This window comes from Marinobacter sp. ELB17, from assembly GCF_000169375.1.
Taxonomy (GTDB): Bacteria; Pseudomonadota; Gammaproteobacteria; order Pseudomonadales; family Oleiphilaceae; genus Marinobacter.
In genome coordinates this window covers 1-57,671 of record NZ_AAXY01000022.1, presented here as the reverse complement: position 1 = coordinate 57,671, position 57,671 = coordinate 1, and the positions used below count along the sequence as shown (strand labels likewise).

The window sequence follows — 57,671 nt, the reverse complement described above, 5'->3', positions numbered from 1 at the left end:
ACGTCGGCACGGATTGCTTTGGGTCGCGCCGGCACCAGCATGCCCACAGCCGCGCAACTGGAGTTCCAGTACGCCCATGCTCAGGCCCGTGATGCTGTGCACCTGCCCTTCGATCACGCTGGGCTTAGCGCTCAACTTGCCGAGCACGGGCGCGATAGTCTGTTGCTACACAGCGCCGCCAGTGACCGCCACAGCTACCTGCAGCGTCCAGACCTGGGGCGCCGTTTGGATGATGAATCTGCTCAGTTACTGAATCAGCATCGTGCGGACAACCCAGCGGGTTACGACCTGGCGATTGTCGTGGCCGATGGCCTCTCCGCCCTGGCAGTGCATCGCAATGCCATGCCCATGCTGAAGCACATTGAAGAACAGGCCCTGGCTGAAGGCTGGAACTTATCGCCCGTCGCCCTTGTCAGCCAGGGCCGGGTAGCCGTGGCCGACGAAGTGGCTGAGCGGCTCGGCGCGCGTATGGTGGTTGTCCTGATTGGTGAGCGACCGGGTCTGAGCTCACCAGACAGCCTGGGGTTGTACTTTACCTACGCACCCAAGGTCGGCCTGACCGACGCCTACCGCAACTGCATCTCTAATATTCGCTTGGAAGGTTTGAGCTATCCGATGGCCTGTCATCGTCTGTTTTATTTGATGCGCGAGGCCTGCCGCCGTCAGCTGTCGGGGGTTAACTTAAAGGATGACGCTGAAGAACCACTATTGGCAGGTGCCGGCAAGAGCGGAAACTTTCTACTCGGTTGAGTGTTAGTGAACGTCTGGTTATTGACCCGGCAAAATCATTGCAAGTTCTGAAAGGCACTTTTCACGTGGGCAGCCAAAGCGTTATTGAGGGGATTGGAGCCTCTGCGTACGAGTGCTAGCTGATAACGGCCTATCTCTGGCAGGTCGTCGCTGACAATCTGTTTGAGCGGTAACCGCACAAGGCTCAGGGGGAAAGGCGCAACGGCAAGGTCTGCAAGCATCGCAGCTTCCTGGCCAGAGCAGTGCTCGCAGGTGTAGGCGATCCGGTATGGCGTGCCGGCGTTTTCCAGGGCGAGTAATGTCATCTGGCGCCATGCGCATCCCTCGTGGGCCACCGCAATCGGCAGGGGCCTGTTCAGATGCGCAGACGAACCCTCCTTGCCTGCCCAAACCAGTGGTTCCTCATGCACAACCTCGCCACGAATGCCCCTAACGCGTTCTGACACAGTCACCAGCACCATATCGAGCTCTCCCGCATCCAGCTTTGTCAGATTCTGCTTGCTTGAACCGACAACAACATCCACCAACACAGCCGGATAGGAACGCGCAAACTGGGCGAGTACCTCGGGTAGAATTCGAGTACCAACATCATCTGAGGTACCAAAACCTACCTTGCCCTCCAGCGCGGGTGCGATGAAATGCTCTACCGCTTCCTGGTTGAGTCGCAATAACCGACGGCTGTATGCCAGTAATACCTCACCGTCGTTGGTCAACCGAACCTGACGCGGCTCGCGAACAAACAGACTTTTGCCCAGGATTTTTTCAAGTTGCTTGATTTGCATGCTCAACGCCGAAGGCGTTCGGTGGACGACTTTTGCCGCAGCGGTAAACGTTCCACACTCTGCAATCGCGACAAATGTTCTGAGCACCTCATTATCGAGCAGCGGCATCGTCACCTGATCACATCTCCTAAAAAAGCATGGGCATCTGACTTAAGTATATCTGAAGGCAGAGTTAAATTCTTTTCGTTTGATTGAATGCAGACAAGCCGCCATTATACTGGCTCAAGGCAATGAGGTAGGCGCGTTTGCAGACCTCAACCATTCATTTGGGTTAAACACTCACACAAGGAGGAACAGCGATGCTAGGCTCCCACAAGAATGATCAGACAATCAAAATGCACACCGCTACCTTGGTGGGTAGCTATTCCCGGCGTCAACAGTTCCGACGCATGGCGCTGACGCTGTTGGCCGAGAAAGACGGCACACTGACGGACCTGGGTTATAAACGCTGGGAAATCAATGTTGCACTCAAGCTGCCGCTTCGGACCGATGCCATGGCTTTTCTGGAACAGAACCGGCAAGCCTCTGGGCTCGAACACGACAACGAGAGCTTACGCTTTATGAAGGCTGGCAAACGCCCCCGCGGTGTTGCTCAATGCGCTTGAGGCAAACTCACTCTACAGTGTGACTCGCTGAACAAGCCCACGTGCCTCGGCAATACTCGCGGCTGCTGAGGCAACTGCCAAGTCTTGAAGTCCTACACCGGTGCCGTCAAATAAGGTGATCTCCTGCTCTGATTGACGGCCCTGGTGTGAGCCATTAATGACCTCTCCAATGGGCGTGATTTGCTCGGCGCGTAAGACTCGTGCGGCCACAGCATGCTGGGCTTCACCGATACTGATCGACTGGTCGATTTCGTCGGTGAAAACTGTTGCTTGCGCCAAAAGCCGGTGATCAATTTCTTGCTTTCCCTTGGTATCCGTACCCATGCAAGCGAGGTGTGTGCCGGGTTTTATCCAGCCGGCCTGCAGCAAAGGTTCTGAGGCGGAGGTGATGGTAATGATAACATCCGACTGAGCCCCCAGAGCTTGTAAGGAAACGGCTTCGAAGGGTAGGTCATGTTCCCTGCATACGTCAGCGAGCCGGGTCAGGTGCTCAGGGTGGGTATTCCAAGCCACTACTTTCTCGAAGTCGCGCTGCTCTATCGCGGCGCGTAGTTGAAAGGTCGACTGAAAGCCTGCACCGATCATGCCCAACACTTTGGCATTCTTTCGAGCTAGATGGGCAATCGAGACAGCGGACGATGCGGCGGTGCGAATGGCAGTCAGATAATTGCCACCTACCAGAGCTTTGAGTTGTCCGGTATTCGGGTCGAACAGCGCCACGGTTGATTGATGATTGGTCAGCCCCTTAACGACGTTGCTGGGCCAGTAGCCGCCCGCTTTTACACCCAGGACCAATCCTTCGCGGTCAAAACCAGATTTGAAGCCATAAAGTGCGCCGGCATGTCCGATCGCTTCCCGCACCACGGGGAAATTGTGGGCGCTCCCCTTAGCCATGGATGAGAAAACCGACTCAACGGCCTGAAAGGCTTCAGGGCGGCCAATCACTTTCTGGCAGGTGTCTTCGCTTATGATCAAAATCTGATGCGGTTGAATTAATGCTTCAGACGGAGTTTCCATCGTTAGTCTCCTTTATCATTTTAGCAAGCCCTCCGAATCGCGTCCGGAGGGCTTGCGCAGGCTGAATCAGAACATCTTGCCGCGGGCGCTGACGGGCCAGAGCGTTTCGACCTTGCCGTTGCGAACGCCGACGTACCAATCGTGGACGTTGCAAGTCGGGTCGCAGTGCCCGGGTACCAGTTTGAGTTTTTCGTTTATCTTGAGTACACCCCGGGGGTCACTGATGACGCCATGCTCGTCTGAGCACTTGACGTATTCGACGTCGTCGCGGCCAAAGATAAAAGGCAGGCCACTGTCCACAGATTGAGCTTTGAGACCCGCATCGCAGATCGCTTTATTGGCTTTGGTGTGACTCATAACGCTGGTCAGGATGAAAAGTGCGTTCTCCCATTCGCCTTGATCGATGCGCTTGCCGTCTTTGTCCAGAATGCGGCCATAGTCGGCGTCCATGAAGGCGTAAGAACCACATTGCAGTTCGTTGTAAACGTCTGAATTGCTCTCGAAATAGTAAGAGCCGGTGCCACCGCCAGAGACAAGTTCTGGTTTCAGGCCTGCTGCCGTCAAACCACCTACTGCGTCTTGTACCATGACAATGGCGATATCCAGTTTTGCCTGGCGTTCGTCGTAAGACGCTACGTGCTGCATGGCGCCTTGGTACGCTTGGATTCCGGTGAACGTGAGGTTGGGTGCGGCATCTATGGCCCGGGCGATGGTGACCACATCCTCAGTGGAGTTCACCCCGCAGCGGCCCGCACCGCAGTCAATTTCGACGAAGCAGTGCAGTTCGGTACTATGCTTCTGGCACGCCATTGATAAATCTGAAACGTTATCAACGTCGTCGACGCACACAATAATGCGCCCGCCGTATTTTGGCAGCTGGGCGAGGCGATCAATTTTTAGTGGATCACGCACCTGGTTGGAGACCAGCACGTCTTTGATGCCCGCACGGGCGAACACTTCGGCTTCAGAGGGTTTTTGGCAACAGACCCCAATGGCGCCCCCGAGGTCTTCTTGGAGTCGTGCCACATCAACGGACTTGTGCATCTTGCCGTGCACCCGGTGGCGCATGCCGTGCGCCTTGGCGTAATCGCCCATTTTCTTGATGTTGCGCTCCAGTGCGTCTAGATCGAGGATCAGACATGGGGTTTGAATCTCGCTTTCGTCCATGCCGATGGCGGCAGGAATGTTGTAACCAACTTCCAGTTCTTCAGGGTGAATAAACGTTGTCATGGTAGGGCTCCTAATCAATGTCTGTTTCAGGTCCAGGGAAGTGTATCCATATCCACATTGCCGCCGGTGATGATCACGCCCACCCGTTTACCCCGGAAGATCTCGGGGTTTTTCAGGATGACCGCCAGGGGTACTGCACAGCTGGGCTCAATAACAATCTTCATTCGTTTCCAGGTCAGCTTCATGGCGTCGATGATCTCCTCCTCGGTCGCCGTAAAAATGTCTGAGACGAAGTGGCTCACAAAATGCCAGGTCAGCTCCTTCAGTGGCACTTTCAAACCGTCTGCTACAGTATTGGGCGCATCATCGGCAATGATGTAACCGGCCTTGAGGGAGCGGGCGGCGTCGTCGGCATTGAGTGGCTCAGCCGCATAAATTGTCACCTCCGGTGCCAGGTTCGAAAGGGTCAGGCAAGTACCGGAAACCATGCCGCCGCCACCGATCGGCGCGATCACCATGTCCAGGTCGGGGACCTGATCCAGCAATTCCAGTGAGCAGGTTGCCTGCCCTGCGATGACCCTGGGGTCGTTATAAGGGTGGACAAAATCAGCACCAGACGCGGCCATTAAATCGGCAAAGACGGCTTCACGGGAGCTGGTGGAGGGCTCGCACTCGATGATTTTGCCGCCGTAGCCGCGTACCGCATCTTTTTTGGCCTGGGGTGCGGTATGAGGCATGACGACTGTTACCGGGATACCTCGCCGGCCAGCCGCATAAGACAGCGACAGAGCATGATTGCCGGAAGAGTGGGTGGCGACGCCAAGGGCCGCCTTCTCTTCACTCAACCCAAAGACGGCGTTGCAGGCGCCGCGCACTTTGAAAGCCCCGGCCTTTTGAAAGTTCTCACACTTAAAGAAGAGTTCGGCCCCGGTCAGCTCGTTCAGATAACGGGATGTCAGAATTGGCGTTTTGTGGATGTAGGGTTTGATCCGTTCGTGGGCGGACAAAACATCGTCAAATGTGGGTATCTGGTTCCTGTGATCACTCATGGTTCACCTCGTCAGTCTGCGTCTGCCGGTTACGCGATGGTGGCGCGAAAATGGTTTTGGGCGGCGCGGACGCCCGTGCCCAGTTCAATGGGGTAGTCGAGATCCGCCATGGCCATCTCAATGGTTGCCAGCCCTGATAGCACCATGCTGTCTGTCAACGAACCCAAGTGGCCGATACGGAAGGCTTTGCCGTGCATTTCGCCAAGGCCAATGCCGAAGGAAACGCCGTACTTTGCAAACGTGTGGTCGGTCAGCTCGTTGCTGTTGAGCCCTTCGGGCACATAAATGGCGGTAACGGTATTGGAATACAGATCGGGAGACTGCGCACACAGGGCCATGCCCCAAGCATGTGCCGCCTGCCGAACACCTTCGGCCAGCCGGAAGTGACGGGCGTAAACATTGTCTAACCCTTCTTCAAACAGCATTTTCAGGCTTTCTTTCAGACCGTAGATCAGCTGCAAGGGTGGAGTGTAGGGAAAGCCGCCTTGGGCATTGGCCGTCATCATGGCGCGAAAATCGAAGAAAGCACATGACAGCTTGGCGGTTTCCATTGCGACCAGTGCTTTTTGGCTGACCGCGAGTATGGCCATGCCGGTTATCAGCATGAAGCCTTTTTGAGAGCCCGACACGGCGATATCAACACCCCAGTTGTCCATCTCGAACGGCATTGAGGCCAGGGAGCTGACGCAGTCAACCAATAGCAAGGCAGGGTGAAAGCAGCTGTCCATGGCTTGACGAACAGCATCAATATCGCTTGTTACGCCGGTTGCAGTCTCGTTGTGGACAACCAGAACCGCCTTGATCTTGTGTTGAGTGTCGGCGCTTAAAGCCCGCTTAAACTCATTCGCCGGAGCGCCGCTGCCCCACGGGCATTCAATGATCTGAACGTCCAGCCCGTGACGCTGACACATCTCAATCCAGCGACGGGAGAACATTCCGTAGCGGGCGATTAATACCTTATCTCCAGGTGACAGGGTGTTGCAGATAGCCGCTTCCCAGCCACCGGTGCCGCTGGCGGGGAATAGGATGACTTCGCCAGATTGGGTGTTGAAAACCTTTTTGCAATCCTGCAGCAGCGGGGAGAGTGTTTCCACGAAGCCCGGCGAGCGGTGGTCGCTGCTCTGCACGTTCATCGCGAAGCGCAATCGGTCAGGGATATTCGTGGGGCCCGGAATAAAGATTGGGTTTTGGTCAGACATAGGGAGTTCTCTCTCCGTTATTGCGATTACCAGAAGCCCCGTCACCGGACTGCCTCCTCCACTTCATGTCTTCACTCTAGATTCCTGGGTTTGTTTGCGCAATATGAAATAATTCCACAATGTGGAATTTTAAGGATAAATACCGACTGAAATTTCAAGTATCTGGTTTATATAAGGTAAATATTTAGGGCTGGCATTATTATAATTTCTACATTGTGGAAAGTAGTATCCGTATAATAGAATATTTAGTAGTCGTACCTCTGATCTCACCTGACCGTTACACTCGGAGTTCCTGATGACTGACGTCAAAACTGAATCCCGGATCCAAGTCATTGACCGGGCCGCGCTGCTAATGGATGCGATTGGGCGTTATTCCAAGCCGGTCAAACTGAAAACGCTGGGCGCCGAGACTGGGCTTGCACCTTCCACGGCGTATCGAATTCTTCAGTCATTGATCAGCAATCGTTTTGTTGAGCGAGATTCCAACGGGGGTTACCGTCTGGGCCAGAAATTGCTGCAATTGAGCAATCGTCTGCATTCGGATATTGACCTGCGGGGGGTCTCGCTTCCTTACATGCGGGAATTGTGTGACCGATTGGGTGAAACCATCAATCTCACGATTCGGGAGGGTGATGTGGTGATCTATTTTGAAAAGGTGACTCCGAATCGCATGATGCATGTAAACCAGATCGTAGGTAGTCGCGCACCCTTGCATGTTACCGCTGTGGGCAAGCTCATGCTGGGCCTTGCGGGAGAGGATGAGATTGAGAGTTACGCCCGGCGAACCAATCTGCCTGCTTATACACGCAATACACTGTCCTCACTGAGTAAGCTTGAGGACGCTTGTATGACCAGCATTCGACAGGGCTACTCACTGGATAACGAAGAAGCTGAGATTGGCGTGGGTTGTATTGGCGTCCTGCTTTTCGAAAAGTCCGGAAATGTGAGCGCGGGGCTGTCCATTTCTGCGCCGATCGAGCGGAGAAAAAATGAATGGATCGGTGAATTGAAGAAAGCCGGTGAGGAGATTTCCCGGCATTTAGGGTATCGGCCCGGTTAACGCCCTGGTGTGTCAGCGACGGTTCAGAGGCGAGGTGGCTGGGCGAGTTGCTCTGGATTAGTCGGTTATCATTCCGGTCAGATTGGCGGCCTCCAGCTTATGACCTAAGTGACTCCGGAGAATGTTGCCAAGACGTTTCCCATCGCGATCCTGAAGAGCCTCAATCATGTGTTCATGGTCGTTCACTGCTTTGTGCCAGTAAGCGTCGGTCATCTGCGCGGAATAGCGGATTCGTTTAATACGTTGGCTAAGGTTGTTATACATTTCCAGAAGTACATCATTCTTTGACGCCAGCATGATGCATTCATGAATTTGCTGGTTGGCGCGGAAGTACTCTTTGAGTTCACCACGATGAAAATGCTCGACCATTTTATTGTGAAGCGCCTGAATATGAGCGACTTCAGCATTACTGATGTATTGGCAGGCCGTTTCACCGGACAACCCTTCCAGGGCGCCCATGATGTCGTAGGTGTGCTCGACGTCCTTCGCGGTTAAGCGGGTTACCCGGGCACCGCGATTCGGCAGCATTTCAATCAGACCTTCGGATTTCAGAACTTTCAACGCTTCGCGGAGGGGCGTTCTGGAGATGCCGAACTTTTCGCAGAGCCCTTTTTCGGAAATTTTCTCTCCAGGCGCCAGTGTGCCGAGTTCGATCAACTCTCTGATTCTGTCGGCAGCTTCTTGATAAAGAACTCTATGTTGTATCTTTTCCATGTGACCTTTTCTTAAGACAAGTAGTGAGCTGCCGGCAATTTTCGTGTGGCAGTTGTATCTCAGGATGGAATCCTGTAACTAAACGGTGCGCTGCATTCAGAATTCAAAATAAGGTACAGCGCGTCGCTTTGCAAGGCTCAAAGGCCTTAAATGCCCTCTTGCGGTGATGGTACTCCATCCGTTCTGTATGTTCTGGGAACGTAAGTGCTGGGCCATCCCCCGCGACCGGGAACTTTTATGTGGATTTGCTAACCTTGAATGATTTAGGAGAATTATATGGCAGGTAAAGTTTTTCGATCCAGCGTAAAAATTTCACGGGCGCAGGCGCGCCAAATCGTAGACGGTGCATTTGCTATGGCACGAGCCCGGGATATGGATCCGCTGACGGCATTTGTTATGGATGGGGGCGGCAACATGATTGCCGCCGAACGGGAAGATGGCTGTGCACCGCTGCGTCTTCCTGTCTCAAGGGGCAAGGCGTTCGCTGCTTTGGGGAATGGTGCTTCCAGCCGAACGGTGGGGGAGCGCAATGAGCAACGGCCAGCTTTTTTAGCGTCAGTTGCGGCTGCTGCGGACGGTCAGTTCGTACCGGTAGCGGGCGGTGTGTTGATTCTTGACCCAAACGATGAAGTTATCGGAGCAGTGGGGATTAGCGGTGCTTCTTCAGATGAGGATGAGCACGTAGCGATGGCCGGCATTGAAGCTGCAGGTTTTAAGGCAGGAACCGCTCCCGACTGAGACTGAGGGCGGCTATGGTTCGTTTTTAAAGCGAAACGTGGCCGCGTTCATTCTGTCCATTTTCAGCAAGAGGACTGGAGCTAAAGTGTGCCCAGTTTTTTTGCACCCAATGCTTACCGATGCATCTATTCTATCCTTCACCCAGCTCTGTCTGAGTGTCCAGCCCCGTCATTTAGCTGAATTATCTAATCTCTTCTATGCACCGGAGCCTGTCGGCACTGGCCCTGCGTCATAATTAGACTAAAGTCTAATACAGAATTATGAATTATGAATTCATATTCGAAGTGTGATTGATTCGAACGTTTTACCGGAACAATGGATTTTGGTGCAGAAATCGACGGGTCAGGCTCACCGATCATCTTTGAAGGTGGTATGAAACGGCAACACGGTCATTTTGGAGAGATTTAACTATCGACGGTTTTGCTTGCAAATAAAAACAATGAAATATCGGAGACTAGTATGAAAATCTTGAAGACAGCATTGCTCGCTTCCGTGTTTGCGCTAGGTGTACAAGCCGCGCAGGCAGCAGAGACCCAGATCAAGTTTGGTCATGTAGGGGGCCCGGGATCTCTATTCGAAAAATCAGTCAACGAATTCGCAAGAATTGCCAATGAAAAGCTGGAAGGTAAGGCCGAGGTCATACCTTTTGGCTCCAGCCAGTTAGGCAGTGACTCCCAGATGCTCAATAAACTGAAATTGGGCACACTAGATCTGGCTTTGCCCTCGTCGGTCATGAGCAGTGTCGCACCTGAATTTTCTCTTTTCGAAATGCCCTATTTGATTGAAGACAGAGATCACATGAAGCGCGTGCGGGATGAACTTGTGCGGGACGTGCTTTACCAGGCTGCAGAAGACAAAGGCTACAGAGTTATTGGTGTTTGGGAGAACGGCTTCCGGCAAATAACCAACAATGTCCGGCCTATCGTTGTGCCTGCGGATCTGGATGGCATTAAGCTAAGGACCCCCAACGGGGTGTGGCGTGTTGAGATGTTTAAAAGCTATGGCGCGAGTCCTGCCCCAATGGCACTTTCCGAAGCCTTCGTTGCGTTGCAGACAGGCGCGATGGACGGCCAGGAGAATCCTCTGGTCCAAATTTACTCCCAACGATTCCACGAGGTTCAGGATTACCTGTCAATAACCAATCACGTCTACACACCTGCCTATGTATTGGCTGGCGCGCGCTGGAGCCGACTGCCTGAAGATGTCAGAAATGTGCTGATTGAGACAGCTCAAGAAGTGGAAGCCTTTGCACTTGAACAAGGCGAAATGCTTGATAATAGCTTGGTCGAAAAAATGAAATCTGAAGGGATGCAGGTGAACAAAGCAGATCAGAAAGCGTTTGTTGCCGGCTCAGACGCGATCTATAAAAAGTTCGCTGATGAAGTAGAAGGCGGTCAGGAAATGCTGGATAAGGTTAGTCAGCTCCGCAAGCAATAAAGGACGATTCCTTCCTGCTGTGCATGGTTCGCGATCACTGCGCGGATCATGTTTTGCACGTAGGTACTAACCGGCTCTCGTGTTTCGGGGAATATAAATGAATTCACTTACAATTTTTAAAAACGCCTACTTCAAGTTTCTTGAAGTTATTGTCGTTGCCATAATGATTGCTCTGGCATCGGTTGTTACCGTAGGTTTTCTCTCGAGGCTTGTTGGTTCACCGTTCAGTTGGTACGACGAAGTCGCCTCTGTGGGTTTGGCCTGGCTGACTTACTATGGCGCCGCACTTGCCGCAGCCAAGGGTGCTCATATTGGTTGCCCGACCGTTGTCAACTATTTCCCCCCCTCAATCCGCTTGCCTATTGCGTTAGTCGCTGAGGCGATCACCATCGGTTTCTTTGTTTTACTCGCCTATACCGGTACACAAGTTGTCCTGATTCTTGAGGGGTCGACGCTGATCAGTTTGACCAGTGTGTCCGTGCAGCTAACACAATCTGCAATTCCTATTGGGGCTGTCCTCTTTATTATCGCCGAGCTCTTACATCTGCCAGAAGTGATCTCCAGCGCCAAAGGTGATGGGTTCATAGACCATGAACTGGAAGAAGCGGGTCTCACCTACGACAAGGCTTCAATAACTACTAAATAGTAGCCTTGAGCGAGCCCAGGAGAATAATAAGATGATCCTTTTTTTCATGTTTGTTGGTCTGATATGCCTGATTCTGATCAACGTGCCTGTAGCGATATCGCTAGGTATCGTTGGTGCTGTTGCGACTGTCAGTAGTTACGGCATCGCGGCATTGCCCAATGTCGCGATGGTAATGTTTGATGGTGCGACGAAGTTCCCGCTCATTGCGATTCCGCTCTTTATATTAGCGGGTGCCATTATGAACGCCTCCAGTATCTCGCGGCGGTTGATTGATCTTGCGTCGGCAATGCTTGGTTTTATAAAGGGCGGGCTGTCTATGGTTACCATAGGCGCTTCGATATTTTTTGCAGAAATTTCGGGGTCAGCTGTCGCAGGGGTTTCTGCTATCGGCAGTATTATGATTCCGGCGATGAAAAAGAAGGGCTATTCGAAGGAGTTCTCAGCGGCTATTTCGTCCTCGGCGGCGAGCCTCGCGATCATACTGCCGCCATCCATTCCCATGATTCTTTACGCCGTAATGTCCGGTGTTTCTGTGGTCAAAATGTTTGTCGCCGGCATTTTGCCCGGGATATTGGGAGCCCTGGGCTTAGCCGCCATGTGTTACTACCTGGCGAAAAAGAATAAATTTCCTTCGGAGGGCGAGTTCAGGGTCAAAAAGCTCTGGGAAGCGTTCAAGGGTGCCATTTGGGCGCTATTGATTCCGGTCATTATTCTGGGTGGTATATTTGGCGGGATCGTAACCGCGACAGAGGGTGCTGCACTGGCCGTTGTTGTTGCCATCTTCATTAGCACAGTTGTTTACCGCGAATTCAACCTGCGTATCTTCTACAAATCCTGTCTCGATGCGGGCGTTCAAACGGCTGTGGTTATGCTTCTGGTGGCGAGCTCTGCTGTCGTGGGGCTTTATCTCACCGAGACTCAACTCCCACAACAGCTTGCCAACTCCATCAGTGACATGACCGACAACAAGTACATCATCTTAGCGTTGCTCAATGTCATCTTCCTGATTCTGGGCATATTCCTGCACTCTGCAGCCGCCATCATCCTGGTGGTTCCAATCGTTCTTCCGCTGATTCTCGCGGTGGGTATTGACCCGGTTCACTTTGGTTTGATCGTTACATTGAACCTGGCCATAGGCCAACAAACACCCCCTGTGGCGAGTGTACTGATTGCTTCGTGCTCCATTGCAAAATCTGACATCTGGGCGACTTCGCGCACCAACCTCTGGTTTCTGGGTGTGCTGTTCGCGATTCTCATCATAAATACCTATGTTCCAGCCTTTGCATTGTCATTGGTGAACCTGGTTTATGGCACCTGATAGCTGAAGGGGATATGAAATGAACAAACCTAGCCAAGGCAGTGTCGACTGCAAGGTAAGTCAAGGGGTGGCTTGGGTCGGCTTCAATCGCCCAGAAAACCGCAATGCAATGACCTGGAGTATGTATGACTCACTCGAGCGCATTTGTGAAGAAATCGATGAGCAAGCTGAAGTAAGCGCTGTCGTTTTTTATGGCTATGGTGGTGAAGCATTCGTGGCCGGAACGGACATCAAGCAATTTGCTGATTTTGAACACGGAGATCAGGGCATTGCTTATGAACGCCGTATCGACAGTGTGCTCCATAGCCTGGAAACCATGAAAACGCCGACCATCGCGCTGCTTGAAGGTTTTTGTGTCGGCGGTGGAGCAGCTATTGCGCTCGCTTGCGACTTTCGCTATTGCACGCCCTCGCTGAAGTTTGGGGTGCCGATTGCCAAAACCCTGGGCAATTGTCTGTCAGTTACCAACGTGTCGCGCCTGATGGACATCGTTGGCATCCCTAGAACCAAGGAGATTCTGATGGCGGCAAAGCTGATCGAGGCACCGGAAGCCGCCTCCATTGGATTGGTCAGCGAGGTTTTTGAAGCCAATGTCATTAGAGATGAGGTCGACAAAAAGGCACAGGCCTTCAGTCAACGAGCGCCGTTGACGGTGCTCGCTGCCAAAGAAATTATCAACCGCGTGCTGGCACACAGACGGACGGCTGCGGATGTCAGCGATGACTGGGTGAGAACCTGCTATGCCAGTGCCGACTTCAAAGCAGCGGTCAATAAGTTCGTCACCAAAACACCGTTTGAATGGACCGGAAAATAGCTTGCTTACTGAACAGCTTTTCCAACACGGAGAAAACACATGCTTCCCTTGAAAAACATAAAAGTTCTGGATGTCTCGCAAATCATGGCCGGGCCCTATTGCACCATGGTACTGGGTGACATGGGGGCTGAAGTCATTAAGGTGGAAAAAGCCAATGGTGGCGATGACAGCCGACAAATGGGGCCCTACGTTAATGACGAATCTACTTGTTTCTGCCAGATCAACCGAAACAAGAAAAGCATTTCCTTAAACCTCAAGGATGAACGCGCGAGGGAGATATTTTATCGGCTCGCCAAAGACGCAGATGTCATTGTCGAGAACTATCGGCCTGGAGTGACGAAATCTCTGGGGATCGATTATGAGACCATCAAAATGATCAACCCCGGCATAATTTACTGCTCTATTTCAGGCTATGGTCAAACGGGTCCGTACAGCAATAAAGGGGGTTTTGATCTGGTGGCCCAGGGCATGAGCGGTTTGATGTCGATGACGGGCGAGCCAGGTCGACGACCGGTAAAAACCGGCATTGCCGTTTACGATATCGGCGCAGGCATCACCGCGGTCTATTCGATTTTGGCGGCGTGCATACACAAAATGAATACCGGTGAAGGTCAACAGATTGATATAGCCATCACCGAATGTGGCCTGCCCTGGTTCAGTTGGGAGGCGGCGGCGTACTTCTCCGAAGGCACCGTGCCGGAAGCCACCGGCTGGCGTCATCGCGTATCAGCCCCTTATCAAGCCGTCAAAACGCAGGATGGCTACATGATGCTGGGCTGCGCTAACCAGCGAACCTGGGAGCGCTTCTGCCAGGATGTCATCGCGCGGGACGATTTGATTGCTGATGAGCGGTTTTTAACCAATAGCGACCGTGGGCGCAATGTTGAGCAACTCGAACGTGTTCTGGAAGAAATCCTGTCCCTTCGTGAAACGGCGCATTGGCTGGATCGATGCGACATTGCAGGCGTGCCCGCCGGACCGATCAACAATTTCGCCCAGGCCGTGCAGGATGAGCATTTTCTCGCCAGAGGCATGGTCGAGGAAATCGACCACCCGGTGATCGGCAAGATGAAAACGATCGGTTTTCCCAGCAAATTTTCCCGTACACCCTCACAGATTCGTTACCCGGCGCCCCTCTTTGCGCAACACACCGATGAAATCTTGTATGGCGCTGGTTTGAGCGCAGAGGAGGTTAGTAATCTCCGCCAGGAGGGATGTATCAAGTAGTTCATTACTTCGATATTTACCCATAATGCGGTTCATATGTGAATTCAAAATTCAGAATTTATAGGCACCATAAACTCGCGGAGTATTTCCTATGTTGAAACTTGATTTTCATCCATCAGGCCGGCACTTCCTTCAAATACCCGGGCCGTCTCCGGTACCGGACCGTATTCTGCGCGCCATGAGCCTCCCGACTATTGATCATCGCGGGCCTGAGTTTGGCGCACTAGGTCTGGAACTGCTAAAAAAAATTCAGACTATCTTTAAAACGACCCAGCCCGTCATTATTTACCCGGCATCCGGAACCGGAGCCTGGGAGGCCGCCCTCATTAACACTATGTCTGCCGGTGACCATGTGCTGATGTTCGAAACTGGTCACTTCGCAACACTGTGGGAAAAAATGGCGCGTCGGCTTGGGCTGCAGCCGGAATTCTTGGGGCTGCCCGGATATGAGGGTTGGCGTGCAGGCGTGCAGGCCGACATGATTGAAGAGCGCCTCAGAAAAGATACAGGCCACACCATCAAGGCGGTGTGTGTGGTTCACAATGAAACCTCAACCGGTGTAACAAGCAATATCCCTGCAGTACGCCGCGCCATCAATGCCGCCGGCCATCCAGCACTGTTATTGGTCGATACGATTTCAGGCCTGGCGTGCGCGGACTATCAACACGATGCGTGGGGAGTGGACGTAACTATTTCCGGTTCCCAGAAAGGTTTGATGCTGCCGCCAGGTATCAGTTTTAACGCCTTGTCGGATAACGCCATCGCTGCCAGCAAAACCTCAAATTTGCCAAAAAGCTTCTGGGCATGGGATGAGATTCTTGAGGCCAACAAAAACGGTTATTGGCCTTATACGCCCAACACGAACTTGCTTTACGGCCTGAATGAAGCGTTGGATATGTTGCTTGAGGAAGGCCTGGAACAGGTGCTTGCACGCCACCAGCGTTGGGGTGTCGGTGTGCGTAAGGCCGTTGAAGCCTGGGGGCTGGAAGTTCAGTGTCAGGAGCCAGATGTCTACTCCCCGGTTCTGACGGGTGTCGTGATGCCCGAGGGCGTGGATGCGGATGCGGTTCGGCGTCTGATTTACGAGCGCTTCGATCTTTCGCTGGGCATGGGGCTGGGCAAGTCGAAAGGCAAGATGTTCCGAATAGGACACCTCGGCGACTGCAATGATCTGACTTTGATCGCCGCGTTAGGTGGCTGTGAGGCTGGTCTGAAGTTGTCTGGCGTGAACCTCAAGGGTAGCGGCGTTTTGGCAGCGCTGGAGTACTTCTCCCAGAATCCGCCTCACCACGTCAATTAATAGCGGTGTTTATAACGGCATAGATCAGGAGTAAACGATGAACGCGTTTTCAGAGCCTAAGATACAATCGCAAAATGCGCGAGTAAAACCGATGTCTGACGTCGCCGCTCGTTTGACACGTGAACTTGCGGGTGATGTGCTTTTTGACGACGCCTCACGTGGACGCTACTCCACGGACGCTTCCATCTACCAGATTATGCCGGTTGGCGTCGTGATACCCCGCAATCAGGCGGACTTGCAACTAGCTGTTGATATAGCACGGGATGCAAAAGTTCCGGTACTTGCGCGCGGGGCGGGCACCAGCCAGTGCGGCCAGACTGTTGGCGAGGCGATCATTCTGGATACCAGCCGCTGGTTAAATCAGATTGTCGAGTTTGACGAAGAGAAACAGACAGTGGTCGTTGAACCCGGGCTGGTTCTTGATGACCTAAACCGCTGGCTCAAGCCTTATGGGCTTTGGTTCCCGGTTGATGTATCAACGGCCGCCCAATGCACCATTGGTGGTATGGCGGGCAATAACTCCTGTGGCTCAAGGTCCATCAAGTACGGCAACATGGTTCACAATGTTCTGGGTATCGACGCCTTACTTGCGGATGGTTCGCAAGGCCATTTTGGTTTAACCAGCAACCTACCTGACAATGAAAGAATTCGCGCAATAGCCTATCACGTACAGCACATTGCAGAGCGGGAAAACGCCAACATAATGGAAAGATTTCCCAAGGTTCTGCGTCGCGTGGGTGGTTATAATCTTGATATCTTCAACTGCCAGAATTCGCGCCCTTATAACCTGGACGGCCAGGTTAATCTCGCTCACCTGTTAGTCGGTTCTGAAGGAACTCTGGGGCTTACACAGAGAATCAAGCTTCAGCTTGCACCGCTACCGGTTCACAAAGTGCTGGCCGTGGTTAACTTCGTTCAGTTCTATCAGGCCATGGACCTGACCCAGCACATCGTTACTCTCAAACCATCAGCAGTAGAGCTGGTGGATCGCACCATGATAGACCTTGCGATTGAAAATGCAGCGTTTCGGCCAGTGATCGAGAAAGCGTTAATCGGCAAACCCAAGGCCATTCTGCTGGTTGAATTCTCGGGGGAAGATGCGCAGAAACTGCGAGGCGATCTGGGAAAACTTAGTGAACTGATGGGGGACCTGGGTTTACCCGATTGTGTCGTCAGCATGACAGGCGCTGCCGAACAGGCCGCCTTGTGGAACGTGCGTAAGGCGGGCCTGAACATCATGATGAGCATGAAAGGTGACGGTAAGCCTGTTTCGTTTATTGAGGACTGCGCAGTACCGCTTGAAAGCCTTGCGGAATATACCAATAAACTCACCGAAGTATTTCATAAGCATGGCACGGAAGGAACCTGGTATGCCCACGCCAGTGTTGGCACTTTGCATGTTCGACCGATTCTGGATATGCGTCGTGACGGAGCGCAAAAAATGCGTGCGATCGCCGAAGAAGCGTCAGCGCTGGTTCGCGAATACAAAGGTGCTTTTTCCGGCGAGCATGGCGATGGCATCTGTCGCGGAGAGTGGGTGGCGTGGCAGTTTGGGCCACAGCTCAATGCGGCGTTCAAGGAGATTAAGCAGCTTTTCGATCCTGAGAATTTGCTGAACCCCGGCAAAATAGTCGATACCCCGCGAATGGATGATCCAGACTACTTCCGGTTTAATAAAGGGTATAAGGGTATACCAATAGCGCCAGCGCTCGACTGGTCAGGTTGGGATGTACTTCGCGATCCGTTAACCGGCGAACAAAGTGCGCCGGGCAGTGGGGGCGATCCGACATCCGGGCTGATCAAAGCCGTTGAGATGTGCAACAACAACGGCCATTGCCGAAAATTCGACGCCGGCACCATGTGCCCCAGTTTTCGCATTACCCGGGAAGAGCAACACCTGACACGAGGGCGAGCCAATACATTACGGCTGGCGTTGTCTGGGCAATTAGGGTCAGACGGCCTTGCCGGCAACGATGTCAAAGAGGCACTGGATCTGTGTGTGTCCTGTAAGGGCTGCAAACGTGATTGCCCAACCGGTGTAGACATGGCCAAGATGAAAATTGAGGCACGTTCGGCCTGGTCAAAAAAACACGGAATTTCACTTCGAGATCGATTTGTGGCTGAAATGCCTCGTTACGCCGCATACGCCAGGCATTTTTCAAGCGTAATTGCTGCAGTTGAACGGGTGCCTTTTTTGTCAGACTGGATTAAGCGCACCTTAGGCTTGGCAGAACAGCGCGCTTTGCCGAACTTTTGCGGTAACTATCTGGCCGGCGCTGCCGCGAAGCCGGGTAACGCAGTATGTGAAAAAGAAGTGTTGCTGTTTGTCGACACCTTCAATAACTACCTTGAGCCTTCTAACGCAGAAGCGGCTCAACGGGTTCTTACTGCCGCCGGCTACCACGTGCACTTCAACAAAGCTCCGAGCGAGAGACCGTTGTGCTGTGGCCGAACTTATCTTGCCTCAGGCCAGGTAGACAAGGCCAAGGCCGAAGCGAAGCGCACACTCGAGTACCTGATGCCGTTCGTTGAACGGGGTATCAGTATTGTCGGGCTGGAGCCATCCTGCCTGCTAACCCTGCGCGATGAGTTCTTGCAGTATGGCTACGGTGAGCAGGCCGTGGCTTTGTCGAAGGCGTCCTTCCTGTTTGAGGAGTTTTTGGTCAAAGAACATGATGCTGGTCGTCTAAAGCTCGATTTAAAAGCCCTCGAAACATCCAGAATCCTTCTACACGGCCACTGTCATCAGAAAGCATTTGATGCTCTCCGGCCAGTCGAGCAGGTGCTTCGCTGGATACCGGAACTAGAGGTAAAAAACATCGAAACCTCATGCTGTGGAATGGCCGGCAGCTTTGGATACGAACGTGAACACTACGAGGCTTCGATGCAGATGGCCGAGCTTTCACTTCTCCCTGCGGTTCGTAAGGCGGAGGCCGATGATCTTGTGGTTGCCGATGGCACCAGCTGTCGACATCAAATTCACGATGGTGCCAATAAAACCGCCTTGCATGTCGCAAAGGTGCTGGAAAGTGCATTAGCCTGAGCGTGAAGTGGTTGAATGGATGTGACCAGCTCAGTGAAGGAATAATACCCTGAGACTGGAGAACGTGTATGACCAAAAGAACATGTCTCTTGAGTCAACATCGGCCGCCGCCCTGATTATTGCGCGAGGCGGCTATGTTGACTCAGGTCGGTCAATTTTGAGTCGACGTTAATGGGCTAATACTATTCCGGCGCTGACAGGACTATTGGTGATCTACATTTTGGCCCTGGTCAAGCCAAAGCCGAGAAGCCGACGATTTACAACTGGTAATGAGCGGTTTTATGCCAAACTACGCAGTTTTGAAATTAAAAATATCGATACCACGCATTTAGCATTACATGTCTCTTCTAAAGCTGTCACTCTCAATATATTAGCTACACTTATATCCGATATAATTTTATATCGTTTGACTACCGATATTCAGTGCCATATATTTAGCGGATAATGCTTATATAAAATTTCAAAATATTTTCTAATTAAAATAGCTCTAGTGAATAATATAATATTGTAATATAAATGATGTAACTTTAAAGCTGTTATTAGAGTTTTTGTAAGTAAGAAAAACTTGTATTAAAAATTAGAAAATAGATTTTGACAGAAACAATGGAACGAAGAAGATGAAAATATACAGTCACGAAAAGCAAAAGCTTCATCATCCCAAAAGCTATTTTTCTCGAGGGAAAATGCGTCAACCGCAAGAAACACCCGAGAGATTGACTGAGCTATTAAAAGCTCCACAGATGATGGGGTTAGAAGTAACGACTGCCAAGGAAATAGGGATCGAACCAATTTTAGTAGTACATGACTTCGACTATGTTAATTTTTTAAAGCATGGCTATGAAGAATGGATGGCTTCGGGTGAGAAGATGGGAGAAGAGGTTCAAACCACAGTCTATGTGCCGAACAACAATTCTGGGCTTGGTATTTTGGCAAAAGCGGCTAAGTATCAAGCTGATGGTAGCGCCCCAATTGGCAAGCATTCATGGACCTCTATTTATTGGTCCGCTCAAACGGCACTCAATGCCGCTGATTCGTTATTAAATGATGAGACGCATCAAAATGATATTCAAATATGCCTGACGAGGCCCGCAGGGCATCACGCTAGAAAAAGCGCAGCAGGTGGTTTTTGTTATCTAAATAACGCAGCAATTATCGCTGAGCACCTGCGCCAGAAATTTCAAAAAATCGCCATTATAGATACCGACATGCATCATGGTCAGGGTATTCAAGAAATATTTTATGACCGTAAAGATGTGCTATATACCTCGGTGCATGGCAACCCTATTAATTTTTATCCCGTGGTCGCAGGTCACGAGCACGAAAGAGGGTATGGGGAGGGCTACGGTTATAATATTAACTTTCCTATGCCACATGGTACAGATGAAACTGGATTTTTTAATTATGTGGACAAATCAATCGAAATTGTAAAGCTGTTTAATCCAGATGTTATTGTCCATGTGTTAGGGTTCGATGTCTATAAAGACGATCCACAAGCTAAATGTCATGTCAGTACACAGGGTTTCAAAACGCTAGCAAAAAAGCTGAAGGCACTGAATAAGCCAGTGATTGTCTTAGTAGAAGGCGGTTACTGTATAGAAAAGCTAAATGAAAACCTACAAGCATTTTTATCTGGACTTATTTCAAAAAATTAAAATTAATAACCAGTCAGAAACTGTAAGTAAAATTTTCTACACAAATAGTTCGTTAAGATAATTGCTTAGTTTAAGCTGCCTTCATCAACTTACCGGTCAGCGGAAAATCGGGCGTTAATAAAATCTTTCTTATGTTGAAAGAAACATAGTATTTTATATACCTGTTGTGAAGAGGAGATGATATGCGATATAAAGTCATCGTGATTGGTGCTGGTATGGTTGGAACGTCTATTGCCTGGCATCTACAAAAGAACAATTCTCAGGTTCTGCTGTTAGACAAGAAATCACCGGGATTAGAAACGTCATATGGTAATGCAGGGTTGATTCAGCGAGAAGCGATTCATGTTCATCCTTTTCCTAGACAGCTGATTGAACTGATAAAAATACTACCGAATAAAAAGACTGATATTCGTTATCGCTGGCCTGCCGTTCTACGTTATCAACACGCGCTACTACAGTACTGGCGATTTTCTGCACCATTCTCGGTCCAAAAAATAGAAAAAGAGTGGCAGACTCTAATTGAGCATTGTACAAGTGAGCATCAGAAAATGATCACGACTGCCGAGGTTGAGGATTTGATCAGACGTGACGGTTGGATCGAAATGCATCGAACTGAAGATAAATTTAAGACTGCCGTTGCAGTCGCTAAAAAAGCGCGTGAACAAGCGGTTGAGCATAAAGTCCTTTCCCCTGCAGAATTGAAGGAGCTAGAACCTAACGGAAATTTTGAAGGGTTTATCGGTGCGATTCATTGGTTAAATTCTTGGCAAGTCTCAAATCCAGGTGCGTTGGTGAATGCGTATGCCAAGAGCTATCAAGATATGCACGGTACGATAGGTAAGTGTAGCGTTAAAAAAATTCTGCCGGACGGCAATGGTTGGCAAGTGGTAACCGATGATGAGATTTTTTATAGTGATCATTTAGTTGTTGCTGCCGGTCCTTGGTCTAGCCAACTGATAAAGCCCTTGGGATATAATCTACCCTTATTTCCAATGCGTGGTTATCACCAGCACTTTGAAACTACTGAGAAAAATTCTATCAATCACAGTTTGATAGATATGGACAAAGGATTTGTGATGGGGCCGATGCAGCAGGGTGTTCGTATTACCACCGGCGCAGAAATTACCGTAATGGATGCGAGAAAAGATTTTGGACAACTGCAAGCTGTATTGGATATTGCTAAAAATATTCTGCCATTGAATGATAAAGTAGAGAATGACCCATGGTGCGGGTCTCGACCTTGTATGCCCGACATGAAGCCGGTTATCGGAGCTTCCGGGAAACACAACAATTTGTGGTTTGCCTTCGGGCATGGTCATCAAGGATTTACGTTAGGACCGATTACAGGGCGTATCATCGAGGAGTTAATACATAATAAACCCTTAACGGTTAATGTTGAACCTTTTAACGCTCAACGCTTTTCTAAGCGGTAATTAAAATTTTGAAACAACTGGGAAAAATGACTATGTTGAAACTAAATAGTAATGAACGTATGAGCCAAATTGTTATTCATAATCAGACAATTTACTTATCGGGTCAAGTTGGGGCTGTCGATGAAGATGTATCTGCTCAAACCTTAACGTGCTTGAATAAAGCCAAAAATTTGCTGGAAGAAGTGGGCAGTGATAAATCAAAAATGCTATCAGCAACGGTATGGCTGAAAAGCATGAATGATTTCACGGCGATGAATAAGGTATGGGATCAATGGTTTGAAGACACCTTGCCCCCAGCTCGAGCGTGCGGAGAGTCCACCTTGGCGCACCCCGATTTATTGGTGGAAATTACCGTAATCGCCGCTGAGTAGTAGCTGAAAAATATCGGCAAAAAACCATAACTCGCATTTGGAGAAGGTAACAACAGTGAATACTACAATTCATGGTGGTCAAGCGATCGTAGATAGCCTTCAATTACATGGCGTTCGTCGCGCCTATGTGGTCCCAGGCGAGAGCTATTTATCGGTATTAGATGGTCTTTACAATGCCGATATTCAGACGGTGGTGTGTCGTCATGAAGCGGCGTGTACGTACATGGCAGACGCACACGGTAAGTTTACAGGTACTCCGGGTATTGCCATGGTTACGCGTGGGCCGGGCGCTGCGCAAGCCTATACCGGTGTCCATACCGCGTGGCAAGACGGTGTGCCTCTGATTTTGTTTGTTGGTCTGATTCCCGTTTCCGATAGAAATCGAGAGTCTTTCCAAGAGTTTGACCTTAACCAATGGTTCTCTAGCCAATGCAAGCGTGTCTTGATATTGGACGAGGTCTCCAGAGCGTCCGAGATTGTGGCTAAAGCCTTTCACGCTGCGCTAGAAGGCAGGCCTGGCCCTGTTGTTGTAGGATTGCCTGAAGATATCATCCGGCAGGAGTTCCATGGACAACTGCATCCCGTCATACCCGTTGCCGAAGGAGGTGTTGCCGACGACAGGCTCAATATCATACTTGATGCCCTATCAAACGCTGCGAAGCCGCTGGTTTTTGCAGGTGGCCAAAATTGGACATCGGAAGCTTCTAAACAATTAACGCAGTTTGCAGAAGCTAATCACTTACCCGTGATTCATGATTGGCGCGCTTCGGACCGAGTTGCTTTTGATTCTCCCGCAAATGCTGGGTATCTGGGCTATGGGCGTTCGGACGAATGTGCTGCATTAATTGAAGCTGCTGACGTCCTGCTGACAATAGGAACAGTTTTGGGTGACGTTGCTAGTGATGGTTATCGTTTACGACAGTCCTTTGAAAAGCCAAATTATATCGTCAATTTAGATACTAGTTTGCGGGGGCACAGCGGCTCAGTCACTGAGCATATTGTCGCCAGTCCTATCAGCTTTATCAAAGCGATAAGCAGAGCATCGTTGCCAAGTTCAGAGTCTCGTAACGCTTGGTTTAAACATTGTCATCAACAGCAAAGAAAAGATTGTGATCTATCAAAGAAAGAAAGTGAAAGTGTTGGCGCTGGGCAATCATACGCGGGTATGACGCAAGTGATCAGGGAGATAACAGCGCTATTGCCTGCAGACGCCGTGTATAGTTTTGGCGCTGGTAACCATTGTTTATGGGCGCAGCGCTATCTCCCTACTCACACCTTTCCAAGCCAGCTAAGCACCAGAAATGGCGCCATGGGTTATAGTTTGCCGGCAGGTATCGTTGCAGCACTAGAGTCACCAGAACGCCTATCTGTAGTAGTCACTGGCGATGGCGAATTTATGATGAATGAAGCGGAGTTATCCACATCAATCCGTTATCAGGCGCCTGTTCTAATAATTTTGATGGACAATCAACAGTTCGGCACTATACGTCAACACCAAGAAGCAAATTATCCTGATCGGGTGTCTGGTACGCAGCTACACAATCCTGATTTTGCTGCGTTAGCCAATGCTTTTGGTGCACATGGCATACGAGTTGATAATGATAGAGATATCAAGATGAGTGTGGCCGAAGCGATGCAAGTTGTCACAAAAGAGCGAAAGAGCGTACTACTACATGTGATTACCGATCCTGGCAAGTTAGTGCCATAAGATTATGGCGCTATCAGTCACCTATAAAAAGGAAACATCATGACAAGCTATCAGGTAACGAATCCTGCTAACGGCGAGATAGAAGAGAAGTATCAAAGCCATTCCAATCAAGAGATTCAAGATGTCATTGCGGAATCGCACAATGCTTATCAAGCATGGCGCAAAAGTGATGTTAATGAGCGGTCAGTGATATTAAATACTATTGCTGATTTGTATGAGGAGCAATGCGAAGATTTAGCAAAAATCATGGCGTGCGAGATGGGTAAGCCTGTTATGCAAGGGGAAGGGGAGATTGCGTTAGTTAGTCAGATTTTCCGCTATTATGCCAAGTTTGGTGAGCAATTTTTAGAGACGTCGGAATTACCCGGCACTAAAAACGCTGTGGTAAAAAAAGAATCCATTGGCGTTCTGCTGGGCATTATGCCGTGGAACTATCCTCACTACCAGGTGGCACGCTTTATTGCACCAAATTTGATGTTAGGTAATGCGGTTGTACTGAAACATGCGCCTTCATGCCCAAAATCTGCGACAGCGATTATGTCTATATTGGCGCAAGCAGGCTTGCCTAAAGGCGTGTATAACAATATTTTTTCGACAAATAAACAAGTTAAAACAATCATTAGTGATAAGCGCATTCAAGGTGTGTCCTTGACAGGGTCAGAGCGAGCAGGTGCTGCCGTAGCGCAGGTGGCGGGTGCTGCGCTGACAAAAGTCGTACTCGAGCTAGGGGGCTCAGATGCATTTATTGTATTAGCAGATGCGGATATCGACCGATCAGTAGAATGCGCATTTATTGGTAGATTCGGCAATGCGGGGCAAGCTTGTAATGCGGCCAAACGTATAATTCTGCACGCAGATATTTATGATGAGTTTGTAGAAAAACTGACTCATAAAGTTAAGTTATTAGAGCCAACTGATCCACTAAATAAAGATACATTTTTAGGTCCATTGTCCTCCAATCAAGCGTTACAAACTATTCAAGCGCAATATGATAATGCGATCGATCAGGGTGCAACTGTATTGGTGTCTGGTGGAAAAATGTCAAAGCCCGGAGCGTGGTTCAAACCTGCTTTGTTGGCCGATATTACATCAGATATGAGAGCCTACCATGATGAATTGTTTGGACCAGTAGCCGTAGTTTATAAAGCGAACGATGTCGAAGATGCTATCAGGCTCGCTAATGACACGCCATTTGGTTTGGGCGCATGCATTCATACACACGATATAGAAGGCGGGCAACTCATTGCCGAGAGGTTAGAGGTTGGAATGGTGTCATTCAACCAAGCGCCAGGAACAGCGGCAGAGCTACCCTTTGGTGGTGTTAAACAATCCGGTTTTGGCCGGGAGCTTGGACCTTATGGTATGAGCGAGTTTGTAAACTTTAAGCTGTATAATAGATAGAGGATTATGCAGGCACTCCATTCCCAGGTTTGGATTAGCAGTCAAGGAAATTTTGCTTAAATCCGTAGCGCCTGAGTTTCTAGCGAACTAGCCATTTTTGCAACTTTCTCGCACGGGAGTTGCCGTGCAGAGAACGAATTCTGCCAAAGCACAGTATGCCACTGAGAAAAAACGGCGCTCCCTATGTTGGACCTGACTAGTTTCGTACTGGCGCGCAGCCAAAGGCTGCTTCAGTGCTCCTGAAATCGGCCAAAAGGGTGGGAAAAGCTCTTGTAGTGTGCTTATTGCTCATACAATTGGACTGTAAACTCGAAAACCGATAAAATTCCAGTTCTACAGAATCGATCTTATAGTTTTTGAGTGACACGCTTTTGGCTAGCGTCTCTCTAAAGGCAGCGACGGAAAGCAAGCTGAGCCCCTGCAGGGTTAGGTCACATAAATATTAAGCTCTAGCGAATCCTGGTGGGCTTTTGCATTTTTAGTTATCAATATATTTAGAGTATAAATGCTAAAATTATTATGATACAAAAAAAATTAGCAGATAGTTTGAATTGGACATTACTTCATGTACTAATTGTTATATATGAAGAGGGCAGTATTAGTGTTGCCGCTAATCGCTTAAAAATTACCCAGTCCGCTGTCAGTCAAAACCTTAAAAAGCTTGAAGAGCAAATCGGAAGTCAGCTTGTTATACGTAACACAAAGCCTTTAAAGCTCACGCCTATCGGCCATTACTGTTTGCAAGTTGCTCAAACTATATTTACAGAAATTACCTCGATTGAGGCTATGAAGGGTTTTAATTCTCATCTCTTAGAAGGCGAGATTAAGCTCCTGGTAGCTAGCCGAATTCACAATCAAAAATATAATGATTTTTTAGTATATTTCAAAAAAAAATATCCGAACATCACTTTAGATTTGACGGTGAAATCAAGCAAGGATATTTTAAACGATATCGAACAAAAGAATCCTGCTGTTGGTATTTGTTTAGCTAGGCACACTCCAGAAATTCTTAATCAAAAGTTGTTATTTAAGCAACGTTATTATCTATACTGCGGATATCATCATCCTTTGTTTGCAGCAAAGGATGTAAGTTTTGACAGTCTATTGAAAGAAGATTTTGTAGCTTTCAGCAGTGAAGATGTTGGCGAGGTCCTCTTCCCAATTACCGTATTCAAAGAAACCCATGGTTTAACAGGTCGTATTAGCGCCTACACCAATAATTTAGATGAGGCAGTGCGTTTGATTTACACCGGATATGGCATAGGTGCTTTGCCTGATCAATTTATTGCTTCGACCTACCTAGAGTCGAAGCTTAGGCGTTTGCCGCCAAAAGAAGGCGTTGCTGACATACCTGTCCATATCTTTTGGCATAAACACCGAGCTTTATCAATTATCGAGACTAGGTTTATTGAAGAGATTGTAGATTTTAATATCTCTGTAAGTGTTCATGCTACTGAGAGCGATGAAACCGTATAAAGATCTTATCTCAGTGGGTTGTTTTAAGATATTTTATAAACAGAACTTAACCACAAACGAGACAATGCTTCGTTTTCCATCTGATTTCCCCCTCTGGTTTACCTGCCCACGAGATTCTGTTGTTGCTCTGTAATATTCACGGATTATATGGGTGTTGTGCCAGAATCCGGTGCCGCGAGTGCCACACTAAAAAGTGCAAGACTCGTTGGGAAGTCGTTTTGGAGTGGATTGGCTAGCGGGTCTTTGGGGTGCAATTGAAGATGGAGGTAGTCTGGGTTTGTCAAAAACAACAAGCTGTTTTGCCGGCTGCGTTCAGCAATCTTTGATGTGTAAAATACATGCTGGTGTAGGGCCAGTACGTCTGAATTCTACCAAAACGGCGGAAAATTGGGAGTTATTCAGACCTTAACCAAAATTACCGCTCCCAATTTATTAGCTGCACTTATATCTGATATTATTTTATATCGTTTGACTCCCGATATTCAGTGCCATACATTTGGTGGATAATACTTATTTTAGATTCTCGAAGAAAATGTCTTCTGGATAGAATAAGGCTCTATTGAAATTATTAGTATTTAATATAGACAATGCGGATTTCAAGCTGTTTAAAAGTTTTGATAAGTCTGAATCACCTGAATCACCTGAATCAAAGAAGAGTGTATGGGTTTACGGCTTTAACGACCAGCTGTGCTGGCGTTAGATAATAAGCACAAAAACATTAACTAGAGATTCTACGCATATGAAATTAAAAACGTTTTCACGTATTGCCGTGATCGCTGCTTTGCCACTGGCTATGGCTGCCGTACAGGCTCAGGCTAAAGAAATGGCGATTGCCACTATTTTGCCCGAAAACATGAGCAACAACTCCGTCTATCCCGCGTTGATGCGCTTCAAAGACCTAGTCGAGACGCGCACCGACGGTGAGATAACCGTTAGGGTCTTCGGCAATAGCCAACTGGGCTCGGAGGTTGACACTGCTAAGGAAGTTCAAGGCGGGCGCACCCTGCAGTCAACCATTATCACTACCGGCGCTATGTCGTCTTATTTTAGTGATTATCAGCTAATGACAGCTCCCTTCGTGTTTGATAACTGGCGTCAGGCCTGGGCTTTTCTCGACGGTGACTGGTTTGCGGACTTGATGTCCAACACTGTTGAAGAAACCAATATGCGTTATCTGGGCACCTTTGATGACGGCGGCGGTTTTGTGGCGTTTACCAACAACAAGCGTCTCGTTAAGACGGTGGAAGACCTTAAAGGGCTTAATATCCGCACCGAGGAGAATCCCGGGCACGTTGCGATCATAAAGTCGCTGGGTGCGTCTGCCACGCCGTTGCCTTGGGGTGAAGTGATCACCGCACTTGAAACCGGTCTGGCTGATGGTCAGTTCAACGCGCCGGTGCTCAACACGACCTACAACTTCCACGAGGTGACCGATTACACCACCCTGACTGGCCACGTATACAACAGTGCTGCTTGGCTGATTAGTGAGGACTGGTACCAGGGGCTGACGGAGGAGCAGAAGGAAGCGATTGTTACCTCGGCGCGCGAAGCCATCGCGATTGGGCATGGCATGTCCGCAGCTTTGGCAACAGCAGGCTGGCAGGAGTCCTGCAAGACCTTCAAGGATTGCTACATCATGCCTACTCAGGAACGTGAGCGTATGGCTGATATTGCGCGTCCGGCCTGGAAGAACTGGATCGTCAACGATTTTGGCATCGACGCGAAAAAGGTTGATGCTTTTCTGGCAGAGGTGAAGCGTGTCGGTGAAGAAGTGAAGTCGTCTGACATGGACAACTATGGTTCAGTAAAAACGGGTCAGTAATACTGGGCAATAAGCTTGGCCAGTGACGACTGATATTGCTTGCTCATCCATCGGCCGCCCAAGAGTTTCGGGTCGGTCGATGTTGCTTTTAAGGTGCATTAATGAAACTCCTTCAGCCTCTTCGGCAGCTGAGTGATTGGGTTAATCAGGCAGCGATTATAGCCTGTGTAGCCTGCGTGCTTATCATGTTGGGCATCTCTTTCACGGCTTTTATCTATAAGCTAGCCACTGGCAGCAGCCTAAGCTGGACCTATTCATTAGCGAGACTTTTTCTACCCTGGATCGGCTTTCTTTCCATGACCATCTCATTGCGCTACGGCGAGCATGTGGCCATGACATTACTGGTTCGCAGTCTGCCTAGGGCGCTGCTGACTCTTGCTGCTGCCATCTGTCTGATCACTATCGGACTGTTTGGAATGCTGCTGCTCTGGTATGGCTGGACCTACTTTGCGACCGCAAACCAGGTTTACATGGTCTCTGACCAAATACAGATCTCTGCCAAGTTTACCACCGTCGTGGTGCCGATCAGTGGCGCCATCATTTTGCTGCATCTGACACAGGGCTTTGCTCTACTCGAGCACTTCATCGATGACGACGCGCTGATGGATGAGCTTATCGGAACCCAAGATACGGAGACTCGCTCATGATATTCGCTATTGTTGCGTTTGTGGTGCTTTTGCTTATCGGTATGCCAGTGGCCGTGGTGATGGCTCTCTCCGGTTTGGCCGGTGGTTTTTCCATGGGTGGAGAGCAGATGCTCAGCATCATTGCTGATCGCATGTTTGCCGGTGTCTCGGGTTTTATGCTCATCGCGGTGCCTTATTTCATCTTTACCGCTGAGCTGATGAATCAGGGTGGCTTGACCCAGAAGTTGATCGATTTCAACAATGCGCTTTTTGGCCGGGTGCGCGGAGCGCTGTCGCACGTCAATATTTCGGTGTCGGTATTCTTCGCAGGACTAACCGGGGCCGCGATCACTGATACCGTGGCGATTGGTAAGATAATGATTCCCGAAATGAAAAGGCAGGGTTATGACGCCGAATATGCTGCGGCGATCACTGCCTGCTCCTCGATTATCGGGCCGATTATTCCGCCCAGTATCGTGATGGTGATCTATGCCACACTGCTGCGCGATATTTCGGTTATCGACCTATTTGCCGGCGGCATCATTCCCGGTCTTCTGATGGCCGTAGCGCTGCTTGCGGTGAGCTTTTTTCTGGCTTGGAAGCGTGGCTACCCTAAACAGGCGCCTACGCCGCTCAAGGCGGCAGGGTTGGCTTTTCTGGTGGCCTTGCCGGCTATGTTCGTGCCTGTGATCATTCTTGGCGGGATTCTGTCTGGGCTGACCACTATCACCGAGGCCTCGGGCTTTGCCGCTGTTTATGCCATCGTTATTGGCGTGGTGTTTTACCGCAACCTCACCTGGAAGAAAATCTGGGATGCACTGATAGTGACCGTGCGCTTCTCGGGCGTGGTGTTCTTTCTATTGGCGACCTCGGCAGTGCTTGGCTGGTTTGTGACCCGCTCGGGCATAGCCCAGGACGCGGCGGGACTTATCATCGGCTTCAGTGATTCGATGTTCATCCAGCTACTCCTGGTGTGCCTGCTGCTGCTGCTGGTCGGTACCGTGATGGATGTGCTGCCGGCGCTTGTCGTTGTGGCGCCGGTACTGGTGCCAGCAATGATTCAGCTGGGCGTGGATCCGCTGCACTTTGCGATTCTGATGATCGTGGTGCTCAATATCGCCAACGTTACGCCACCCGTGGGGATGACGCTAATGACGGCGGCCCGAATCGCCGACGTGCCATTTGAAAGGGCGATCATAGCCTCACTGCCGTTTTACTTCGCCTTCGCTGCGGTGATTCTGCTGCTGGTGACATTTCCGGCACTTTCCACCTGGGTGCCCTCGCTGCTCAAATAAAAGTTTAGCCTGAGGCTTCTTGAGGCTAGGGCATTACTGTTATCCGTGATTATTACGCTCTATTGTCACTAACGCCCGTGATCAATAGAGCGGTATTTAAAGGAGAATCGGTAACTTGATGATAAAGTTTGTAACTATTGGTGAGAGGGTTCTGTACCAAGCTGCCGCAAGGAAGGGCTAAGGGATTGTGCTCAAAATATAACGCGACTAACAATGCAGACCGAATGCCTTGTGCGGAAATGGCAATCGCAACTGTGCAGTGCTCGCCTTATTAACACTAGCCCCCAGTTGGAGCGCATAGTTCTTAGGCACTCCCTAAAGGTATCGTCTGGGTATTTTTGATCTCACGCAGTGCGAAGTTGGAGTTAACCTGTGCAATACCCTGCAAGGTGAATATTTTTTCGTTCAGGAAGCGGTCATAGCTGGCCATATCCGGCACGATCACCCGCAACACGAAATCTGCATTACCGGTAACCGCGAAACACTGAAGCACTTCCGGATAGCTGCTTACCTGCTGCTCGATCTCCGCTGTGCTGTCTATAGTGTGTCGTTGAAGTGACAGGTTGACCAGTACACACAACCCCTGGCCGATGCGCTCCGGGGCGAGCTGCGCGCTGTATCCCGTTATGATGCCTGTTTCCTCAAGCGTTCGTACCCGCCGCCAGCAGGCTGCCGGCGATAGCCCAATTTGTTCCGCCAGTTGCTGGTTACTGATTCGTCCATCCTGTTGCAGTATCGCAAGGATGCGCTGGTCGAGTTTGTCCAGTTCCACCTGTTTCATTTAGTAACACCTGGTTTTTATCAAAGAATCTTCGGTTATATTGTCTTTTATCAAAGAATATTCCGCAAACCAAGATGATTTCCGCCTAATACGCAAGCACCTTTTGCGAACTTCCCTCTAGAATTCTGGTTATAAAATCAACAAAAGGAGGGTTCCATGTCCACCGACATCTTTCAACTCGATATCGCTCAAGACCGCAGCTCCGAGACTGGCAGCCCGCAGCTGGACAACTACACGCTTGAAGACCGCTACCTGCGTGACTCTGGCCGGGTGTTCCTCACCGGAACCCAAGCGCTGGTTCGCATCCCTTTGATGCAGGCCGCGCTGGATCGCAAACTGGGGCTCAACACAGCGGGCATGGTCAGTGGCTACCGGGGCTCACCTTTGGGGGCTTATGATATGGCCCTTTGGCAAGCTCAAAAACATCTTGATGAAAACCGCATAGATTTCGTGCCTGCGATCAATGAAGATCTTGCGGCGACCATTATGCTGGGCACCCAGCAGGTAGAGACCGATGATGATCGTCAGGTGGATGGCGTGTTCGGGATCTGGTACGGCAAAGGGCCCGGAGTTGACCGCGCGGGTGATGCGTTGAAGCACGGCACCACATACGGCAGCTCCCCCCACGGCGGCGTGCTGGTGGTTGCAGGAGATGACCACGGCTGTGTGTCGTCCTCCATGCCGCATCAGTCTGATGTAGCGTTCATGAGTTTTTTCATGCCCACGATCAACCCGGCCAACATCGCCGAGTATCTGGAGTTTGGGCTTTGGGGCATTGCGTTGTCGCGTTACAGCGGCTGTTGGGTGGGCTTCAAGGCGGTTTCGGAAACCGTGGAAAGTGCTGCGTCGGTCGAGCTGCCGCTGTTGCCAGAGTTTGTAACCCCGGACGATTTCACCCCGCCTGAAACCGGCCTTCACTATCGCTGGCCGGATTTGCCGGGGCCCCAACTGGAAACCCGTATTGAGCACAAGCTGGCGGCTGTGCAGGCGTTTGCCCGGGCCAACCCCATTGACCGTTGCTTGTTTGATAACGCACAGGCGCGATTTGGTATTGTCACCACCGGAAAAGGCCATCTGGATCTGCTGGAAGCGCTTGATCTGCTGGGCATTGATGAAGGTCGTGCCAGGGAGATGGGGCTCGATATCTACAAAGTGGGCATGGTCTGGCCACTTGAACGACGCGGTATTCTCAAGTTTGTTCACGACAAGGAAGAAGTGCTTGTTGTCGAGGAAAAGCGCGGCATTATCGAAAGTCAGATCAAAGAAGCCATGTCGGAACCGGATCACCCCGGCGACGTTCTAATCACTGGCAAGCAGGATGAGCTGGGCCGCCCGTTGATTCCTTACGTCGGCGAACTGAGCCCCAAGTTAGTAGCCGGTTTTCTCGCCGCCCGCCTTGGCCGCTTCTTTGGGGCGGACTTCAGCGCACGCCTGGCGACCATCAACAGCATAAGCAATGCCCAGGATCCAGGAGGTGTTAAGCGCCTGCCCTATTTCTGTTCGGGCTGCCCCCACAACACCTCGACCAAAGTGCCGGAAGGCAGCAAGGCACTGGCCGGGATCGGCTGTCACTTTATGGCATCCTGGATGGGCCGTAACACGGAATCGCTGATTCAGATGGGTGGCGAAGGGGTTAATTGGGTTGGCAAGAGCAGGTATATCGGCAATCCCCATATATTTCAGAACCTGGGTGAGGGCACCTATTTTCATTCTGGCTCTATGGCCATCCGCCAGGCCGTGGCGGCCGGCATCAACATCACCTATAAGATTCTGTTCAATGACGCAGTAGCCATGACCGGCGGGCAACCTGTTGACGGCAATATCAGCGTGCCGATGATCGCGCAGCAGGTTGCAGCGGAGGGCGTTCGCCGGGTTGTTGTGCTCAGTGATGAACCCGAAAAGTACGATGGTAAAAAGCATCTTTTCCCCGCGGATGTAAGCTTTCATGATCGCTCAGAGCTGGATAACGTTCAAAAGGAGCTGCGTGACATTCCGGGCTGCACCGTGCTGATTTACGATCAGACCTGCGCCGCAGAGAAGCGTCGCCGGCGTAAGCGCAACCTGTACCCGGATCCCGCCAAGCGGGTGTTTATCAATCATCACGTGTGTGAAGGTTGCGGAGACTGTTCTGTGCAATCGAACTGTCTTTCGGTGGTGCCGCGCCAGACAGAGCTGGGCCGCAAACGCAAGATTGACCAGTCTTCCTGTAACAAGGATTTCTCCTGCCTGAATGGCTTTTGTCCTAGCTTTGTAACCATCGAGGGTGGCCAACTGCGCAAATCTCGCGGCACAGACACAGGCTCTGTGCTCACGAGCAAACTTACTACTATTCCCGAGCCAGTTTTGCCTGCGTTGACCGGTTCCTACGATCTGTTGGTGGGTGGTGTGGGCGGCACTGGCGTCGTAACCGTGGGCCAGCTCATCACTATGGCAGCCCATCTTGAAGGCCTGGGTACCTCGGTGTTAGATTTTACTGGCTTCGCCCAGAAAGGAGGCACGGTACTCAGTTATGTTCGCATGGCGCCGTCGCCAGACAAACTGCACCAGGTTCGCATCAGTAACGGCCAGGCCGATGCCGTGATTGCCTGTGATCTGGTGGTTGCCTCCTCCCAGAAAGCGCTGAGCGTTCTCAGGTCCAATTACACCCGTGTGGTGGCCAACGAGGCCGAGCTGCCGACAGCGGACTATGTGCTGTTCCGGGATGCAGACATGCAGGCAGACAAGCGTCTGGATCTGATCCGTAACGCGGTAGGCGATAACAATTTTGCACAGCTGGATGCCAATGGTATTGCTGAGAAACTGCTGGGCGACACGGTGTTTTCCAATGTAATGATGCTGGGCTTCGCCTGGCAGCGCGGTTTATTGCCGCTGTCACAAGCTGCGCTGATGAAAGCCATCGAGCTGAATGGCGTGGCGGTTGAGCGCAACAAGGAAGCCTTTGGCTGGGGTCGAGTGGCCGCTGTGGACGTGAAAGTCATCACCGATCTGCTGAATACCGGCGAGGCGCGGGTAGAAGAAGTGAAACCAGAGCCGGGGCTGGACGAGCTGATCGATATCCGCCACACGCATCTGGTGAACTATCAGAACCGTCGCTGGGCCGATCGTTATACGGACATGGTAAAGCAGGTGCGCGAAGCTGAAGAGCGTTTGGGCGAGACTAACCAGTTGCTGACCCGTGCCGTAGCCCAGCAGTTGTATCGGTTTATGGCCTTCAAGGATGAATACGAAGTGGCCCGTTTGTTTGCGGAAACCGACTTCATGAAGGAAGTGAATAACACCTTTGAGGGCGACTTCAAAGTGCACTTTTACCTGGCTCCGCCGATCATGAACCGCGGCACAGATGCCCAAGGCCGGCCGAAGAAACGTCAGTTTGGCCCCTGGATGTTCCAGGCGTTCAAGCTGCTGGCAAAGTTCCGGGTGCTGCGCGGCACGGCTATCGATCCGTTCAGCTATTCCGCCGACCGCAAGATGGATCGGGCGCAGCTGAAAGACTACCAGCAACTGGTGGAGCGGATTATCAGCGGGCTGGAGGTCAGCAACTACGACACTTTCCTTCAGCTGGCAGAATTGGCCAGTGAAGTACGAGGCTATGGCCCGGTGCGCGAGCAGGCCGCAGAAGCTGTGCAGGAAAAACAGACACAGCTGATCAAAGCCCTCGACACAGGCCGCCCGACACTGATTCGAACCCGCCAGGCCGACAACAAGGAGGCAGATCATGTTTGAGTCGCTGAAGCAGTTACCTCAGGATCCGATCCTGCAACTGATGCAGATGTTTCGCGACGACACCCGGCCCGACAAGGTCGATCTGGGTGTCGGGGTCTATAAGGATGATGCGGGCAAGACGCCCATCATGGGGTCGGTACACGAAGCCGAGCGGCGCCTGCTTGAGGGAGAAACGACCAAAAGCTATGTCGGGCCGGCCGGAGCCGCTGGTTTCAACGCGGCCATGGCGCGCCTCATCCTGGGGAACGGTAACAGCCTGATCCGTGATGGCCGTACCTCGGTGATTCAGACGCCGGGCGGTTGTGGTGCTCTGCGCATGGCCGCAGAATTTTTTCGGCTGTGTCAGCCTGACACCACGGTCTGGGTCAGCACGCCCACTTGGGCCAACCACATGCCGTTGTTGGGGGGTGCCGGGCTGAATATTCGTGAATATTCCTATCTCAATAGAGAAACGTTCACGGTAGATTTTCCCGCCATGCTCGAGACGCTGGAAGGCGCCAGATCAGGGGATGTGGTGCTGCTACACGGCTGCTGCCACAACCCCTCCGGTGCCGACCTGACGTTTGATCAATGGAAGGCCGTTACCCAAATGATCCAGCGCAAGGGGCTGCTGCCCTTTGTGGATATGGCCTACCAGGGTCTGGGTGAGGGTCTTGAGGAAGATGCAGCCGGTGTTCGGTATCTGGCGGGCCAGGTACCGGAAATGGTGATTGCTGCTTCCTGCTCCAAGAACTTCGGCTTGTATCGGGAACGCACCGGTGCCCTGATGCTGATTTCTGCAACCGGCTTGATTAACACGGCGGCCACCAGCCAGCTGTTGAGCGTTGTACGTTCCCACTATTCCATGCCACCGGCTCATGGCGCCGCCATCGTTGAAACCATTTTAGGTGATGACGCCTTGCGCGCCGGATGGCAGAGCGAACTAAGCGGTATGTGTGACCGTATCCTTGGCCTGCGGCACGCCTTTGCGGACGCACTGACTCCGGTGGGTGACTTTGGCTTTATCGCCCGGCAGCGCGGCATGTTCTCGTTCCTGGGTATAACACCGGAACAGGTTCGCCAGTTACGGGAAGAGCATGGCATCTACATGCTGGAAAGTAGCCGGGTGAATGTAGCAGGCCTGAATGACCGGGTATTGCCAAGAGTTGCCAGCGCGATTCGCAGTGTTATGCAGTAATTCGTTAACCCAATGACAACAAGTAATCAGAGCCTCTCTTACAGAGGCTCTAAATAATGGCGATCCGACAAAAACAATTATACGGAGAACGCAATGAGTGAAACAGTTCACCCTCATCAGCAGGCCAGTAGTCTCTGGACCTCCAGAATGGCCTTTATTCTGGCTGCAGCCGGCTCGGCTGTTGGGCTTGGCAATATCTGGAAATTTCCATACATCACCGGTGAAAACGGTGGCGGTGCCTTTGTACTGGTTTATCTCGCCTGTATTTTTCTCATTGGTGTGCCGGTTCTCATCGCAGAGATCATGATTGGCCGCCGGGGCAGTCAAAGCCCCGTCGCAACCATGCGCACCCTGACAAAAGCCGAGGGTACATCCAAAGGCTGGCGCATCATCGGCTGGAACGGCGTGGTTGCGTCCTTCCTGGTGCTGTCTTTTTACGCGGTGATCGGTGGTTGGTCGCTGGTTTACATCGGTAAAGCGGCGCTCGGCTCGTTTGTAGGCGCTGATGCAGAAGCCATAGGTGGGCAGTTCAATAACCTGCTGGCGAACCCTTGGGAACTGTTGCTCTGGCACACAGTTTTTATGGCGATTGTGGTGTTTATCGTTGGGCGGGGCATACGCTCAGGCCTTGAAAAAGCGGTCGCCCTGCTGATGCCAATGCTGTTTTTGCTGCTTATCGTGATGGTGTTTTACGCTATGAACAGCGGCAGCTTTGGCCGTGCCGTCAGCTTTATGTTCTCGCCGGATTTCAGCCGTCTGACAACGGAAGGTGTTTTAATCGCCCTTGGTCACGCTGCCTTTACGCTCAGTATCGGTATAGGCGTGCTGATGGCCTACGGTTCTTACCTGCCAAAAAACATCAATATTGCCAAAACCGCCATGACCATCGCGGTGCTGGATACTAGCGTGGCCTTGCTTGCCGGGCTTGCGATTTTCCCGCTGGTTTTTGCCAATGGACTGGAAGCCGGCGCCGGGCCGGGTCTGATTTTTGTGACCCTGCCACTGGCCTTCGGCCAGATGGGCGGCGGGATCCTGTTTGGCGCCCTGTTCTTTGCATTGCTGCTGGTGGCGGCCATAACTTCCGCCATCTCCATGCTGGAGCCCGTCGTCGAATGGCTTGAGGAACACAAAGGCGCAAATCGGGTTAAAAGCGCTCTGGCCGGGGGCTTCGCTGCCTGGTTTATGGGTATCGGTACCGTGTTGTCCTTCAACCTGTGGGGCGATGTGCACCCGCTGGGATTTATCGGCTTTTTTGAAGGCAAAACGGTATTCGACCTTCTCGATTTTCTGGTCTCTAACGTCATGATGCCGTTGGGCGGACTTGCTATCGCGCTGTTTGCAGGGTGGGCCATCCGTCGCGAGGGGCTGGCTGAAGATATCGGCCTGAAAGGCGGTGCCTACAAAGCCTTCATGGTGATATTGAAGTTTGTAACGCCGGCGGGTATTGCGATCGTGTTTCTTTATAATCTGATTTAACGCCATTCTACTCCAACTGCCGCCAGGGTAGCAGTTTGTTCATCTATGCCAGAAAGATGTTGCAACGTGTTTTGCGCTTTTTATTCTGGTACCCGGATTCGGAGAAAGTCGTCTGATCCCTGGTGGCGGTGAATCCTGTTTGGTTGGCGATGGCACTGTTATCGCTGATTACGGGTAAAGGCGATTGGGCTTACTGAGCGCTTATTTCAGTTTGTAAGCCAGTACATAGTCCCCAATAGTGGTCCCAACAGAGCCGTGCCCACCGGCAACCTGCACCACCATCTGCTCACCCTGGCTGTTCAGATAGGTCATGGGGGTGGCCTGACCACCTGCCGGCAGACGTGCCCGCCACAGTTCTTCACCATTCGTCAGGTTGTAGGCACGAAGGTAGTTATCCACGGTGGCTGCAAGGAATACCACTCCACCGCGGGTGATGATGGGGCCGCCGATGCCTGGTACACCCAGCTCCAGAGGTATCGGAATGGGTGCCATATCTTCAACGGTGCCATTTTTGTGCTTCCACACGATTTCACCGGTACGCAAGTCCGCGCCCGCCACATAGCCCCAGGGTGGACGTTGGCAGGGAATACCCAGGGGCGACATCAGGGGCTTCATTTCGACGGCGTATTCCGCCCCCGCATTTTCGTTCAATCCCTGTTCACCCTGGTTGGTAGGGCCCATGGGGGTGTTATTGTCTTTGGGCACCAGCCTCTGAATGAACGCCATATACAGTGGCATGCCAAACATTACCTGGCGCTCCGGATCAACAGCAATGCCGCCCCAGTTGAACACGCCGAAATTGCCCGGGTAGACAAGGGTGCCCTGGACCGAAGGCGGGGTATATATGCCTTCGTAACGCAGAGACTGAAACCTTATACGGCAGATCATCTGGTCAACGGCGCTGGCGCCCCACATATCGGAGGCTTTTAGGGTTGGAGGCCGAAAGCTCAGGGCAGATACTGGCTGGGTCGCGGCGGCATAGTCTCCCTCAATAGTGCCCTGGGGGGCTGACTGTTCCGTAATGGGAATCAGTGGCTCGCCGGTTTCCCGATTGAGTACGTACACATCTCCTTGTTTGGTGGGTACCACCAGTCCAGGTTGCAGGCCCTGCTCAGTCTCAATATCCACCAGGCTGGGCTGAGCCGGAGTATCCATGTCCCAGAGGTCGTGATGAACAAACTGCTGCACCCAGGCTACCTGTCCGGTATCCAGCTTGAGAGCGACCACCGAAGATGAGTAGATTTCTTCCTCCGGGGTGCGGTACATACCCAATTGGTCCGGCGTGCGGTTACCCATGGGGAAATAGACCAGGCCGAGCTCCTCGTCCGCGCTGGCCACGGCCCAGCTGTTGGGTGAACTGGTGGAGTAGGTGTCGTTCTCGCCAATAGGTTGCGTCTGGTCCGGGTTTGCAGGGTCCCAGTTCCAGACCAGCTCACCGGTCTTGACGTCGTAGGCACGGATAACGCCAGACGGTGAGTTGATGGCGTAGTTGTCATTGACCGCCCCGGCGACGACTACCACGCCGTTGGCAACCACTGGCGGGGAGGTGGAGTAATAAAAACCATCTTGCTTGTGGGGCATGTTGTGCATCAGATTCAGCGATCCGTCGTCAGCAAAATTGCTGCAGCGGGCTCCGGTAACCGGGTCCAGAGCCAACAGCCGGGCATCAGAGGTTGGCAGGAAAAGCTGGGCGTCGCATTCCCTGCTGGCCTGATTTTCGGAAGGTGACTGAAGGGTTTTTACCTCCGGAATATCACCTAGGCCCGTGCCTGGAGGGAGGTAGGACACGCCACGACAGGTTTGGTGTTGGCGCTGGCTCTCGGAAGGCACCCGGGCGTTGTAGATCCAGCGTTCTTTTCCGGTATCCGCATCCAGTGCCACCAGCCAGTTATGGGGAGTACACAGATATAGCGTATTGTCCACTTTCAGAGGTGTGGCTTCGTAGGTGGTTTCGCCGACATCGTCCGGGCCCTTAAGGTCGCCGGTCTGGTATTGCCAGGCCAGCTCCAGCCCACGGACATTTTCTGGTGTAATCTGGTCCAGCGGGGAATAGCGCTGGCCGAGGTTGCTACGCCCATAACTGAGCCAGTCGCCCTGCGGTACGTCCCCGAGCCGGGGATTCGGGATCACAGCATCTGTGGTCAGCTCTCCCTCGATGCGGTGGGCGTCGTAAGGAATGCTGGCAACGGTGAACAGGCCCACTCCAATCCAGACAATGGCGAGCGTGATAGCGCCATGTCGACGGCCCGCCGGTCCGGGAAACAGCAGCGGAATGGCCAGCAGCAGCAAAACCCCCAGCCTCGACGCTAAGGGCCACCAGTCGAACCCTGCTTCCCAATAGGCCCAAACGGCGGTGGCTGCCAGCAGTAATGCGTAAAGGGTCTGTGCGAAGGTGCGTTGGGGCTTTATCAGCAAGGCAATCACTATCAGTGTCGTCCCGGCCAGAGCGTAGTACCAGCTTCCCCCGAGGGCAATAAGCCAGACGCCCCCTACCAACATGGGAAGGCCGAACACAACAAGTAATATCGCGAGCAGGATCATAGTCCATTCCCTGGGTCATACGATTTGCAGTTATACCTTCAAGCTAAGTAGGCCTGAGAAGCAGCGTCAAGTTTAAATCGCCGCAATGTAAGCGGTTTCCGGCGGAGCGCCTGCTTCTGTGCCTGACGGGAATCGAATCGGTCAAATCGATTTTGTATATTTTGGTTTGCTTATTACCAAAAACGAATGGAATCCATCGAGTTGTTGGTTTAAGCAGCCAGGCTGCCCTATATTCTATGCATACGCATCGAATATAGGGCTTGTGATTAACAGTAAGAGCTACCCCCCTCCGAGTGGCGCTCCTGTTGAGTTATTCAAATTGCCTCAAGGACAGCTCATCCGCTTTAGGCTGGAGCGTTTCGCGCAAAAGGTCGATGAACAGGCGCACCTTGGCGGACAGGTTTAGCCGCTCTGGGTAGACCGCATAGATGCCCGCCTCATGAGTCTTTTCGGGCAATACCACCTGCAATCGTCCTGTACGCACATGGCGCGCGATATCCCACTCCGAACGCAGCATGATGCCGTGGCCTTCCAGTACCCAACTCACGGCGATTTCCCCGTCATTCGTGGATAGCTGGCCGGTGGCACGGACGTGCTCACCGTCATCGAAGCGCCAGATGTCATAGGCCTCGCGTTCCTGGCGCAGGATGATGCATTGGTGTTGGGTAAGGTCCTCAAGCCGCGTCGGCGTACCGTGCTTTCGCAAATAGGAGGGCGCTGCGACCAGTACCCGTTGGTTGGGCAGGAGCCGTGTCACAATCAGGCGGGAAGACGATGGCATCCCAAAACGTATGTTCAGGTCGTAGCCTTCCTCGACCATGTTCGCCGGCGCATCCGATAGCTCCAGTTGTACCTGAACTTCCGGATTCGTGCGGGCAAAACGGGATATGGCCGGAGCAATATATTCGCGGCCAAACTGGAAGGTAGCATTTATCCGTAACAGCCCCTGCGGCTCGGCGCTTGCTCGCGATAGCGACTGTTCTGTTTCCTTGATCCGGCCAATGATGTCGTGTGACGCCAAAAGAAAGACTTCGCCATCGCTGGTGAGGCTCAAGCGCCTCGTTGTGCGGTTCAGCAGGCGCACGCCGAGACGATTTTCGAGGCGGGTGAGTCGTCGGCTGACGGCTGAGGCGGTGAGACCCAACTCTAGTGCCGCATTGGACAGGTTGAGGCGGCGAGCAACACAGGCAAAGAACTGCATATCACTGTCGCTGCTCATTGGATTCACCTCTCTCATGAACTGTTCCCAAAAATCAATAATGTTTTGTTATTTGTGAAATTACAATCATAAAAAAAATGAATTACTGTGTTGGTGCTTCGGGATTTTGACCCGTGGCGCTGGCGCACCGTGCCAAATGCGGTGCGATCAGGGGGGCGAGGGATTGCGGCACTCGTGAACTGGCGAGCGGCCTCCACTGGCAAATCTCCTCTCTTCATAAAGGCCTAAATGGCATGACCCATGCCGGGCAAAATAAAATCTGGGAGGAACAGATGTCTATCAAAAAAACCCTAATAGCTACAAGTCTCGCGCTCATGGTGGCTATGCCCGCTTTGGCACAATCCGATTTCCCAACCAAAACGATCACCTACATTATTCCCTTCAACGCCGGGGGGGAGTCTGATCTCTCCGCGCGATTCCAGCAGGCAGAGTGGAAGGAGCACACTGGAGAGGACGTGATCATCCAGTATCAGTCCGGCGCGGGTGGTGCGCAGGCTTGGTCGCAGTTGAACTCGATCCCGGGTGATGGCTATACCGTTATGGGCATCAACCTGCCCCACACGGTTCTGCAACCTATGGAAGGTTCTGTAGGCTACAAAACTGATGAGCTGACCCCGGTCAACTACTTCCACTACACGCCAAACGCGATCTTCGTCACCAAGGACAGTGATTACAAGACCCTCCAGGATCTGATCGACTACGCCAAGGAGAACCCGGGGGCCGTGACCCTTGCGGGATCTGGTGCCAAGTCGGCAAATAATCTGGGGCAGTTGCAGTTTGATGAACTTGCGGGGGTGAAGACGACTTACATTCCATTCTCCGGTACTGGACCTTCGATCACTGCCGTATTGGGCAGCCAGACCACGGCTGGCTTTAACTATGCCACCTCGGGTACAAACCAGGGTGACGCACTGCGCATGCTGGCGGTTGCCTCCGAAAAGCGTTTGCCTGCCTTCCCGGACGTTCCGACGTTCAAGGAGCTCGGTTTGGACATCGTGGGGGGTGCCTATCGTGGGGTGGCTGTGCCGGATTCAGCTTCCGAAGAAATGCGTCAGAAAATCTCGGATATTGTGACCGAGATTAATCAAGACCCTGAATTTATCAAGAAAATGGAGGACGGCGGTTTTGTACTGACCGACATTGGCTATGAGCAGATGCCGGAATTCATGAAAAAGATGAAGGCTGAATACACCAAGAGCGCTGCAGCGCTTGGTATCGGCAACTAAGGAGCAGCCGTATGGAACTGCTTGGCTACTTTCTCGATGCATTGACGCCGTTTAATCTCATGCTCGCACTGATGGGTGTGATTCTCGGCACGGTCATTGGGGCGCTACCGGGGCTCTCGGCCACGATGGCGGTAGCCGTGCTGGTTCCGTTTACATTTACCATGGAGCCCGCCTCCGGTTTGATCGCGCTTGGCGCGATCTACACCGGGGCAATCTACGGCGGGGCCTTCGCGGCAATTCTCGTCAATACGCCAGGAACCCCCTCGGCTATTGCGACGACATTTGACGGCTATCCGATGGCCCGTAGGGGTGACGGAGGGCTGGCGATAACATTGGCGAACCTGGCATCTGTTTTCGGTGGTCTGGTCGGTGCAATCGCGCTACTGCTGCTTGCACCGCCGCTGGCAAAGGTTGCACTGGTTTTCGGTCCACCAGAATATTTCTGGCTGGCTGTTTTCGGGCTTACACTGATTTCCGCGCTCTCTGTCGGCAACACGCTCAAGGGACTCGTCGGGGCCTGTCTCGGGCTGATGTTATCGATGGTGGGCGTTGCCGTCGTCGGTGGCGATGTGCGTTATACCCTGGACATTCCAGCGTTTCTGGGCGGGATCGACATCACCTCGGCACTGATTGGTCTCTACTGCGTACCGGTTATCCTCGATCTGGTTTCAACTCGTGCCGCTCACCTGAAAGTCAACACCGATGTCGCGAAAGGCGGGATGCGGTTGCGCGAGGCGATGGGTATTGCCTGGCGATCAAAATTCAACGTGGTTCGGTCGTCAGTCATCGGCACGGTCGTTGGCATACTCCCTGGCGCCGGGGGCTCAATTGCCGGACTGGTGTCTTACACAGAGGCGAGACGTTCATCCAAGTACAGCGCGAATTTTGGCAAGGGTGAGCCGGATGGCGTGATCGCCACCGAGGCGGCGAACAATGCCACCGTCGGTGGCGGTTTTATTCCGACGCTGGTATTGGGCATTCCTGGCACACCGCCGGATGCCATTATCCTGGGTGCGTTATTAGTTCAGGGCATCAAGATCGGGCCGGCACTGTTCAATGACGAAACCCAGGTTGTCTATACCTTCATCTTCGGGCTGTTGATTGCCACCGTATTGATGTTGCCCACAGGGTTGCTGATTGGGCGGTATGCGTACAAATCAGTGGTGTCGTTTCCGAAATCGCTGCTGGTACCCACTGTTGCTTTTATGACGGTCGTGGGTTCTTTCGCCATTCACTCCAACATTCAGGATACCCAAATGATGTTTGGTCTTGGTGTGATGGCCTGGGTGCTCAACCGCTACGGGTTCGCCCCGTCTCCGATCGTTCTTGGGCTGGTGTTGGGGCCGATCGCCGAACAGGGCTTCGTGCAGAGTTACCTGATTGGCAATGCCACCGATAATATCAGCGGCATGTTCTTCGGCCGGCCAATCAGTATCGGCATTATCTTTGCGGCCCTACTGACACTGGGCTATCCGTTCTTTACCGAATGGCGTGCCCGCAAACGCGAGGTACAGCCCTTGACCGAGCGAGCGATGGATGCGAAAGCACACCCGGCGAATCTCCAGCCGAAGTCAGCCACCCCAGACGCACCCAGAGGCCTCGATGCGGGCGCGATCCTGCTTGCCGTGTTGTTTGCGGCACTCGGTATCATGGCCTATGTGGCTACCGACGCCATGTCACCCATGGGCGCGGTATTTCCCGCCACCATCTCGGTTTTGCTGGTGGTGTTCTCCATCGGCCTGGTTATTTTCGTACTCCTGCGAAAGGGGAACCCGTCGGATAAGGGCGATCCTGCAGCATCGACCACGCGCCGGATACTGCTCACCATCATCTTCGGCTTGTGGGTATTCCTCATTCCTGTGCTTGGATTTTTTGTTGCGGGGCTGGCTGCATTCGGCACGATGATGGTGCTTGCCGAACACGAGAGTCGCCCTGCAAAGACTTGGTTGATACGCACGATCACCGCCGTTGCGGTGGTGGCTGGCTTCTGGTGGATGATGGCTGACGTGCTGTTGTTACGGATGCCGATGGGACTATTTTTCTAAGGAAACTGATGATGAAAACTTACAAGATCGCGGCCATCCCGGGCGATGGTATCGGCATTGAAGTGATTGATGCTGGCCTGCGTGCACTAACAGCGCTGGCCGAAAGCGATGGCGGATTCAAGCTGGATGTGACGAACTTCGACTGGGGTAGCGATCGCTACAAACGGGAAGGCAAGTTTATGCCAGCAGACGGTCCTGACCAACTCCGGGCCTTCGATGCCATTTTGTTTGGCGCAGTGGGCGCGCCGGACGTGCCCGATCACCTGACACTGTGGGGGCTGAGGCTGGCGATCTGTCAGCCGCTCGATCAGTACGCCAACGTCCGGCCTACGCGGATACTGCCTGGCATAAAGAGCCCGCTTGAAGGCGTGTGCCCCGGTGATCTGGACTGGGTCATTGTCCGCGAGAACTCTGAAGGTGAATACGCTGGCCAGGGCGGGCGCAGTCATCGAGGGCAATCCCATGAGACGGCCACCGAGGTATCGATATTCACAAGAGTTGGCGTCGAGCGAATCATGCGCTATGCCTTTAAACTGGCCCAGTCCCGGCCGCGCAAGTTGCTGACGGTGGTCACCAAATCCAACGCGCAGCGCTACGGTATGGTGCTTTGGGATGAAGTGGCGGCTGAAGTCGCCGGTGACTATCCGGACGTGAAATGGGACAAGATGCTGGTAGATGCCATGACCGTGCGGATGACGATGAAGCCGAAATCCATCGACACGGTGGTCGCCACCAACTTGCAGGCTGACATCCTTTCGGATCTGGCTGCTGCGTTGGCAGGCTCGATCGGTATTGCCCCGACCGCGAACTTCAATCCTGAAGGCGTGACGCCGTCCATGTTCGAACCCATTCATGGGTCTGCCTTCGACATTACCGGGCAGGGCATTGCCAATCCGGTAGGCACATTCTGGAGCGCATCGATGATGCTCGAACATCTGGGTGAGACTGCCGCGGCCAGGCGCATGATGAATGCTGTTGAAATGGTTACGGCCGATCGGGACCTGCATACACCCGACCTGGGTGGCAGCGCCACGACCGATCAGATAACCGAGGCGGTTATTGCCGCGATTCGCAACAACTAAGGAGACTAAGATGTCAGGCAGTACGATGAAAATTGCGGTGATTCCCGGCGACGGAATCGGCAAGGAAGTCATGCCCGAAGGGGTGCGGGTGCTAGAAGCCGCCGCCTTGAAATACGGATTTGATATGGTGTTTACCGACTTCGAATTCGCATCCTGTGAATACTACCAAACCCACGGCAAGATGCTTCCGGATGACTGGAAGAATCAGATTGCAGGGCATGATGCGATTTTTTTTGGCGCGGTAGGGTGGCCCGATACGGTACCGGACCACGTTTCGCTGTGGGGTTCGTTGATCCAGTTCCGGCGTGAATTCGACCAATATGTGAGTTTGCGCCCCGCGCGCCTGATGCGTGGGGTGCCATCGCCTCTTGCGGGTCGCAAACCGGGTGACATCGACATGATGATCGTGCGCGAAAATACCGAGGGAGAGTATTCCTCGATAGGCGGCAAAATGTTTCCCGGTACTGATCGCGAAATCGTGATGCAGGAAACGGTGATGACCCGTACGGGTGTAGACCGGATTTTGCGATATGCGTTCGACCTTGCAGAAAGGCGCGGCGGTCGGTTGACGTCAGCCACTAAATCGAACGGAATATCCATCACCATGCCCTATTGGGACGAGCGAGTGGCCGAAATGGCAAAGGCCTATCCCGCGGTCACCGTTGATAAGTACCACATTGATATTCTCACGGCGTTATTTGTTTTGCACCCTGATCGCTTCGATGTTGTGGTCGCCTCGAACCTGTTCGGTGACATTCTGTCGGATCTTGGCCCTGCTTGCACCGGTACGATTGGCATCGCACCCTCTGGAAACATCAACCCCGAGCGCAAGTTCCCGTCTTTGTTCGAACCGGTCCACGGATCAGCACCGGACATTGCCGGGCAAGGAATCGCCAATCCGGTCGGGCAGATCTGGGCAGGTGCGATGATGCTCGACCACCTTGGTCATCCCGAGGCTGCAGCTGACATCGTCCGTGCGATTGAGAAGGTACTGGCCGAGCCGGGAATGCGTACTCGCGATTTGGGTGGCACCGCCGGGACGACAGACTGCGGTAAGTCGATTGCTAACGCGCTGAACTGAGGAAGAAAGCGATGCGGATTACTGATATACGCGAAAAAACGGTCTCAATTGCCTCACCAATGGCCAATGCCTATATCGACTTCTCCAAGATGACCTGTTCCGTTGTAGCAGTCGTCACGGATGTGGTTCGGGACGGTAAACAGGTCATCGGATACGGGTTTAATTCCAATGGTCGCTATGGTCAGGGGGCACTGATGCGGGACCGCTTCATTGCTCGTGTGCTGGAGGCGGATCCCGCGACTCTGGTTGACGAGGCCAACGACAACCTCGATCCTTTCGCCATCTGGCAAGCGCTCATGACGAATGAAAAACCAGGCGGGCATGGCGAACGTTCCGTCGCGGTGGGCACCATCGACATGGCGGTCTGGGACGCGGTTGCCAAGATCGCAGGCGTGCCACTCTATAAACTCCTGGCGGACAGGTACCGTGGGGGTGTGCATGACGAGAAAGTCTGGGTTTATGCAGCGGGTGGCTATTATTATCCCGGCAAGAACCACGGGAAATTACAAGACGAAGTGCGTGGCTACCTGAATCGCGGCTACAACGTCGTGAAGATGAAAATCGGCGGTGCCTCGCTGCAGGAGGATCTTGCGAGGATCGAAGCCGTGATCGACGTGGTCGGTGATGGCAGCAGGTTAGCGGTTGATGCCAATGGGCGCTTCGATCTCGAGACCTCCATCGCTTATGCAGAGGCACTGAGGCCCTACAAGCTATTCTGGTATGAAGAAGCGGGCGACCCACTCGACTACGCATTGCAGGCCGAACTGGCAGCGCATTACGACCTTCCAATGGCCACCGGCGAAAATTTGTTCTCCCATCAGGATGCGCGCAACCTGTTGCGGTACGGCGGAATGAGGCCAGACAGAGACTGGCTGCAATTCGATTGCGCCTTGTCGTATGGGCTTGTGGAATACCTGCGTACGCTGGACGTTATGGAATCCATGGGCTGGTCATCGCGGAGGGTAGTGCCGCATGGTGGTCACCAGATGTCGCTGAATATCGCCGCGGGGTTACACCTGGGCGGCAATGAGAGCTACCCTGATGTGTTCCAGCCTTTTGGCGGTTTCGCGGATGGAATTGATGTGATCGATGGTTACGTTGGGCTGCCGGATATTCCCGGCGTAGGCTACGAGGCAAAGTCGTCGCTCTATGAGCTGATGAAAACGCTCACCGACTGATCGGACATTGTTCGCTGTTTACCGATGATCTTTTATCGCAGCAGGCGCAGATTCTGATGGCGCTCGCAATTCAGCACGTTAGCGATCGTGAGAAGATTCAGGGCAAAGCAGCCCCAAAAGTTATTGCTGCTTCTACAGGTACCATGGCGGCTCAGTTCGTTCGGAACAGTTGTGTTTCGCGATCCTTGAAGGCCTTGAACTCCAGAGCATTGCCAGAAGGATCGTAGAAAAACATGGTGGCCTGCTCACCCGGCTCACCTTTGAACCGTATGTAAGGTTCAATTTCGAAAGCGACCCCGTGGCCGCGAAGTTTTGCAGCCAGCTTATTCCATGCATCCATTTCCAGCACCACCCCAAAATGTGGAACTGGAACACCGTGACCGTCTACCGGATTTTTGTGGTTGTCTGCGGGCATCTCTTTCAACGCAGAGTTGAGATGGCAGACAAATTGATGACCATAAAGGTTGAAGTCGACCCAGCTGTCGGACGAGCGGCCTTCAGGGCAGCTCAGAAACTCGCCATAGAACTGTCGAGCTTCATCAATATCGCGAACCTGAATGGCGAGATGGAATGGATCTTGTACGGCCATAATGCGTGTCTCTTTAAATAGTTATGAAACGAACAACTGAGCCTGGCAGCACAGGCTTCTACGATGCAACCTGAGTTGTGAATTCGAAAGCGCCGTCCAGACTAAAATGCAGCGTCGCCCCACGGGGCAGGATACCAACGCCTGCCGGCGTCCCGGTCAAAATAACGTCGCCTGGCTCCAGCGTGAAGTGGCGGCTCATTTCTACCAGCAGCTGCGGTACCGAAAATAGCATGTCTGAAGCTTTGCCGATTTGGCGCAGTTCTTCGTTGATCGACAGGCTAAAACTCAATGAGTCCCAGTTCGGCACGTCTCTCACTTTTACGAAGGAAGAGAGAGGGCAGGCCCCATCGAAACCTTTGGCAATTTCCCATGGATGCCCTTTTCCTTTTAGCTTTGCCTGAACATCGCGCAGGGTCAGATCAAGCGCCAGTCCAAGCCCAACAACAGCACCCTCGGCCTGCTCTGGTGTAGCATTACTGAGCGGCTCACCAATCAACAGTGCAAGTTCCGTTTCATAGTGCACTTCACCGCGAATGGCCGGTGCGATAATCGTATCTTCCAGGCGCACAGCGGCTGTCGCCGGTTTGATGAACAGAATTGGTTCAGTGGGCACCGGATTGTTTAGCTCTTTGGCATGCTCAGCATAGTTTCGTCCAACGCAGACAATTTTGCCGAGCGACTGTCCAAAGTGTGAGTTATCGAGAAAGCGAGGGATAAAAGTCATAGCGATAAAATACCGATTCAAGTGGAACGATGCACCAGGCGTCTCTGTAGTATGAGAAGAAGGCGAGCACTCTTCCGTGCTTAAGGATTGTCAGGGTAGATGTTTCAGCTTTTTGGCCAGCTGGCTGGCTATCATTCGAACCGGTTTCGATACAAATCAATGTAAATCTTTTTTGAGGGCAGGATGTGATCGCGACAGAGTGCGCAAAGCCTCGGGCGATCTTGCTGCTTGATGGCATCGATCATCGCCTGGTGATCGTCTCTGGCCTGCATGCGACTTTTGGTGTCCGTAATGGCGATAAAACGAATGCCATGAGCCTTTTGGGCGAATTCGTTTATAGTCTCGGACAGTAAAGCGTTCCCGGTAAGGGAAAATAGGGCGTGGTGAAAAGCAATATTCAGACGAAATACACCACGCAGGTCCTGATGTTCTACTGCGTCAGTGTAGCGGTGGTGTATATCCTCAAGTTCTTCGATCATTTTGGGCGGAGCCGGCAACGGAATGGACGATGCGCCTGCCAGTTCGAGAATTTCACGCATGGCGTACAGATCCTCGACTTCTTTGGGGGAATAGGCTTTGACGAATGCCCCACGATTTTTGATGCGCTCTATCAGGCCGATACCTTCGAGCTGGAACAATGCTTGACGGACAATGTGGCGTTTGCAGTCAAAGCGCTCAATCAGGTCTTCCTCGATCAATCGTTCTTTGGGATGAAGGCGTCCCAGCACTATCTCTTCTTCTACAGCAGCGACGATGTCATCGACACCGAGCGGTAATTTTTGTAGTTCATGTCCTTGTGTTTGCAGTGCTGTCATGGCGACGTATCCGCTCGGCGTTCTGGTGACTATTGACGCTATGGGTGGAAATTGGCGTCAAAATTTACAGATCTGACGCTTGTCAGTGTACCAATTTTTGCCAATATCATGCATCCCGACTCATCGTGGAACTTTTGACGTTAGAGGTGGGCGGCTGAAACGGAAATCGCACCCTTCTTCGGCTTGCAGTATCTGCTCCAGAAACATCTTTCTGTAACCAAGCACGTTCTCTGTAGGCGTTTCGAAGGGTGTTTCCTGGCGGCGCTTGTCGAGTTCATGGTCATTAACCTTTAAAGCGATAACCCGGTTCTCGACATCCAGCTCAATCAGGTCGCCATCACGCACCAACGCAAGAGGCCCATTGTGGGCAGCTTCTGGTGAAACATGCAGCACGATAGTGCCAGAGGCGGTGCCACTCATTCGGCCATCAGATATACGCAACATGTCTTTGACTCCCTGTATTGCGAGCTTCCTCGGGATTGGAATCAGTCCAGCTTCAGGCATGCCCGGTGCGCCCTTTGGGCCTATGTTCTGCAACACCAGAACGTCATCGGCATGAACGTCAAGATCCGGGTCGTCAATCCGGTTGACCAGGTCCTCCATCGATGTAAACACTACAGCGCGCCCGGTGTGTTTCATCAGCCGAGCTGAAGCCGCCGACTGCTTAATGATAGCGCCATTGGGAGCCAGGTTGCCTTTCAGCACCGCTATGCCGCCCTGACCAAAGATCGGATTTTCACGCGAGCGGACAACGTTCTGATTCAGAATGACAGGCACTGAATCGATATTTTCACCCAGAGTGCGCTTGTTGATGGTTATGACATCAGTATGCAGCAGCGGGCGGATTTCACGCAGCAGTGCAGCCAAGCCCCCTGCATGGTGAAGGTCTTCCATGTAATGGTCACCAGACGGCTTGAGATCAATCAACACGGGTGTCTCACGACTCATCCGGTCAAACGCCGCGAGATCGATGTCGATCCCTAAGCGACCCGCTATTGCGGTCAGATGAATCAGGGCATTGGTCGAGCCGCCCAGTGCGAGCAGAACCCGCAAGGCATTCTCGAAGGCCGCCTGGGTCATGATGGTTTCTGGCGTTATCTTCTCCAGAGCGATGCGAACCGCTTCGGTGCCGGTTTGTTCGGCAAATCTCAGGCGGTCAGCAAACACGGCTGGCGCAGTAGCGCTGCCAGGCAGCATCATGCCGAGTGCCTCTGCCAGGCAGGCCATGGTGCTGGCGGTGCCCATCACGGAGCAGGTGCCTACGGTGGGCACAAGCTTGTCGTTCACTTCGGCAATTTCCTGGTCGTCGATTTCCTGGCCCCGATAGGAGGACCAGAAGCGTCGACAATCGGTGCAGGCGCCTACGCGTGTACCACGGTGCGAGCCGGCCAGCATTGGCCCGGTAACCAACTGGATGGCCGGGGTGCCAGCACTGGCTGCAGCCATAAGCTGGGCAGGTACAGTCTTGTCACAGCCACCTATCAGCACCACTGCATCCATTGGCTGAGCCCGGATCATCTCTTCGGTATCCATGGCCATGAGATTGCGCAGATACATGCTTGTAGGGTGAGAGAAGGACTCGTGAAGCGAGATGGTCGGGAAATCTATCGGTAAACCACCAGCAAGCATGACGCCACGCTTCACACTCTCTATCAGTCCCGGAACATTGCCATGGCAGGCGTTGTAGCCACTGTAGGTGTTGGCAATGCCAATGATCGGTCGCGACAGTGCGTCGTCGCTATACCCCATACCCTTGATAAAGGCCTTGCGCAGAAAAAGGGAAAACCCTTCATCACCATAGCTCGTCAAACGGGTGGACATGCCTTGTTTGGAACCGTCGCGGCTCATGAGATTCTCCTGACTGAGCGCCCTGTTGGAGCGCATGTTGCTTATTATTCGTGGTTTCAGGTTGCAGTATGACTGTTAATAATATTATTGACAATCTTGTTGGAAAAGAAATACTCTGCATGAGTACACAATAAATACAACAATGAAGAAGGGTATCAAGATGAAACTTCTCAGCGCATCCGTCTTGGCTGTGGCCGTTGCCACCGCCCCAATTGCCGTTCATGCCGAGTATTCGGCAGGCGATGAAATTACAGTCTTGCAGGGCTTCAAAGCGGGCGGGGGTAGTGACGCGCTTGCCCAGTTGACCCAGCCCTTCCTGACCAAGTTGCTCGGCGTCGACATGGTCAACCAGTATATCCCGGGCGCAGCGGGTGCCATTGCATGGACGCGCCTGGCGAAGCAATCAAAGAACGATGGCGGCACGGTCAGCATCACCAATACCCCGATGCTGGTGACGAACTACATCATGAACGACGCGATTACCTATTCGATCGATGAGCTCACCCCCATTGCCAATGTGGTTACTGATCCAGGCATTATCGTCGTTCCCAGCGACAGCCCTTTCAAGACCGTTGAAGATTTGTTCGCGGCTGCCAAGAAAAACCCTGGTCGGATAACCGTGGGTAATTCCGGTGTTGGCGGTGACGATTTCTTTTCCGCCATCCTTGTTGAACAGGCTGCGGGTGTGAAATTTCAGAGCGTGCCTTTCCAGGGTGATGGCCCTTCGGCTACCGCAGCTATGGGTGGCAAGATCGATGCCAGTTTCAACAACTTAGGTAACGTCTATGGCTTCGTTCAGTCAGGCGACCTGAGAGCCCTTGCGATATTTACCAAAGAGCGCGTCGACTTTTTGCCGGACGTACCGACGCTCGTGGAAAAAGACATGAACGTGGTGGCTGGTTCCTCGCGCGGCTACAGCGCGCCTGCTGGTATCCCTGAAAAAGCCCGCGAAGAACTGATAGCTGCATTTGAATCTCTCAAGACGAACGAAGAGTTCAAGGCCATCGCAAAGGAGCGGGCGCTTGTTCTCGATATCGTCACTGGTGATGACTATCTCCAGATGATGAAAAGCATGGAAACCGATTACAAGAAAATCTGGAAAGAGATCAAGAGCGACGTTGCCAAATAGGTCTGACATCCAGCTCTTTCTCAGAAATTGGACGAGGTAACGCAATGAACACGAGCCGCTTGGTTCTGGGGATTTTTGGCGTAGGCATCGCAGTGGTTTTTGCTATCGACTCCACGGGATATCCTGATCAGGCGGCTCAGATGCCTCTTATATACTCGATGGCGGTAGCGCTGCTGTCACTGGGTATAGTTGCTCAGGAGCTGATCAGTTTGCGCTGCCATCGTACTGTGACTGTAGAGTCCAGCGACGCCCATTCAAATGATGATGCCAATAGCGACAAGAGCGAAGCCCCGAGTCGCTTAGTGGCCGTCTTTATCACATTTGTGCTGGCCATCATCTATGCAGCACTCATCAATTACGCTGGCTATTTGCTCTCTACGGTAGCGTTCATGCTGGCTGTACTGTGGGTAACTCGTACGGTTTCGGTCGTATTTTCCCTCATCGGTATCGCCGCGGTGGTCGCCGTCATCTGCATCGTTTTTATTGCTTTTCTTGGGCTCCCCATACCTCTTCTCCCGACGTTTTTCTGACAACTACTTTTGATGCCTGAATGGGGTTGATTGATCATGGATACTTCTCTGATCCTTGTGGGACTGGTTAATGTCATCACATTGACAAATATCTCGCTGATTCTTGGCGGTACATTACTGGGCCTTTTCGTTGGGGCTATGCCTGGCCTATCTGCAACCATGGCATTGGCATTGTTGCTGCCGCTCACTTACAACATGGACCCGGCGTCGGGCCTTAGCATGCTTGCGGCGCTCTACGTTGGCGCATCCTATGGTGGCTCGATCTCGGCTATTTTGCTGCGAACTCCGGGCACCCCGTCAGCAGCAGCGACAGTGCTGGATGGCTACCCGCTGTCGCAGCAAGGTCAGGCCGGCAGGGCGTTGGGGGTTTCGCTGTTTGCATCCTTCGTCGGAGGCCTCATGAGCGGACTAGCGCTGTTGACGGCGGCGCCGCTGCTAGGCGTTGTCGTGCTTGAGTTCGGTCCGGTGGAAATGTTCGCAATTGCGGTGCTGGGTATCACCATCATCGGCTCGCTTGCCCAGGGTTCGATGATCACTGGGCTACTGTCTGGCGCTTTGGGTTTGCTGGTGAGCACCGTGGGAATGGATTTTCTCACTGGGACACCACGTATGACGTTTGGCCAGATCAACCTGTTTTCCGGGATTGAGTTCGTGGTGGCGTTGATTGGACTGTTCTCCATTCCACAAGCGCTGAGGTTGATCGAGAAATCCAATGGGGCCGCGAAGATCGCCAGCAAAATAACCGATCGCTTGATCCCCAGCTTTCGCGAACTCAAGCAATTGATGCCCAATATTTTACGGTCCGGATGTATCGGCATCATTGTGGGTGTGATTCCCGGAACTGGCGGCGATACAGCGAGCTGGTTTGCCTACAACGAAGCCAAACGGTTTGCCAAAGATAAGAGCCGTTTTGGCAAGGGCGACATTGCTGGGGTTGCGGCTCCAGAGTCCGCCAATAACGCGGTAGTCGGCGGCGCGCTGATTCCTACTATTGCGCTGGGCATTCCCGGTAGTTCTTCCACGGCTATTCTGCTCGGGGCATTGATGGTGCAGGGCATTCTGCCGGGCCCCAATCTGCTGACCGACTACGGTGATGTGACCTATACACTGATCTGGGCGGTCATCTTCGCCAATGTCGGCTTGCTGTTGGTTGGACTGATGTTCACCAAGGCATGCGTCAGCGTGACCAAAGTACCTGATGCATTTGTCGCTTGTACCATCATCACGTTGTGCATTATCGGCTCCTTCGCCATCAACAACAGCATCTTTGATGTGGGTCTGATGCTCGGTTTTGGTCTCTTCGGTTACTGGCTTAGCAAAGCCGGCGTTTCGCCAGCACCGATGGTGATTGGTTTGATCCTTGGGCCGGTGATGGAAAACAGTTTCCATCAGTCGATGTTGATCGGCAATCACAGCTTTGCGGTCTTCCTGGATAGCCCAATTGCCATCGTGCTCTTGAGTATCGCTGTCCTGTCGGTTTTTCAGGCTACCCCCTTGTTCAGCTGGATCAGAACCTTACGCCGTCAGTGACCTGAAAAAACTGAGCAATAAAAACAACTTTAAGGAGAAACGTCATGGCACGTATTACCGAGATTCGGGCGAGAACTGTGAATGTTCCGCTTATTAATCCAACCAGCTTCTCGAATCGCCAAGTGCTCAAGCGCGATTATGCGTTGGTCGAGGTGACGGGTGACGACGGAGTGAAAGGCATTGGCTTTTGCTACGGCGGAAACAACGCAGGTGCGTTAGTCACTCAAGCCGTCAGGGATCTGTTGCGCCCGATTCTGATCGGAGAGGATACCCACAGGGTCGAAGGACTCTGGCAGGAGATGTATCAGGAGTCGCTTTTGCACGGACGTACTGGTTCTGTCATGCGGGCAATTAGCATCATCGACATGGCGCTATGGGACCGCAATGCGCGGGCTGCCAATCTGCCGCTCTATAAATTTCTTGGTGCTACCGAAACCGACAGTGTGCCGGCCTATGCCAGCGGCGGTTACTACCTTGAGGGCAAAACGCCGGAAAAACTGGCGGAGGAAATGAAAGGCTATGTGGCGAAGGGCTTCAAGGCCGTCAAAATAAAGGTTGGCCGTGAAGACCTGGCCGGAGAAGAAGCGCGGCTGGTAGCGGTTCGTGAGGCCGTGGGCTCGGATGTGCTGGTTATGCTGGATGCCAACAACGCGTGGTCTGACCTGCCATCGGCGCTCCGATTTATGCGTATGGCTGAACAGTATTCACCGTACTGGATCGAGGAGCCGTTCAGCCCGGATGATATCGATAACCATCGTCGTCTTGCTGCGCGCACGCCGGTGCCAGTTGCAACCGGTGAAATAGAGGCTGGGCGCTGGCGTTTCAAGGAACTGCTCGATAAAGAGGCAGCCATGATTTTGCAGACCGATGCGGCCGTGTGTGGCGGCATTACCGAGTTCCGACGCATCGCGGCGACCGCAGCCAGTTACGGTGTCGAAATCTTTCCCCATTGGTTTCACGATCTGCATATTCATCTGGTGGCATCTACACCGAACGCTGCGATGGTGGAGTTTTTCGCCGATGATGAAGTGCTGAATTTCCGCAAACTCATTGACACCCAGCTCGAATTCGATGGTGGGCGCCTCAAGCTGCCCCAGTCGCCAGGTCTGGGCTTTGGGTTCGATGAAGATGTCTTGACACGTTATGCAATTGATTCATGGAGATGAGTATGTCCATGTCACAAGGAAACGTATGGTCACCCGTGATTACCCCTTTCGGCATTGATCTCAGCCCGGATGTCGAGCGCCTGGTGAGTCATTGTCGCTGGTTAATATCTCAGGGGGTCGGTCTGGCGGTGTTTGGTACCAATTCGGAGGCAAATTCGCTGACCGTAGTCGAGAAGGTGGCGTTGCTGGAGGCGCTGGTGGCCGCCGGCATCCCTGCCGATCGGCTCATGCCGGGCACCGGAAGTTGCTCAATAGGTGATACAGTGACACTGTCCCGTCGTGCTGTGGAGCTAGGCTGTGCTGGCGTGTTGATGCTGCCGCCCTTCTACTACAAGGGCGTCTCGGACGAGGGTCTGTTTCGCTACTATGCTGAGGTGATTGAACGCATCGGCGATGCCCGGTTGCGCGTTTACCTCTATCACATTCCGCCTGTTGCTCAGGTTCCAATTAGTCTGCCGCTGGTAGAACGTCTCATCAAGGCCTACCCGAGCAGCGTTGTTGGCATCAAAGACAGTTCCGGTGACTGGTCGAATACTCAGGCATTAATCGATAAATTTTCTGAACAAGGCTTTCAGGTCTACGCAGGGAGTGAACGTTTTTTACTCGCGACATTGAGAGCGGGCGGCGCTGGCTGCATCAGTGCTACGGCTAACGTCAACCCTGAGGCAATAGCCAGGTTGGGAAAATCGTGGCAGCAGTCTGATGCGGATGAACAACAAGCCAGTCTTAACCGTGTTCGCGCTGTGTTCGAGCAGTTCCAGATGATCCCCGCTCTTAAGGCGGCAACGGGTCATTATAGCGGCGAAAAAGACTGGCTTAGAATCCGGCCGCCTTTAGTCGAGCTTAGTGCCGATAAGAGTAGAGAACTTCTTTCTCTATTGGACGCGGAGCATTTTGAGATGCCTGATCTGCAGTCCACAGGGGCTTAGTGTATGAAACAACGCGTTGTTGTAGTGCGTCGTATGGACGAAGATCATCTGGCGCGTTTACGCCAGCTGTTCCATGTGAATTATTTCGATACCCTGGGGCGGGACAATCAGCAGGACTATATCCGGGCTATGCGCAGCGCCCATGGCTTGATAGGTGGAAAACTCGTCATCAACAGAGAGATTCTGGACGAAGCGCCCCATCTGAAAGTGATTTCAACCATTTCCGTAG

The 57,671-nt window shown here is 52.4% G+C and carries 46 protein-coding genes and 1 pseudogene (1 of these 47 running past the window's edge); 34 read left to right on the top strand and 13 right to left on the bottom strand.

What is annotated here, in order from left to right:
* Positions 1-750 carry the 3' portion of an ethanolamine ammonia-lyase subunit EutC gene (gene eutC / locus MELB17_RS17940; protein WP_036185429.1) on the top strand. The gene continues 66 nt to the left of window position 1, outside the view, so only the last 750 of its 816 coding nucleotides appear in the window; its start codon lies beyond the left edge, outside the window; the stop codon is at positions 748-750.
* 35 nt (positions 751-785) lie between these two features.
* Here the strand turns inward: eutC and MELB17_RS17935 are convergent, their stop codons facing one another.
* Positions 786-1,640, bottom strand: coding sequence for a LysR substrate-binding domain-containing protein (locus MELB17_RS17935; RefSeq protein WP_198136517.1), 855 nt, complete (start codon positions 1,638-1,640; stop codon positions 786-788).
* 191 nt (positions 1,641-1,831) lie between these two features.
* On the opposite strand from MELB17_RS17935, the gene MELB17_RS17930 reads away from it, so the two are divergent.
* Positions 1,832-2,137, top strand: a complete 306-nt coding sequence (locus tag MELB17_RS17930; protein WP_007351743.1) for a hypothetical protein — start codon at positions 1,832-1,834, stop codon at positions 2,135-2,137.
* A gap of 12 nt (positions 2,138-2,149) precedes the next feature.
* On the opposite strand, the gene bhcD is transcribed toward MELB17_RS17930, so the two are convergent.
* From bhcD to bhcA, 4 genes are all read right to left on the bottom strand, one after another.
* Positions 2,150-3,154 carry an iminosuccinate reductase BhcD gene (gene bhcD, locus MELB17_RS17925; RefSeq protein WP_007351742.1) on the bottom strand — a complete coding sequence of 335 codons (1,005 nt, stop codon included), beginning with the start codon at positions 3,152-3,154 and terminating at the stop codon, positions 2,150-2,152.
* 66 nt (positions 3,155-3,220) lie between these two features.
* Entirely contained in the window at positions 3,221-4,384 is a 1,164-nt protein-coding gene (gene bhcC / locus MELB17_RS17920; RefSeq protein WP_007351741.1) for a 3-hydroxy-D-aspartate aldolase BhcC, read from the bottom strand.
* 26 nt (positions 4,385-4,410) lie between these two features.
* On the bottom strand, positions 4,411-5,373 hold the full coding sequence (gene bhcB, locus MELB17_RS17915; protein ID WP_007351740.1) for a beta-hydroxyaspartate dehydratase BhcB: 963 nt from the start codon (positions 5,371-5,373) through the stop codon (positions 4,411-4,413).
* Positions 5,374-5,402: 29 nt separating this feature from the next.
* Positions 5,403-6,572 carry an L-aspartate--glyoxylate aminotransferase BhcA gene (bhcA, locus tag MELB17_RS17910; protein ID WP_007351739.1) on the bottom strand — a complete coding sequence of 390 codons (1,170 nt, stop codon included), beginning with the start codon at positions 6,570-6,572 and terminating at the stop codon, positions 5,403-5,405.
* A gap of 295 nt (positions 6,573-6,867) precedes the next feature.
* On the opposite strand from bhcA, the gene MELB17_RS17905 reads away from it, so the two are divergent.
* Positions 6,868-7,632 carry an IclR family transcriptional regulator gene (locus MELB17_RS17905; protein WP_007351738.1) on the top strand — a complete coding sequence of 255 codons (765 nt, stop codon included), beginning with the start codon at positions 6,868-6,870 and terminating at the stop codon, positions 7,630-7,632.
* A gap of 57 nt (positions 7,633-7,689) precedes the next feature.
* Here the strand turns inward: MELB17_RS17905 and MELB17_RS17900 are convergent, their stop codons facing one another.
* Positions 7,690-8,346, bottom strand: a complete 657-nt coding sequence (locus MELB17_RS17900; RefSeq protein ID WP_007351737.1) for a GntR family transcriptional regulator — start codon at positions 8,344-8,346, stop codon at positions 7,690-7,692.
* A gap of 276 nt (positions 8,347-8,622) precedes the next feature.
* On the opposite strand from MELB17_RS17900, the gene MELB17_RS17895 reads away from it, so the two are divergent.
* From MELB17_RS17895 to MELB17_RS17815, 17 genes are all read left to right on the top strand, one after another.
* Positions 8,623-9,084, top strand: a complete 462-nt coding sequence (locus MELB17_RS17895; RefSeq protein ID WP_007351736.1) for a GlcG/HbpS family heme-binding protein — start codon at positions 8,623-8,625, stop codon at positions 9,082-9,084.
* A 459-nt stretch (positions 9,085-9,543) separates the two neighbouring features.
* Complete coding sequence (locus MELB17_RS17890; RefSeq protein WP_007351735.1) at positions 9,544-10,521, top strand: TRAP transporter substrate-binding protein; 978 nt, start codon at positions 9,544-9,546, stop codon at positions 10,519-10,521.
* Positions 10,522-10,618: 97 nt separating this feature from the next.
* Entirely contained in the window at positions 10,619-11,167 is a 549-nt protein-coding gene (locus tag MELB17_RS17885; RefSeq protein WP_007351734.1) for a TRAP transporter small permease, read from the top strand.
* 31 nt (positions 11,168-11,198) lie between these two features.
* Positions 11,199-12,485 (top strand): TRAP transporter large permease, encoded by a 1,287-nt coding sequence (locus tag MELB17_RS17880; protein ID WP_007351733.1) that lies wholly within the window; start codon positions 11,199-11,201, stop codon positions 12,483-12,485.
* 19 nt (positions 12,486-12,504) lie between these two features.
* Entirely contained in the window at positions 12,505-13,299 is a 795-nt protein-coding gene (locus MELB17_RS17875) for an enoyl-CoA hydratase/isomerase family protein (RefSeq protein WP_007351732.1), read from the top strand.
* 39 nt (positions 13,300-13,338) lie between these two features.
* Complete coding sequence (locus MELB17_RS17870) at positions 13,339-14,526, top strand: CaiB/BaiF CoA transferase family protein (protein WP_007351731.1); 1,188 nt, start codon at positions 13,339-13,341, stop codon at positions 14,524-14,526.
* A gap of 91 nt (positions 14,527-14,617) precedes the next feature.
* Positions 14,618-15,826, top strand: coding sequence for a pyridoxal-phosphate-dependent aminotransferase family protein (locus MELB17_RS17865; protein ID WP_007351730.1), 1,209 nt, complete (start codon positions 14,618-14,620; stop codon positions 15,824-15,826).
* Between the two features lie 37 nt (positions 15,827-15,863).
* Positions 15,864-18,869 (top strand): FAD-binding and (Fe-S)-binding domain-containing protein, encoded by a 3,006-nt coding sequence (locus tag MELB17_RS17860; RefSeq protein ID WP_007351729.1) that lies wholly within the window; start codon positions 15,864-15,866, stop codon positions 18,867-18,869.
* A gap of 617 nt (positions 18,870-19,486) precedes the next feature.
* A complete protein-coding gene (locus MELB17_RS17855) occupies positions 19,487-20,521 on the top strand; it encodes a histone deacetylase family protein (RefSeq protein ID WP_007351728.1) in 1,035 nt (344 codons plus the stop codon).
* Positions 20,522-20,703: 182 nt separating this feature from the next.
* The gene (locus tag MELB17_RS17850) at positions 20,704-21,954 is read left to right on the top strand and encodes an NAD(P)/FAD-dependent oxidoreductase (RefSeq protein ID WP_007351727.1); all 1,251 of its coding nucleotides are present in this window, start codon (positions 20,704-20,706) and stop codon (positions 21,952-21,954) included.
* A gap of 26 nt (positions 21,955-21,980) precedes the next feature.
* Positions 21,981-22,325, top strand: coding sequence for a RidA family protein (locus MELB17_RS17845; protein ID WP_007351726.1), 345 nt, complete (start codon positions 21,981-21,983; stop codon positions 22,323-22,325).
* Positions 22,326-22,380: 55 nt separating this feature from the next.
* The gene (locus MELB17_RS17840; protein WP_198136515.1) at positions 22,381-24,033 is read left to right on the top strand and encodes a thiamine pyrophosphate-dependent enzyme; all 1,653 of its coding nucleotides are present in this window, start codon (positions 22,381-22,383) and stop codon (positions 24,031-24,033) included.
* A 39-nt stretch (positions 24,034-24,072) separates the two neighbouring features.
* Complete coding sequence (locus MELB17_RS17835) at positions 24,073-25,434, top strand: NAD-dependent succinate-semialdehyde dehydrogenase (protein ID WP_007351724.1); 1,362 nt, start codon at positions 24,073-24,075, stop codon at positions 25,432-25,434.
* A 519-nt stretch (positions 25,435-25,953) separates the two neighbouring features.
* Complete coding sequence (locus tag MELB17_RS17830; RefSeq protein WP_007351723.1) at positions 25,954-26,910, top strand: LysR family transcriptional regulator; 957 nt, start codon at positions 25,954-25,956, stop codon at positions 26,908-26,910.
* 739 nt (positions 26,911-27,649) lie between these two features.
* Entirely contained in the window at positions 27,650-28,732 is a 1,083-nt protein-coding gene (gene dctP, locus MELB17_RS17825; RefSeq protein ID WP_007351722.1) for a TRAP transporter substrate-binding protein DctP, read from the top strand.
* 101 nt (positions 28,733-28,833) lie between these two features.
* Positions 28,834-29,379 (top strand): TRAP transporter small permease, encoded by a 546-nt coding sequence (locus MELB17_RS17820; RefSeq protein ID WP_007351721.1) that lies wholly within the window; start codon positions 28,834-28,836, stop codon positions 29,377-29,379.
* On the top strand, positions 29,376-30,653 hold the full coding sequence (locus MELB17_RS17815) for a TRAP transporter large permease (RefSeq protein WP_007351720.1): 1,278 nt from the start codon (positions 29,376-29,378) through the stop codon (positions 30,651-30,653). The genes MELB17_RS17820 and MELB17_RS17815 overlap by 4 nt, the downstream gene beginning before the upstream one ends.
* A 304-nt stretch (positions 30,654-30,957) precedes the next feature.
* On the opposite strand, the gene MELB17_RS17810 is transcribed toward MELB17_RS17815, so the two are convergent.
* Positions 30,958-31,434, bottom strand: coding sequence for an Lrp/AsnC family transcriptional regulator (locus MELB17_RS17810; RefSeq protein WP_007351719.1), 477 nt, complete (start codon positions 31,432-31,434; stop codon positions 30,958-30,960).
* A gap of 156 nt (positions 31,435-31,590) precedes the next feature.
* Between MELB17_RS17810 and MELB17_RS17805 the strand changes: the two genes are divergently transcribed.
* The 3 genes from MELB17_RS17805 to MELB17_RS17795 all read left to right on the top strand — a co-directional run bounded on the left by MELB17_RS17805 (position 31,591) and on the right by MELB17_RS17795 (position 37,810).
* Positions 31,591-35,157, top strand: coding sequence for an indolepyruvate ferredoxin oxidoreductase family protein (locus MELB17_RS17805; protein ID WP_007351718.1), 3,567 nt, complete (start codon positions 31,591-31,593; stop codon positions 35,155-35,157).
* A complete protein-coding gene (locus MELB17_RS17800; protein WP_007351717.1) occupies positions 35,150-36,334 on the top strand; it encodes an aromatic amino acid transaminase in 1,185 nt (394 codons plus the stop codon). Before MELB17_RS17805 ends, MELB17_RS17800 begins: the two co-directional genes overlap by 8 nt.
* A gap of 93 nt (positions 36,335-36,427) precedes the next feature.
* The gene (locus tag MELB17_RS17795) at positions 36,428-37,810 is read left to right on the top strand and encodes a sodium-dependent transporter (protein ID WP_036185404.1); all 1,383 of its coding nucleotides are present in this window, start codon (positions 36,428-36,430) and stop codon (positions 37,808-37,810) included.
* A gap of 201 nt (positions 37,811-38,011) precedes the next feature.
* Here MELB17_RS17795 and MELB17_RS17790 read toward each other — a convergent pair whose 3' ends face one another.
* Together MELB17_RS17790 and MELB17_RS17785 are read right to left on the bottom strand one after the other, a co-directional pair.
* The gene (locus MELB17_RS17790) at positions 38,012-40,351 is read right to left on the bottom strand and encodes a membrane-bound PQQ-dependent dehydrogenase, glucose/quinate/shikimate family (protein WP_007351715.1); all 2,340 of its coding nucleotides are present in this window, start codon (positions 40,349-40,351) and stop codon (positions 38,012-38,014) included.
* A 310-nt stretch (positions 40,352-40,661) separates the two neighbouring features.
* The gene (locus MELB17_RS17785) at positions 40,662-41,570 is read right to left on the bottom strand and encodes a LysR family transcriptional regulator (protein WP_007351714.1); all 909 of its coding nucleotides are present in this window, start codon (positions 41,568-41,570) and stop codon (positions 40,662-40,664) included.
* Between the two features lie 113 nt (positions 41,571-41,683).
* Between MELB17_RS17785 and MELB17_RS17780 the strand changes: the two genes are divergently transcribed.
* Genes MELB17_RS17780 through MELB17_RS17760 form a run of 5 tightly spaced genes read left to right on the top strand, consistent with a single transcriptional unit; the run spans position 41,684 to position 48,182 of the window.
* Complete coding sequence (locus MELB17_RS17780; protein ID WP_007351713.1) at positions 41,684-42,796, top strand: Bug family tripartite tricarboxylate transporter substrate binding protein; 1,113 nt, start codon at positions 41,684-41,686, stop codon at positions 42,794-42,796.
* Positions 42,797-42,807: 11 nt separating this feature from the next.
* A complete protein-coding gene (locus tag MELB17_RS17775) occupies positions 42,808-44,841 on the top strand; it encodes a tripartite tricarboxylate transporter permease (protein WP_007351712.1) in 2,034 nt (677 codons plus the stop codon).
* 11 nt (positions 44,842-44,852) lie between these two features.
* Positions 44,853-45,923: a tartrate dehydrogenase gene (locus MELB17_RS17770; RefSeq protein WP_007351711.1), complete on the top strand. Its 1,071-nt coding sequence runs from the start codon at positions 44,853-44,855 to the stop codon at positions 45,921-45,923.
* 10 nt (positions 45,924-45,933) lie between these two features.
* Positions 45,934-47,004, top strand: coding sequence for a tartrate dehydrogenase (locus MELB17_RS17765; protein WP_007351710.1), 1,071 nt, complete (start codon positions 45,934-45,936; stop codon positions 47,002-47,004).
* Positions 47,005-47,015: 11 nt separating this feature from the next.
* Entirely contained in the window at positions 47,016-48,182 is a 1,167-nt protein-coding gene (locus MELB17_RS17760; RefSeq protein WP_007351709.1) for a mandelate racemase/muconate lactonizing enzyme family protein, read from the top strand.
* A gap of 151 nt (positions 48,183-48,333) precedes the next feature.
* Here the strand turns inward: MELB17_RS17760 and MELB17_RS17755 are convergent, their stop codons facing one another.
* The 4 genes from MELB17_RS17755 to MELB17_RS17740 form a co-directional block, all read right to left on the bottom strand.
* A complete protein-coding gene (locus MELB17_RS17755) occupies positions 48,334-48,771 on the bottom strand; it encodes a VOC family protein (RefSeq protein WP_007351708.1) in 438 nt (145 codons plus the stop codon).
* Positions 48,772-48,829: 58 nt separating this feature from the next.
* On the bottom strand, positions 48,830-49,495 hold the full coding sequence (locus MELB17_RS17750) for a fumarylacetoacetate hydrolase family protein (RefSeq protein WP_007351707.1): 666 nt from the start codon (positions 49,493-49,495) through the stop codon (positions 48,830-48,832).
* A 131-nt stretch (positions 49,496-49,626) separates the two neighbouring features.
* Positions 49,627-50,310 carry a GntR family transcriptional regulator gene (locus MELB17_RS17745; protein WP_007351706.1) on the bottom strand — a complete coding sequence of 228 codons (684 nt, stop codon included), beginning with the start codon at positions 50,308-50,310 and terminating at the stop codon, positions 49,627-49,629.
* 120 nt (positions 50,311-50,430) lie between these two features.
* Positions 50,431-52,158 (bottom strand): IlvD/Edd family dehydratase, encoded by a 1,728-nt coding sequence (locus MELB17_RS17740; protein WP_007351705.1) that lies wholly within the window; start codon positions 52,156-52,158, stop codon positions 50,431-50,433.
* A 160-nt stretch (positions 52,159-52,318) separates the two neighbouring features.
* On the opposite strand from MELB17_RS17740, the gene MELB17_RS17735 reads away from it, so the two are divergent.
* The 6 genes and pseudogenes from MELB17_RS17735 to MELB17_RS17710 all read left to right on the top strand — a co-directional run.
* On the top strand, positions 52,319-53,287 hold the full coding sequence (locus tag MELB17_RS17735; RefSeq protein WP_007351704.1) for a tripartite tricarboxylate transporter substrate binding protein: 969 nt from the start codon (positions 52,319-52,321) through the stop codon (positions 53,285-53,287).
* A 44-nt stretch (positions 53,288-53,331) separates the two neighbouring features.
* Positions 53,332-53,817, top strand: coding sequence for a tripartite tricarboxylate transporter TctB family protein (locus MELB17_RS17730; protein ID WP_007351703.1), 486 nt, complete (start codon positions 53,332-53,334; stop codon positions 53,815-53,817).
* 36 nt (positions 53,818-53,853) lie between these two features.
* Positions 53,854-55,347 (top strand): tripartite tricarboxylate transporter permease, encoded by a 1,494-nt coding sequence (locus MELB17_RS17725; protein ID WP_007351702.1) that lies wholly within the window; start codon positions 53,854-53,856, stop codon positions 55,345-55,347.
* A 44-nt stretch (positions 55,348-55,391) separates the two neighbouring features.
* Positions 55,392-56,513, top strand: coding sequence for a mandelate racemase/muconate lactonizing enzyme family protein (locus MELB17_RS17720; RefSeq protein ID WP_007351701.1), 1,122 nt, complete (start codon positions 55,392-55,394; stop codon positions 56,511-56,513).
* A gap of 2 nt (positions 56,514-56,515) precedes the next feature.
* A complete protein-coding gene (locus tag MELB17_RS17715; protein WP_157133345.1) occupies positions 56,516-57,442 on the top strand; it encodes a dihydrodipicolinate synthase family protein in 927 nt (308 codons plus the stop codon).
* Positions 57,443-57,445: 3 nt separating this feature from the next.
* Positions 57,446-57,671: pseudogene (locus MELB17_RS17710) on the top strand (hypothetical protein); the annotation flags it as partial.

Bases quoted from the DNA above. Each gene is read 5' to 3' on its own strand.
- MELB17_RS17895 (WP_007351736.1), top strand. From the start codon at position 8,623: ATGGCAGGTAAAGTTTTTCGATCCAGCGTAAAAATTTCACGGGCGCAG.
- MELB17_RS17880 (WP_007351733.1), top strand. From the start codon at position 11,199: ATGATCCTTTTTTTCATGTTTGTTGGTCTGATATGCCTGATTCTGATC.
- MELB17_RS17835 (WP_007351724.1), top strand. From the start codon at position 24,073: ATGACAAGCTATCAGGTAACGAATCCTGCTAACGGCGAGATAGAAGAG.
- MELB17_RS17815 (WP_007351720.1), top strand. From the start codon at position 29,376: ATGATATTCGCTATTGTTGCGTTTGTGGTGCTTTTGCTTATCGGTATG.
- dctP (WP_007351722.1), top strand. From the start codon at position 27,650: ATGAAATTAAAAACGTTTTCACGTATTGCCGTGATCGCTGCTTTGCCA.
- MELB17_RS17770 (WP_007351711.1), top strand. From the start codon at position 44,853: ATGAAAACTTACAAGATCGCGGCCATCCCGGGCGATGGTATCGGCATT.
- MELB17_RS17735 (WP_007351704.1), top strand. From the start codon at position 52,319: ATGAAACTTCTCAGCGCATCCGTCTTGGCTGTGGCCGTTGCCACCGCC.
- MELB17_RS17745 (WP_007351706.1), bottom strand. From the start codon at position 50,310: ATGACAGCACTGCAAACACAAGGACATGAACTACAAAAATTACCGCTC.
- MELB17_RS17855 (WP_007351728.1), top strand. From the start codon at position 19,487: ATGAAAATATACAGTCACGAAAAGCAAAAGCTTCATCATCCCAAAAGC.
- MELB17_RS17740 (WP_007351705.1), bottom strand. From the start codon at position 52,158: ATGAGCCGCGACGGTTCCAAACAAGGCATGTCCACCCGTTTGACGAGC.
- MELB17_RS17850 (WP_007351727.1), top strand. From the start codon at position 20,704: ATGCGATATAAAGTCATCGTGATTGGTGCTGGTATGGTTGGAACGTCT.
- MELB17_RS17730 (WP_007351703.1), top strand. From the start codon at position 53,332: ATGAACACGAGCCGCTTGGTTCTGGGGATTTTTGGCGTAGGCATCGCA.
- MELB17_RS17820 (WP_007351721.1), top strand. From the start codon at position 28,834: ATGAAACTCCTTCAGCCTCTTCGGCAGCTGAGTGATTGGGTTAATCAG.
- bhcB (WP_007351740.1), bottom strand. From the start codon at position 5,373: ATGAGTGATCACAGGAACCAGATACCCACATTTGACGATGTTTTGTCC.
- MELB17_RS17760 (WP_007351709.1), top strand. From the start codon at position 47,016: ATGCGGATTACTGATATACGCGAAAAAACGGTCTCAATTGCCTCACCA.
- MELB17_RS17935 (WP_198136517.1), bottom strand. From the start codon at position 1,640: ATGCCGCTGCTCGATAATGAGGTGCTCAGAACATTTGTCGCGATTGCA.
- MELB17_RS17890 (WP_007351735.1), top strand. From the start codon at position 9,544: ATGAAAATCTTGAAGACAGCATTGCTCGCTTCCGTGTTTGCGCTAGGT.
- bhcC (WP_007351741.1), bottom strand. From the start codon at position 4,384: ATGACAACGTTTATTCACCCTGAAGAACTGGAAGTTGGTTACAACATT.
- MELB17_RS17790 (WP_007351715.1), bottom strand. From the start codon at position 40,351: ATGATCCTGCTCGCGATATTACTTGTTGTGTTCGGCCTTCCCATGTTG.
- MELB17_RS17870 (WP_007351731.1), top strand. From the start codon at position 13,339: ATGCTTCCCTTGAAAAACATAAAAGTTCTGGATGTCTCGCAAATCATG.
- MELB17_RS17795 (WP_036185404.1), top strand. From the start codon at position 36,428: ATGAGTGAAACAGTTCACCCTCATCAGCAGGCCAGTAGTCTCTGGACC.
- MELB17_RS17860 (WP_007351729.1), top strand. From the start codon at position 15,864: ATGAACGCGTTTTCAGAGCCTAAGATACAATCGCAAAATGCGCGAGTA.
- MELB17_RS17720 (WP_007351701.1), top strand. From the start codon at position 55,392: ATGGCACGTATTACCGAGATTCGGGCGAGAACTGTGAATGTTCCGCTT.
- MELB17_RS17885 (WP_007351734.1), top strand. From the start codon at position 10,619: ATGAATTCACTTACAATTTTTAAAAACGCCTACTTCAAGTTTCTTGAA.
- bhcD (WP_007351742.1), bottom strand. From the start codon at position 3,154: ATGGAAACTCCGTCTGAAGCATTAATTCAACCGCATCAGATTTTGATC.
- MELB17_RS17830 (WP_007351723.1), top strand. From the start codon at position 25,954: ATGATACAAAAAAAATTAGCAGATAGTTTGAATTGGACATTACTTCAT.
- MELB17_RS17755 (WP_007351708.1), bottom strand. From the start codon at position 48,771: ATGGCCGTACAAGATCCATTCCATCTCGCCATTCAGGTTCGCGATATT.
- MELB17_RS17785 (WP_007351714.1), bottom strand. From the start codon at position 41,570: ATGAGCAGCGACAGTGATATGCAGTTCTTTGCCTGTGTTGCTCGCCGC.
- MELB17_RS17905 (WP_007351738.1), top strand. From the start codon at position 6,868: ATGACTGACGTCAAAACTGAATCCCGGATCCAAGTCATTGACCGGGCC.
- bhcA (WP_007351739.1), bottom strand. From the start codon at position 6,572: ATGTCTGACCAAAACCCAATCTTTATTCCGGGCCCCACGAATATCCCT.
- MELB17_RS17750 (WP_007351707.1), bottom strand. From the start codon at position 49,495: ATGACTTTTATCCCTCGCTTTCTCGATAACTCACACTTTGGACAGTCG.
- MELB17_RS17900 (WP_007351737.1), bottom strand. From the start codon at position 8,346: ATGGAAAAGATACAACATAGAGTTCTTTATCAAGAAGCTGCCGACAGA.
- MELB17_RS17715 (WP_157133345.1), top strand. From the start codon at position 56,516: ATGTCCATGTCACAAGGAAACGTATGGTCACCCGTGATTACCCCTTTC.
- MELB17_RS17725 (WP_007351702.1), top strand. From the start codon at position 53,854: ATGGATACTTCTCTGATCCTTGTGGGACTGGTTAATGTCATCACATTG.
- MELB17_RS17875 (WP_007351732.1), top strand. From the start codon at position 12,505: ATGAACAAACCTAGCCAAGGCAGTGTCGACTGCAAGGTAAGTCAAGGG.
- MELB17_RS17845 (WP_007351726.1), top strand. From the start codon at position 21,981: ATGACTATGTTGAAACTAAATAGTAATGAACGTATGAGCCAAATTGTT.
- MELB17_RS17765 (WP_007351710.1), top strand. From the start codon at position 45,934: ATGTCAGGCAGTACGATGAAAATTGCGGTGATTCCCGGCGACGGAATC.
- MELB17_RS17805 (WP_007351718.1), top strand. From the start codon at position 31,591: ATGTCCACCGACATCTTTCAACTCGATATCGCTCAAGACCGCAGCTCC.
- MELB17_RS17800 (WP_007351717.1), top strand. From the start codon at position 35,150: ATGTTTGAGTCGCTGAAGCAGTTACCTCAGGATCCGATCCTGCAACTG.
- MELB17_RS17775 (WP_007351712.1), top strand. From the start codon at position 42,808: ATGGAACTGCTTGGCTACTTTCTCGATGCATTGACGCCGTTTAATCTC.
- MELB17_RS17865 (WP_007351730.1), top strand. From the start codon at position 14,618: ATGTTGAAACTTGATTTTCATCCATCAGGCCGGCACTTCCTTCAAATA.
- MELB17_RS17810 (WP_007351719.1), bottom strand. From the start codon at position 31,434: ATGAAACAGGTGGAACTGGACAAACTCGACCAGCGCATCCTTGCGATA.
- MELB17_RS17930 (WP_007351743.1), top strand. From the start codon at position 1,832: ATGCTAGGCTCCCACAAGAATGATCAGACAATCAAAATGCACACCGCT.